This is a genomic window from Sinorhizobium fredii NGR234, from assembly GCF_000018545.1.
Lineage (GTDB): Bacteria > Pseudomonadota > Alphaproteobacteria > Rhizobiales > Rhizobiaceae > Sinorhizobium > Sinorhizobium fredii_A.
Window position 1 is genome coordinate 1,022,210 of record NC_012586.1, and the last position, 55,560, is coordinate 1,077,769.

Consider the following 55,560-nt stretch of genomic DNA (forward strand, 5'->3'; position numbering starts at 1 on the left):
TTCAGCGGGAACGCGATGTTCTGCCGGATGGTCAGATGCGGGAAAAGTGCATATTTCTGGAAGACCATGCCAATGTTGCGGTGATTGGGCGCAAGAAAGGTCACGTCCCGCCCCCCAATGATAATCCTGCCGGCGTTTGGCGCCTCGAACCCGGCTACCATCGTCAAGGCTGTTGTCTTGCCGGAGCCGGAAGGTCCCAGAAGCGAAACAAACTCCCCGGCAGCGATGTCGAGCGACAGTTCGCGAACCGCAATGGCCTCGCCGTATCGTTTTTGAAGTCCCGCAAGAGACAGAGATTGACCAATCAAATCCGCCTTCCTTTCAGCTGCCGGACGCTCTTCGGCGTCTATCCCCTGGATACGGCCGGTTGCCGGCCGCAATGAAAAGCCTTCATCCGACCCGAGGGTCAGACGAGGTGCTTACTGCTGAGGTTCAGGTGTCCCGCGCGCCGCTTTTTTCGGCCCGCGTGACGGCGCAAGGGAAAGCTGCTAAGAGCCGCTGATGCGACAAAAGCTTTGCAAAACCTTCACACTTCATTTTTGTTGCATCAAAAATCGATAGTGTCAACCGATTGCGAGAGTAAAATGTGGGACAACCCAAACGAATTGCCGCAGGGCGAGCGGGCGATGGAAAGGCTGGGGGATGCGGCCTATCGGCAAATGAAGGAGCGCATCATCCGCGGCGTCTACAGGCCTGGTCACAAGTTGACGGTGCGCGCCGTCGCCCAGGATCTCGACGTCAGCACAACGCCCGCGCGCGATGCGATCAATCGGCTGACGAGCGAGGGAGCGCTTGTTTACACTGGCCCGAAGACGGTCGTTGTTCCAGTTCTCGATGCGGCTGCGCTCCGAGAAATAACGCTTACGCGCCTGGTGCTTGAGGGGCTCGCTTCGGAGCAGGCCGCCCAGCACGGCACGCCTGCCAACCTGCGGGAACTAAAGGCCTTACAAAGGCTTATCAATTCCGCCCTCGACGAAAAGCGCTATGCGGAGGCTCTTTGGCACAACAAGGAATTCCACTTTGCGATTTATCGCCTCTCGGGGCTTCCCCATCTCGTCTCTATGATCGAAAGCCTCTGGCTGAGAATCGGCCCTTCCTTGCACAATCTCTACCCAGAGTTTGCCGAGGAAAAGTATGGGGTGCGTAACCACGAGATGGCCATGGAGGCGCTCGAGGAGCGCGACGCGGCAAGCCTCAGGGCTGCGATGGAGAACGACATTCGCGATGGATATCGCCGGCTGAAGCGCGCTGGCCGGGAGAGAGGCGCCGGCTCATCGACCTAAGATTTTGTTGCGTGGACTTGACGGGCTGCATTTTTGTTGCAACAAAAGTGTGAAGCTCGTGCAAAACGAGCGGTCGATTTCTCTTAAGGAAGCCGAAATCATGCTCGTTCAAGCCAATCATGCGCGGCAGAGATCTGCGCGCAGTAATTCCAAACATTTATTCAGTCGCGCCAAGGCTGTTTTCCCGGACGGGACCACCCGCGCTACGGTCGAGAAGGACCCCGTTCCTGTCTATGTGCAACGTGGCGAGGGCGCCTATCTCGTTGACGCTGACGGAAACCGGCTGCTCGATCTCAACAACAACTTCACCACGCTCATTCATGGACATGCCTTCGCGCCGGTCAACGAGGCCGTTGTCGATCTGCTGCGCCGAGGAACCTGTTTCGCCAATCCCACTGAGCACGAGATTGCTCTTGCGGAACTTCTGACGGCCCGAATTCCCGCTATCGAGCGGATCCGTTTCGTGAACAGCGGGACGGAAGCAGTGATGTTCGCGATCAAGGCCGCACGCGCCTTTACCGGTAGACCCGGCGTCGCGCGGATCGAAGGTGCCTATCACGGTGCCTACGATTGGGCAGAGGCCGGGCAAGCTATTTCACCGGGCAAACATGGCTGGGAAACTACACCGATCGCGACCCCGACTTATCGCGGCACACCGACAAGCGTAGCCGAGGACGTGCACCTTCTTCGCTTCAACGATGTCGAAGGACTTGTAAAGCGCTTAAGCGCGATGAGCGAGCGGATCGCCTGCGTGTTGATTGATCCGATGCCGAGCCGGGCGGGCCTGATTCACCCGGAACCCGCCTTTCTCGAAGCTCTGTCGGCAACGGCCCGCAAGTACGGAATCCTGATTGTCGCCGACGAGGTGCTTAATCTTCGACAAGGCTACGCGGGGGCTTCCATGCGCTACGGGGTCAAGCCCGACCTGATTGCCGCCGGCAAGATCATTGGAGGTGGCTTTCCAATCGGTGCCATAGGCGGCCGTGAGGGGGTCATGCGAGTTTTCGGCGCCGAGGATACAATGCCATTGCTGCCCCAGGGCGGCACTTTCTCGGCCAATCCCGTTTCTATGGTCGCTGGCCGCGCGGCTATGGAAGCGATGACGCCAGAGGCGTTCGACCGCCTCGAAGGGATGGGGGAGAGACTGCGCCGTGGCCTCAAGGCAAGCATTGTCAGGCGCGACGCGCCGTTTTCGGTGACCGGCGCAGCCTCATTGTTCCGGATCCACCCGAAGCGGGTGACGCCGGTCGAATATCGCGATGCGCATCTGGACGCCACCGAAGCTTTGCTCATGCGGAAAATGACCCGGCACTTCCTGGAGCAGGGCATTCTTCTCCCCTACGGGGCGGCCGCCTGCCTGTCGACAGCAATGGTCGACAATGAAATCGATCTCATCCTGAGAGCATTTGACGATTTTCTTGATGCGGAGAGTCAGTCTTGAACGGAGCGCGCGCTATGAAGCAGCAGACCATCGAAACCGTTGCGCAGCGGATCGCTAAGATCCTTCGCCGCCACAGCGTGGAATTTATCTTCGGCCAAAGCCTTCCATCGGCAGTCATCCTCGCGGCCGAAGCGATAGGCATACGTCAGATCGCTTACAGGCAGGAGAATATGGGCGGCGCGATGGCCGACGGGTATGCCCGTCTTTCCGGCAAGGTCGGTGTCGTCACCGCGCAGAATGGTCCGGCGGCAACTTTGCTCGTGCCACCACTTGCCGAGGCCTTGAAGGCCAGCATCCCCATCGTGGCGCTTGTGCAGGATGTCGAACGCGACCAAACGGACCGGAACGCCTTCCAGGACCTCGACCAGATCGCGCTTCTCCAGTCCTGCACCAAATGGGTGCGGCGCGTCACTGTTCCGGCGCGCATCGACGACTATGTCGACGCAGCGTTCACGGCCGCGACCTCCGGCCGTGCCGGGCCGGCCGCGCTCCTGCTGCCGGCCGATCTCCTTCGTGCAGAAGCGCGAGCGCCGGATTTCCCGAGGTCTCGGAACCTGGGTCAGTGGCCGCTCGATCGTATCCGCCCATCGGATGCGGCATTGGCAGAGGTGGCATCGCTCATAGCCGCCGCCCAAGCGCCGATCATCATTGCCGGCGGTGGCGTTCACTGCGGCGGTGCGGCGACAGAACTCTCGGCGCTCCAACAGGAAGCGTGCCTGCCGGTCTTCACCACGAATATGGGCAAGGGGGCAGTTGACGAATACCATCCGCTTTCCGCCGGAGTGCTCGGATCGCTCGTGGGACCACGTTCGCTCGGGCGCCATTCGTCCGCCCTGGTGGATGCTGCGGATCTGGTTCTTCTGATCGGAACCCGGACCAACCAGAACGGCACTGACAGTTGGCGCCTGATCTCCCCGGGTGCGACGGTCGTCCACATCGACGTCGATCCGGCTGAGGTTGGGCGCAACTACGAATCGCTACGGCTCGTTGGCGATGCGCGGGAGACGCTTGCGGCATTGCGCACGGCCCTCACTCGCGTCAACCTCGCGCGGCGGCACGCGGATCGCGCGCGGCTGGAGGAGTGTATCGCCACTTATTGGAAAACATTCGAGCTTGACCGTCACGATGTGGCGACGTCTTCCTTCCGTCCGATACGCCCGGAGCGGCTTATGGCGGAACTCCAGGACCTGTTGACCGACGACGTAACGGTGGTTGCCGACGCGAGCTACTCTTCCATGTGGGTTTTGGGTCAACTGAGAGCGCCAGCGAGCGGGATGCGTTTTATCACGCCGCGCGGGCTGGCGGGTCTCGGTTGGGGAGTGCCGCTCGCGATCGGAGCCAAGGTGGCCCGCCCGGACAAGCCGGTGATCGCGATCGTGGGCGACGGCGGCTTTGCCCACAGCTGGGCCGAACTCGAGACCATGGTGCGAATGAAGGTTCCAGTCACCATCGTGGTCCTAAACAATGGCATTCTCGGTTTCCAGCGCGACGCGGAGACCGTGAAGTTCGGTAGCTACACGTCAGCATGCCACTTTGCAGAGGTCGACCACGCGAAATTGGCCGAAGCGTGTGGCTGCCCGGCCGTTCGCGTCGAGGACCCGAGCGAACTTGCCTACCATCTGTTGCGCGGCATGGAGCAAGGCCCACTTTTGATCGAGGTAATTACCGACCCCGCGGCGCATCCTCCACTTTCGCTCTTCGCCAAGATGGACGAAGCCGCATGACCCGCCCTATCACGACAAGGATTGCCGTGGTCACCGGCGGCACTTCCGGAATCGGCTTGGCAACGGCCCGCAACCTTCTGGAGCGTGGGTGCCGGGTCGCGGTCTTCGGTCAGAAACGTATCAATGTTGAAAGTGCCGCCGAGGCGCTTTCGCGGGATTTCGACTCCGAGCGCGTGGTCGCGCGCGCGGTCGATCTGGCTGCGTCGGCACAGATCGGAGCCTTCTTTCAAGAGTTGGAGGACCTCTGGGGAAAGCCCGAAATTCTGGTTTGCAACGCCGGGATGTCACCGAAGGGGCCAGACGGACCAACCCCATTCCAGGAGATCACACTCGATGAATGGAACGCCGTCCTTTCCGTCAACCTGACTGGGACAATGCTCTGCTGCCAGGCTGTCCTGCCTGGCATGGTCGAGCGACGCTTTGGCCGCATCGTTCTGGTCGGGTCCATCGCGGGGCGCGCGATGCCCAGGATTGCCGGCACGGCCTATGCTGCCTCGAAAGCCGCGCTTGCGGGCTTCACACGCTCTCTTGTCTCGCGGTTCGCAGCGGAAGGAATTACGGTGAATGTGGTTGCGCCAGGCAGGATTGCCACTGAGATGGCCGGACCGCGCGACAGTGCGGCCAATCGCGCGGCTGTTGCCCGCATCCCCGCGGGCCGCATGGGGGAGCCAGAGGAAATTGCCGCTGCCATTGGGTTCCTGACTTCCGACGAAGCAGCGTTCATCAACGGCGCGATCGTAGATGTCAATGGCGGAGAATACGCGCCACTTTGAAGGCGGAGATCGGCTGCGGTATGCGTGCGAGCGTACTGATCTATACGGGCAATGCGGAGCTCTTTCTTCTCCTGGAGTATATTCTCGAGACTGAGAGGTTTGCCGTCCGGCTTTGCGCCGACACGAGCGAACTGATTGGTGCGATCCAGACCGAACAGCCGCTCGCTGTCCTCGTCGATTGCGCCGATCCGAGCCTGGAGGCGCTTGGCTTTATCCGCCGCATCAAGGCAATCAGGGACCACATGCCAGTCGCCGCTTTTACAAACGGACCGAGAAAAGATCTCAGCAGTTGCCCCGGCACTCTCGGAATCGACGTCGTCATATGCAGTCCCTACGATCCTCGCCGGCTGCTCGCGTTCCTGAAGGGCGTTCAAGCGAACTTGCCATACGACTCAGGCCCGGCAGCCTCAGGCGAGCAGATATATCGGCACGCGGATATCGTGATGAACGTCTCCCGGATTCGGGTCACGCGAAACGGACGCATCGTCAGCCTTACCGCATTACAGTTCAGATTGCTTCTGCGTCTCATGAAGATGCCCGATGTCGTCCACAGTCGTGACGACCTCATCGCCGCGGGATGGCCACGCGAGGCCGAAGTCGAACCCCGAACCGTCGATATCCACATCGGTCACATCAGGCGCGCGCTGAACCAATATGGACCTGATGTTATCCGTACCGTACGGTCCATTGGCTACTCGCTCAAGGGGTCATTGCGCTAGGGGAAATTGAGCGTTTTCCAATCTCGGCCGGGTAGCGCCTTGCTCGCTCACAGATAGCCGCAAGGCGCACCCTCTGGATGGATGTACTGCTAGATCAAACGGTTTCTAAGCCGTAGGAATACCTCAAACCAGAAGCCGTAATCGCGGTGTCGGCGTTCGCCTCGAGCGCACAATAGGCGGCCGCCGTTTGCGGCTTCGCTGCCATAGAGGTCGATCGCAGCCTCAACCACTTCCTGTTGGTGTTTCTGCCAGAATCCGTCTTTCCGGGGGCCTTGCTCCCCGAGGGCGGGATTGCCAAAAATTTTGGACAAGCTGAACCTCCTACTGTCCGGCGCAGGGGATCAAGGGGTTGCCGGGCGTTGGAACTCAGCTTTCGCGAGCCACGGAACCCATTCGGTTCTCATAGTGCCGTCCCTGGCGAATGTGTCCTGCTGAAACGGGTACAGAACGGCATAGCTTACTTGCCGTTTTTATCCGCCTGCATGCGCAATTGTTCGGAGCCGAACGAAATGTCTCCTCGCGGTTTCATACTCGTCAGTCGGACTGAGCGGCTTTGGCGTCGCCAATAGTTCATCGTCCAACTCGTAGAGAATGATCCCTTCCTTGCGAATATCGACGAAAAAATATCGGCCTTCCCGCAGAGCGGTATTCACCTCGCGACGTGAATGGACAAAACTCACCGGCGTTTCCACGCCCAGGAGCCGAAGCTGCCGGTCCTGAGCCTTGTGCCGATAAGCGGCAAAGTCCGTCAGCTTTCTGCGGTTCACGACGATCAGCAGATCGTAATCCGATTTATATCCCTTCTTCGTGTGCGGCTCGTCGACCCATGTGCCTCGGGCATAAAGACCCGAAGAGTATCCGGCCCCGCTTCTCGTTCCCTCCTTGAGCGCATCCTCGAATTCCTCGTGCAAGACTTCGACGATACGCGAGCTCGCGCTGCTTTCGGTGCGGAAGATGGTCGAGGCTGGTCTTCATCGGTTCTGGCGTGTTCCCTGAAATCATTGAGCATGCATAGAGAACCCGGTGCGCCGAATCCACAGAGTGGTATCGTGCGCCCTGATCGAGTTAAATGTTGCAACAAAATATGGGGAGGAAAAGAGAAATTTTTGCATTTATACAGATATTATTGCGTAAACCATCAAATCCAGGGGGTTACCTTAATGCTGTACCTGTATTATTTCGGATTTTTGTGACATCAAAGCTCGGAAAAGCAGTGAAGGGACCGCTTGGTTGGATGAAGGCTCTGCTATGAAACCTTTGGTCCTGATTTGCTCGAACAATGCAAACTTTTATGTGTTGCTGGCGCACATCCTCGTGCGGGAGGGCTTCCAGGCGGCACTGGTCAGCGAGGATGAGGTCGTGGATTGGGCCACGGCCAAACAGGTCACCGCCATCATCTTGGATTCGGCGGAAGATTCTGGCAGGACCTTGAGAACATGTGCTGCAATAAAGACCTCGGGCGCGGCTTCACGCATTCCGACGATTGCTCTGGTTTCATCAGGGGATGAGCGATACTACCTCGCGCTGCTGAAGGCGGGAATTGACGAAAACTTCGTGCGCCCGGTCTCGCCCGCACGGTTGTTGGCGTATCTTTGTTCTCTGCCAAGGCACGGAACGAATGATACGCGGCCGATCGATCCCAGTCGGGAACCAGTAAGGACCTTCGGCCCGTTGAGATTGGAGCGCGGGCGCCGTCTCGTCGGATATGGCGATAAGGAAACTCAATTCGGTCCCATCGAGTTCAATCTTTTGCAGTGCCTTTTGGAGGCACCAGGCCGAGTACGCAGCCGCCTTGAACTGATCGAGGCGGCGTGGCCACCCAATCGCTATGCGCAGCCACGCACTGTGGATGTACATATCGGCCGCTTGCGCCGGGCGCTCGAGCGCCTGACCGGCCGCCCCCTTATTCGCACAATCCGGGCGACGGGCTATGCCCTCGATATAGATGAAAGTTAGAACTGAGTCCGGAAAGTTTAAATTCCGCATGTCGGTTTCACAATGCACGAATATGAAAGTCGAATTTGTAGAAAATTGCCGATATTTTCAAATAAAATCTGGAAATATTCGCAGATACTTTGTTGAATTCGGCGATCAACAAAATAAATCTCCCGGTATATTCATCTGCAAACATCGGGAGATTTTAGGATGGCAGGCGAAGCACCGTGGCAGGGAGGCTCTGGGCGCTCGAGTGCCCAAAGGAACACCGCTGGCTTGATCGAATACGCCCGAAGCCATTTCGATGCCGCGCACTTTCAGGGTTTGATGGCGATTTATGGGCGTCCCCTTGAGGATCGTGCCGTAGCGCTTGCCCACGACCGCGAGCGTCGGGTGGTCGACTTCGTGCGTTGCTCCTACCTCGGGTTGGACAACCATCCGCGGATCGTTGCAGGTGCCGTCGAAGCGCTGAAAGCATACGGGACACTTCATTGGTCATGCGCAAGAACGCGCCTCAATTTCTCGATCCTCGGCGACCTGGAAGTAGCCCTGTCGGAGTTGTTCGATGCGCGGGTGATTACCTATACCACGGTGCTTGCGGCAAACATGAGCGCTTTGCCGCTGATCGCTTCCGGACATCTGACCGGTGGTGTAAAGCCGGTGATGGTATTCGATCGCTTCGCCCACGCGACGCTCGCCTTTCACAAGGCAACCGTTGCCGCCGAAACCCGGGTCGAGACCATCGCCCACAACGATCTCGATGCGCTCGAGATGCTCTGCCGCACCAACCGAACCGTCGCCTTTGTTTGCGACGGCGTCTATTCGATGGGCGGAAGCGCCGACATCGAGCGACTGCGGTGGCTGCAGGAACGCTATGGTCTTTTTCTCTACATTGATGACGCACATGGGATATCGATTTTCGGCAAGCATGGTGAGGGCTTTGCGAGATCGAAAGCTGGCGGCCCTTTGGGCGAGCAAACCATAGTTGCGGCCTCGCTCGGCAAGGGCTTCGGCGCCTCAGGCGGCCTGGTCATGCTGGGGACCGCGCGGCAAGAGGAGTTGTTTCGAAGGTTCGCGGTGGCTCATGCGTTTTCGGCGTCGCTGAACGTAGCAGCCATCGGCGCAGCACTGGCATCGCAGGAATTGCATCGGACGGAAGAACTTCAAGAGCTACAGCAGACTCTGCGTGAGAGAACCGCTCTTTTCGATAGCCTTGTCCCAACGGGCCAGCGAGGCGCTCCCATGCCGATCCGGACCCTGGAAATAGGTGATGAACTCACGGCCATTGGAGCTGCTCGCGCGTTGCTCGATCGCGGCTTCTATACGTCGGCGATCTTCTTTCCCACCGTTGCCAAGGGAAGGGCAGGGCTGCGGTTGTGCCCGACGGCCGGCCACTCCGTGGACGAAATCCGCGCTCTGGGCAGCGCGCTCCATGACGTTCTTTCAGAAATTGGTGGCACCCCGGTTCCGTAAGTGCGCGCGCCGACGTGCCTGACAAACCCAAATAGCCCGAGGGAGCCAATATGCGCGAACTGGTCTTCGAGTGCTGCGTTTTGCTAGAGAATCCGACGCGCTTTGTCGAGCAAATGCGCCTAAGGCTTGCCGGATTCCATGAGTCCACGATCGATCATGGGGTTGAAGAAACCTTCATGTTTTGTGATGGTTACGCAACTGCTCGAGCTACGGACAGTGCTGTTTTAATGCGGGTCGTGGCGAAAGACCTCGTTTTTTCCCACGCCATTAGAATAGCCTTCGAGGAAACCATGCTTTACATCATCCCATCGGCGCCTGAGAAAGTTGTCTGGCGGTAACTGTAAGTGCCATTCGTCTGCCGACATTAAGGCAGGTTAGGGTTTCCGGAGAACGAAACAAAGCCGATGGCTTGTCGCGATCCTGCCTCAGAAGTGCCGCGACGCTTCTTTAGACCGCGCCGCGCGCCCGGGAATGGCCAATAGGGTTCGTTTTGAACTACATTTCTGTATCTCCGGGAACAACTCTTCCGAGCGAACTTTGAAAAATTAAGCCGGCATGATTTAAGCTGCCGAACAAGAGCTTGAATGAGCATCCTGCATCCCCCGGTGCGCCCGCGCCGGATTCCATCACGAAGGCCGCCGCGGCGGCCGAACATGCCGACCGGGAGACATTGGCCAGTGCCTGAACCTATAACAATATCGAATGGCAGGAATGTCGATCCCGCCTCTGCCCTGCGCAGCTGCCGGAGCGCCTTCGTGGGCGTCGGCGTCGCCAGTGCGCTCGTCAATATCCTCTACCTCACCGGTTCGTTCTTCATGCTCGAGGTCTATGACCGGGTGCTGCCGAGCCGCAGCATTCCCTCGCTGATTGCGCTTTGCCTGCTGGCCCTGCTGCTCTATGCCTTCCAGGGTGCCTTCGAGCTGATCCGCGGCCGCATGCTGGTGCGCATCGCCGGCGCGCTCGACGAGAGTCTCAGCGGCCGCATCTATCGGGCGGTGGTGAGGGCTCCGTTGAAGCTCCGGATGCAGGGCGATGGGCTTCAGGCGCTGCGCGACTTCGATCAGGTTCGCGCGTTCCTTTCGAGCGCCGGGCCGTCGGCGTTGTTCGACCTGCCTTGGCTTCCTTTCTATGTCGCCATCTGCTTCCTGTTCCACCCGGTCATCGGCTTCGTGGCGATCGGCGGCGGACTGATCCTGACGCTTCTCACCTATCTCACCAATCGCGGCACCCAGGCGCCGGCCAGGAAAGCGTCCGAGGCGGGCAGCCTGCGCAACGCCTTCGCCCAAGCCTCGCAGCGCAATGCCGAGGTCGTCCAGGCGATGGGCATGACCGGCCGGCTCGCCGAGCTCTGGGAGCGCCGCAACGCCGAGTTCCGAGAGGAGAACAGGCGGACATCCGACATCGGCAATGGCTATGGGGCGCTTTCCAAGGTGTTCCGCATGGCGCTGCAATCGGGCGTGCTCGCCGCGGGCGCCGTCCTGGTGATCGAGGGGCAGGCTTCCCCCGGCATCATCATCGCCGGCTCGATCCTCACCGCCAGGGCACTCGCTCCTGTCGAGCTCGCCATCGGCAACTGGCGCGGCCTCGTCCAGGCGCGGCAGAGCTGGCAGCGCCTTAAGGACCTGCTGAAGGCGTTGCCGGAGGCCGAAGCGCCGCTGGCGCTGCCGGACCCGCACGAGCGCCTGAGCGTCGAAGGACTGGCGAGCGGACCTCCGGCGGCGCAGCGGCTGATCTTCACCGATATCAATTTCACGGTCCGCGCCGGCAGCGCTCTCGGCGTCATTGGGCCGAGCGGCTCGGGCAAGTCGTCGCTGGCGCGCGCCATCATCGGCGTCTGGCCTGCCTATCGCGGCTCGGTGCGCCTCGACGGGGCCGCGCTCGACCAGTGGGATAGCGACGCGCTTGGGCGGCATATCGGCTACCTGCCGCAGGACGTGGAGCTTTTCGCCGGGACCGTGGCGCAGAATATTTGCCGCTTCGCCGAGAATGCGACGTCGGAGGCGATTGTCGCTGCCGCCAAGGCGGCGCGCGTCCATGAGCTTATCCTTCGCCTTCCGAATGGCTTCGATACCGAGATCGGCGAGGGCGGTGCGGCCGTTTCGGCCGGCCAACGCCAGCGTATCGCACTTGCCCGCGCCCTTTACGGCGATCCCTTCCTCGTCGTCCTCGACGAGCCGAATTCGAATCTCGATGCGGAAGGCGAGCAGGCGCTCGGCGAGGCGATCATGAATGTGCGCGGTCGCGGCGGCATCGTCGTGGTCATCGCCCATCGGCCGAGCGCGCTTGCGAGCACCGACCTCGTCCTGATGATGAACGAGGGGCGGCTGCAGGCTTTCGGCCCGAAGGAGGAAGTGCTTGGTAAGGTTCTAAGGCAGCAACAGACGGATCGCCCGTCGCCGCTGAAGATCGTCTCGGAAGGCCAGGAGATTAAGCAATGAGCGGTAGCACGCAACAGATATCGGGTGCGCGCCGCTCGCTTTCGCGTCACATGATTGGGGTCTCGGTCCTCGCGCTCGCCCTCGTCGCCGGCGTCGGCGGCTGGGCGGCGACGACGGAGCTGTCGAGCGCGATCGTCGCCGGCGGCGTGGTCGTCGTCGACGACAACGTCAAGAAGGTCCAGCATCTGACCGGCGGCATCGTCGGCGAGCTCAAGGTCAAGGAGGGCGAGCGTGTCGAGGCGGGCCAGGTGCTGATCCGGCTCGACGGCACCACTGTGCGGGCGAACCTGGCGATCGTCGAAAGCACGCTGGCGCAGCTTTATGCGCGCCGCGCCCGGCTCCAGGCGGAGCGGATTGGTGCTGAGTCGTTCGACATCGACAAGGACGTCGCGTCCCTGATCTCCGGCGCTGCGGCAACGAAACTCGTCGACGGCGAACAGAGGCTGTTTGCCAGCCGGCGCACCGCGCTGCTCGGAATGAAGGGGCAGCTCCAATCGCGCAAGGCGCAGCTGGCCGATGAGATCGAGGGCCTGACCGTGCAATTGAAGGCGATCGAGGATGCCTTGACGCTGATCGCCGAGGAATTGACGGGCGTCGACTCGCTCTATGGGCAGGGCCTCGTGCCGATGCAAAGGGTGACGACCTTGAAGCGGCAGCGGGCGGAACTCGAGGGCGATCGCGGGCGGCACATCGCCTCGCGTGCTCAGGCGCGCGGCAAATCCAGCGAAATCGACCTGCAGGTCCTGCAACTCGACGAGGACCGGCGCACCGAGATCTCCAAGGAACTGACCGATGTCGAGGCGAAAGTCGCCGAGTATGAGGAGCGGCGCACGGCGACGACCGACCAGTTGCGGCGGCTCGACATCACCGCGCCCCTGCCGGGCCGCGTCTATCAGCTGGCCGTCCACACGGTGAATGGCGTCGTCAATCCCGGCGAGACGCTGATGCTCGTGGTGCCGGAGGCCGACGATCTTACCGTCGAGGCGCGGGTCGCGACCCATGATATCGACCAGATCCATGTCGGCCAGCCGGTCGAGATCCGCTTCAGCGCCTTCAATCAGCGCACGACACCGGAGGTCGAGGCGGAGGTGGTGACCGTCGCCCCGGACCTCGTCAGTGACGAGCGGACCGGCGCCAGCTACTACCCGCTGCGCATTCGCCCGAAGCCGGAGAGCCTCGCCAAGCTCAAGGGGCTCTCCCTCTATCCCGGCATGCCGGCCGAGGTGTTCATCAAGATCGCCGATCGGACCGTCATTTCCTATCTGGCAAAGCCGCTCACCGACCAGATGCGGCACGCATTCCGCGAGGATTGAGACTGTCGCGGGGCACCGGGCCGGCGCGCTTCGGCGCCGGCAAGCGAGGTCGGCCGTAGCGTCTGAGCGCGCCGCCACCCGGTGCGGTTCGGCCGAATCATCCGGTTCTGACAGCTTAAGTCCCCGCGGGCATTTTCGTGATTGGACTTCGCGTCCGGTTGGAGTCAGTTTTATTAGGCGTATGAGGTGGAATGGGGGACCAACTAAGGTGATTAGGAGGTCACAATGAAGCACCATGCAATCGAAGAACTGCAAGGCGTCGCCGAGGTCAAACAAGACCTTCCACGCCGCTCGCTGTCGCGGACCGAGCGCCTGGAGCGCTGGGCGGAACTCCTGGAGCGCAGCCCGCACAGACGGCTTTCGACATTGCACGAGACCGAGTATCAGCCGGCGCATGTCCGCGCAACGATGCGTGGCGACGGCACCCCGATCTCCGTTGCATTCGAGGACCCGGTCCTTCGGACGGCTGGCATGGACAATGACAGCTACGGCGAGGCGAAGCGGTTTTTCGAACTGAGTGACGAGCAATTGCACAAGGTCATCTGCTATTGCCATTTCGGCGCCACGGTCAGTGCGTCGACGGCGGCACGTCACATTCGCGCGATGCTTGTCGAAAATCAGCCGGGGCTTTTTGCTCGCCTGCGCCAGATATTCTTTGGCTAGAGCATCCCGCTTTCAAGTGGAATCACTGAAAGCGGATGAGATGCTCTAGAATCAAAGTGTTAGAGCGTCCTTTGTGCGTTCATCTGAACGCACGGCGCTCTAGTTGCATGTTTCCTTGGGCCTGACCGATTGAAGGACAAAAACATGCAGCGGTTCAAAGTGCTACAGCGTCCTTAGTGCGTCTGAAAAGGCGCACGCCGCTGTAGGGCAAGCGACGTCACCACGGCTCGCGGGTGGCGGCCCGCTCAGCGGGCCGCGGAGAGGGAGTGTTTGCTGGCCGTTCGCCCCGTAACGGCATGACCGGCAATGCCTTCGATTTGACGAATGTCTCCAAGGAGCTGGGGACGCGAAGCGGGGGAGCCACTTCGCCGCTGCGGCGCGCCTTGCGTCTTCGGGCGCGAGGGACGCGGGAGCGGCGAAGTGTGCGGCAGCAACCTCACATCTTACCCGCGCCTGGTCGCGGACGACTCGCATTCGGCCCGCTCCAAGCGCTATGTCAGAAATCGGCGACCTTGCCCCAGGCCGATCCGTTCAGCCGGTCGGGGTGGTAGGGTTTCGGCTCGACGATCGGCGGCTCACCCGTCACGAGGTCGGCGACGAGGTGCCCGGCGCCGGGACCGATGCCGAAGCCATGGCCGCTGAAGCCGGCGGCCAGCATGAGGCCGGGCAGCGAGCCGACCTCGCCGATCGCCGGCACCCCATCCGGGGTGCTGTCGATATAGCCGGCCCAGGCGGCGCTGACCGGCAGCTTCTGGAGCGCCGGCAGGAGCGCCCGGGCTCGCTCCAGAGTCAAGCGTATCTGCGCCTGGTCGGGGCGGGGATCGAGGATGCGGTTGAATTCCATCGGGGTCGGCCTGTCGAGCCGCCAGCGCTGAAGTGTCTCATGGCCGGACTTCCAGCCTTCGAGGCCGCCGGGCGCAAGGCTCCGCCAGCGCCGCGCGAACATCGGCACGAAATGCCGGGCAAAGCGCATCTGCTGCGGCGTCGGATCGACCCGGGCGCGGCCGCTGATCGCCAGCGTATAGCCGCCGTCGCCACGCCGCGTCGCCGAGACCGCGGCCGTATGCAGCGCCGGCGGCAGGCCCTCGGCACCCGGCGCAACCGAGAGGATCGACGCGCGGATCGAGGCCTGCGGAAAGCGGATGCTGAGCTGCCGGCAGAACGACGAGGCCCAGGCCCCGCCGGAAAGCACCGCAACGCGGGTGCGGATCGTGCCGGCTTCGGTGACGACGCCGCTGACGCGCCCCGCCTCGAGTTCGATGCCACGGGCGGCGCACATCTGGTGGACGGTGCCGCCGAGCTTCATGACGGCGCGGGCGACCACCGGTGCTGCCCGGGCGGGGTCGGCGGTCCCGTCGGTCGGCGAAAAGACGCCGCCCTTCCAGCGGCGGCCGGTCGCCAAAGCCTTTTCACTCGCCTGTGCGCCATCCAGCATATGGGTCGTCACCGCGACGCTGCGGGCGAAATCGCCCCAGCGCGCCCAGCCGGCAAGCTCGCTGTCGTCATTGCTGAGATAGAGCAGGCCGCAGCGCCGAAAGCCGGTATCCTCGCCAGTTTCCGCGGCGAAATCCTCCCAGAGCGACAGGCTCCTGGTCGCCATCGGCAGTTCGCGGGCGTCGCGGTTCTGCTGGCGGCACCAGCCCCAGTTGCGGCTGGATTGCTCGGCGCCGATCCGGCCCTTTTCGATGAGGGCGACCTTGAGACCGCGCCGGGCCAGATGGTAGGCCGCGAAAACCCCGACAATGCCGCCGCCGATGACGACGGCGTCGGCGCTCGCCGGCAGGGCAGGCGTCGTTTCGATCTGAAGAAGCGGGGCGGGCATCGACGGTCTCCAATCTATCGACCGGTATTCTAGCGATTCGGCGCCCGACGGACTGCCGCACATCGCTCAGTCGCAGCATATTATTTGGTTCGCTCGGTGCGCGGAGGAGTTTTATTCTGGAGCAAATTCCATAAACTTAACAGAGGATGGCGTGCCTGTTCCGCTTGCATGCGAGTATCCGCCGCATAAAATGCTGACCAGCGCAGACGGCCTCCGCGCCGCCGCCACGAATGGGAGAGCGCCGATGAAACTCGACCGGATCGACATCAAGATCCTCTACGAACTGCAGAAGAACGGCCGCATCACCAATGTCGAGCTTGCCGAACTCGTCAATCTGTCGCCGAGCCCCTGTTTGATGCGGGTGAAGAAATTGCAGGCCGAGGGATATATCGTCGGCTATTCGGCGCAGATCAACATCGCCAAGCTCGGCCAGACCCTGACGGTCTTCACGGAGGTGACGCTCAAGAACCACCGCCAGATCGATTTCGCCCGCTTTCTCGCAGCCGTCGAAAAGGTCGATTCCGTCGTGGAATGCCATCTGGTTTCCGGCGGCTACGACTATCTCCTGAAGTTCGTCACCGGCGGCATCGTCGAATATCAGACGATCATGGAACGGCTGATCGACATGGATGTCGGCATCGATAAATATTTCAGCTATGTCGTGCTGAAGTCACCGATCGTCAAATCGCACATGCCTCTGACCAGCCTGTTTCCGCATTAGGCCCCTGTTTCCGCATTAGGCCCCTGTTTCCGCATTAGGCAAAGAGGCCTACCTGACCGGCTTGCTGACGATTGGAACCGGCTTGGAGGCACTCTTCCCGTCAGCAGCGCGATCGCGGCCGGAGGCATGTGTCTCTCTTTGGCGACTCTCGGCGCGAATTCTTTCTTCGTTAGCTTTCATCGGATAAAATTTTATGTGAGCGTTAGAAAACGCGAGTCTAGGATGGCCCAGTGTTAAGGGGATGAATATTGATAGATCAAATTCAGTCACGACTTGGTCGCCTTTCGCCGTTGCTGTTGGCCGCACTCGTCCTGAGCGGATGCCAATCGGCTGCTTTCGACGACGTTGCGGCATTTGGCGATAGCGCCAAAACTCTCGAGGACGACTCGGCCGTCGCCTTCTACAAAAACGATGAACTGATCACGACCGGCAAGTTGCAGTTCAAGGAAAAGAACTACGGAAAATCCTACGCCATCTACAAACGTGCGGTTGCCGTTTTTCCGCAGGACCCTTCTGCTTGGCTCGGCTTCGCTGCCTCTGCCGACATGATCGGACGGTTCGACACGTCGGATCGCGCCTACCAGCAACTCTCCAAGATGATCGGCAACAGTCCGGTTTACTACAACAATATGGGGTATTCGCGTCTCCTGCGTGGCGACCTGCCGCGCGCACGCCAGTACTTTCTCAAGGCATACGAGCTCGACCCTGCGAACGAGACGACCGCGCGCAATCTCGAGCTGATGAAGAACAGCGTTAAATACGCGCAGCGGTAAGGGCCGGCAGGACTGCAGTAACTCAAAGTGCGACAGCGACCTTGTGCGTCTGAAAAGACGCACAAGGTCGCTGTCGCACTTTGTAATGCCGCCGATTAACCCTTGAACGGCTACAGACTGAGAACTGCTCAAGTTCTATCGCATGTTTCCTGTCACATGCCGCCGCTGCAACGGGCGCGTCCTCGCCGCCACGCGTGTCGCTTAGATCAAGATGATTTTAGGTCTGATCGACCCAAAAGCTTCGGCTATCGCACCTTCCGCAGGATCAACTTGCCTTCTGGCGAAATCGACCTTTCGTAACGCGGCAAGTTGGATGCGCCGCCCTCGGTCCCGATCGCGGGCAGGCTGCCGTCCTGGGGCTGCAGTTCCGTGGCGGCGGTCGTCAGCGAGGGCTCGAGGCGCTGCGTCGCCCCCTTGCCTGGAGCGCTCAGGATAACCGAACCGCCGGAACTCGGCAGACCGGAGCGCATCCCGCCATCCAGCTCCGAGACCGCCTTCTGCAGATTCTCGAGCCGCTGGCGAACGATAGCCAGCTCATCGGCCTCTGCGACCCTGGCGATGTTTCGGCTCTGTTTTTCGAGTTGCAGCTTCAACCCGTCGATCGAGCGCTTGACGCCTGCCAGTGCTTCGCGGCTGTCTCGGATGTCGGCCGCGTTCTTGGCCGTGTAGAGCAGGGTACCGGCGTTCAGCGGCAGGAACACCAATGCCAGGGCAATGAATGGCGTAGCCCGTTTTCGTACAGGCTCATCCGACTTTCGTTCGCGCCGTGCGTCGGGTTCGACCTCGATATTCGCCATTTCGACCATTCCCTCACTTCGCCGCAAGCCGGGCCGTGGCCCTCGAACTGCCAACCCCCGAGACGTCGGGGCCGATTTTTGCCGAGGCAAGCGCCCCGCCTCAATAGTCTTGGGACTTCTACGTCGCCCAACCGCTAGTCCGCCGTGAAGACGCCTTCCCACGCCCGTTCCAGCATGCCTAGCGACGCCACCTTCTGCAACCCGTTGAACGCGCAATAGGATCCGATGAAGTCGAGTAGATACTTGGGATGGTAGCATGAGCCTAGTGATTCGCCACCGTATTTGCGATCGTAGAACAGTTCCAGATCCGCCAAAGACATTTCTACTGCCACGCCTCGCGCATAGGCCTCGAATATCCGGATATATTCTTCTCGCGAGGGATTGTTAACGAATATTTTATATTTCAGCCGCCGCAATCCAGCCTCGTCGGAAAGTTCCTTCGGGGCAATATTGGTCGAAAAGACAACGAGTTCGTCGAAGGGGACCTTGAACTTCTTCCCGGTATGCAGGGTCAGGAAGTCGTAGCCGCGCTCGAGTGGCACGATCCAACGGTTGATGAGCGCCTGCGGCAGCACCTGTTGGCGCCCGAAGTCATCGATGATGAAGACGCCGCCGGAGGCCTTGAGATGCAGCGGCGCCTCATACACGGTCGAGCCTTCGCTGTAGGAAAGATCGAGAAGATCGAGCGTCAGCTCGCCGCCGGTCTTGATCACCGGCCGCCGGCATTCCACCCAACGCTGATCGGCTTTCGGATAGGAAGTCCCGGCCACCGACTGGTGAACGGCTTCGTCGTAGAAGCTGATGACGTAGCCGCCAACCTCGATGGCATAGGGCACCCAGATCGTCTGCTGGAACAGGCGCGAGGTGCGCTCGGCAATGCTGGTCTTGCCGTTACCCGGCGGGCCGTAAAGCAGAATGGATTGGCCGGAATTCATCGCCGGGCCCAGCTTCTCGACCAGCGACGGCGACAGCACGAGCCCCTCGAGGCTCGCGAAAAGGCCATCCTGGGTCACTCGCTCGTGATGAATGGACTGCAGGGCGATCTGGCGGCAGAAGGCGTCGAGCGAGACGGGCGCCGGCCCTACATAGGAGGATTGCCGGATCGCGGCATGGGCATACTCCATGCCCTTGGTCGAAAGCGCGTAGCGAATGTCGGACCTCACGTCCTCTCCCGCCAAGCCCCTTGCCTCCACATAGGCGAGCTTCACGAGTTCCTTGACCAGAGAGTTGATCACCACCTTGGGAAGCTTCATCCGCTCCGCCAGATGCGAGGGCGTCACCGTGTCCTGCTCGGTCGCGCATTTTGCCGCCAGCCGCAGCAGGAAGGAGAATTCGAGCCCCGAGTCTTCGACGCTCATCGGCGCCAGCGGCAGGCGGGCGTCGAGTGACGGAGCCATGTCTTCATGAACCTGATCGAGCGAATGCATGGGAACCTCGCTTTTCTTTAACCACCGGGCGACATGCCAACAACGAGGCCGACGACACGAATGACGATGGGAACGAGCACGATGACGAGGCTCACAGGGAAGAGGAAGGCGCCGAGCGGCAACAGCATCTTGATCGGCAACGAGTTGGCCTTTTCTTCCGCCCTGACGATGCGCAGGTCGCGCATTTCTTTGCTGTAGACCCTAAGCGTCTGGGTGACGCTCGTTCCGAGCTCCTCCGATTGCCTGAAGAGGACCGCCAGCGAGCGCGCCTCGTCGATTCTGAGCCGCGTCGCGAGATTGGCGAGCGCTTCGCGCAGCCGTCGGCCGCCGCGCACCTCGAGCATCATGATCGAAAGATGCAGCCCGAAGTCCTTTCTCTTGCTGACGAATTCCCGTGCGACGCGGTTGGCCGCCGCCTCGAGGCTCATGCCCGCGTCGAGGCAGACGATCAGCATGTCCATGAAATCGGGGAAGAGGCGGCGATATTCGCGCTCCTTCGCGCTCCCGCGCCGATCGATGTAGATGTTCACCAGAATGAAGGTCATGCCGGCGACGAACATCGCGATCACTAGGGTCATGAGCCGCGACGTCTCGGGCAGGAAGCGGTTGAACGCCCAAACAGTCAGGACCATCATGCCGATGCAGACGATTGCGCGGATCGCATGGAAGGTGGTGACTGCGTTGGCGCTGAAATACCCGGCGCGAATGAGCCGGTTCTGCGTCGAATTGGCGTTGGCATCTCGACGGGTAATCTCGAAATAGCGGCGGATCAGCCGGTTCTCGGCATCGCTCAGATCGGCGATGGCTCCATCTCCAATATCGTTGCTCGCGACTCGTGACCCGGCCTCCGACAGCCGGACACCCACCTCGCGTCGGCGGAAAACGACCTCCGACGCGGTCACGACAAAGATCAGGACCGAGAGAAAGACGATGAGGTATATGCCGTACTCATTCCACATGGCGGCGCCTCAATACTCAAAGTTGACCATTTTGTAGAGAATGACATTGCCGATGGCCATCACGACCAGAAGCGACGAAACGATAATAGTGCCGTAGCCGCTGTCCCAGACTGGGTCGAAGTAGGTCGGCGCAAGTGTCCTGATCATGCCGAAAAGCAGGAACGGATAGAGCGACATGAAAATGGCCGTGATGCGCCCCTCGGCCGAGATCGATTTCACCTTCGCCTTGAGCATGAAACGGTCGCGCAACGTCTTCGAGAGATTTTGCAGGATCTCCACGAGGTTGCCGCCGGTGCCGGCCTGAACGCTGAGCGAGATCGCCAGAAGGTTGAGATCCTCAACGCCGACGCGATCGTTGAGGTTCATAAGCGCGTCGTCCAAAGTGACGCCGTAGGTGAGTTCATCCGACAGCAGCCCAAACTCGGTACCGATCGGATCGGGCATTTCACGGGCGACCAGCGAGATCGCCGCCGGCAGTGGATGGCCCGCCGCAAGGCTTCGGTTCGCGACGTCGAGCGCCTCGGGGAGTTTTTCCGCGAACTTGCGGATGCGCACGGCACGGCTACGCCAGATGATGACCACTGGGATGAGCAGGCAGATCGCAAGGAAGAGGGGAATGCGGACAAGATTGACCGGCACCAGGAACTGAACGACAAGCCACACGCCTATGGCGCCTGCGATCCCGAAAAGCGAAAAACGCCTTGCGTCGTACTTGAGGCCCGACTGAACGTAATATTGCCGCAGTCGCTGCATCAGCGGAAGGGAGCGCCAGTCGCCGTCGATGCCGCGCTGCTTCAGCATTGCGCGGTAGGTCTCACGGTGGTTCTCGCTGCCCTCGATCATGCTCAGGCGGTGGTTTACCGCTTGGTGGCGTTCGGATGTCCGAAAGTAGCCGCGCATTAGCGCCTCTACAGCGACCAGCGCTGCGACGAATACGGCTGCATAGAGGAGGATGAGGGTCATGGCTTGCCGGGTCCCGTCTGAAGTGGTTTACCGGGTTCGAAGATCGCCGGGGAAATGATGACTCCGACTTCGGCGAATTCCTCGATGAAACGCGGCCGTAGGCCGGTGGCGCGGAACTCGCCCTGAATGCGGCCATTTTCGTCGGTGCCGGTTTTCTTGAAGCGCATGATCTCCTGCATCTGCACGACCTCGCCCTCCATGCCGGTTATCTCGGAGACCGAAACGACCTTGCGGCTGCCGTCGCTCAGGCGCTGCACCTGGACAATGATCGTGATCGCCGAGGCGATCTGGGAGCGGACGCTCAACTGCGACATCGGCATGCCGGCCATGCCGACCATCTGCTCGAGGCGGCTCACCGCATCGCGCGGCGTATTGGCGTGAATGGTGGTCATCGATCCTTCGTGGCCGGTATTCATCGCCTGAAGCATGTCGAAGGCCTCCTCGCCACGCACTTCGCCGACGATGATGCGGTCGGGCCGCATGCGCAGCGCGTTCTTCAGGAGCTCGCGCTGGCGGATCTCGTTGCGGCCGTCGAGCGTCGGCGGCCTCGTTTCCATGCGGCCGACATGCGGTTGCTGGAGCTGCAGTTCCGCGGCATCCTCGATCGTGATCAGCCGTTCTTTCTCCGAGATCTGCGAGGAAAGTGCATTGAGCAGAGTCGTCTTGCCCGAGCCGGTACCGCCCGAAATGATCATCGAGACCCTGCCCTTGACCGCTGCGCTGAGCAGAATGCGCATCTGATCCGCCATGGCGCCGTATTCGACGAGGCGCTCGAGCGTCAACGGCTTGCGGGTGAATTTGCGGATGGAAACGAGCGGCCCGTCGACGGAGATCGGCCGGATTGCGACGTTGACGCGCGAGCCGTCCTTGAGGCGGGCGTCGACCATCGGGGTCGATTCGTCGACCCGTCGCCCGACGGCAGAGACGATCTTGTTGATCACCCGAAGCAGGTGATCCTCGTCCTTGAAGCGGACCGCCGTGCTCTCGAGCTGACCGCGGCGCTCCACATACACGCTTTTGTGGCCGTTGATCAGAATATCGGCGACGGTTTCGTCGGCCAGCAGCGGTTCGATCGGCCCGAGCCCCAGCATCTCGTCGGTGATGTCGCGGACGAGGTCATTGATTTCCTTGGCATTCAACGGTGAGTTGTTACGACGGATATATTCCTTGACCAGCGGCCTGATCTCGGCGGCAATCTCTTCCTCGTCGAGTGTGTCAAGGATGCCGAGATTGATCTGGTCCAGCAGATGGCGGTGCAGGTTGACCCTTTCCGACACCATGTCGAGGCCGAGCGGGCCCCCATCTTCCACGGCCGCTTCGGCAGCCGCTTCCTTCGGCACGGCAACGACCGCCGCTGGACCATTGGCGGCAATCTCGCCGATCTGCCTGAGCCCCGCACTCTCCTGCGGCGGCTGCTTGTAAAAACGTCCTATAAACCCGTTCGCCATCAGCCCTACTCCTTACAACTACTCGACGACCACCGTGGCCCCGACCTTCACGCGCTTGTAGAGATCGATGACGTCGGCGTTGCTCATGCGGAAACAGCCGGAGGAGGCGAATTCACCGACCGTCGACTGCTCGTTCGTGCCGTGGATGCGGTAAAGCGTGTCCGCACTGCCTCGGTAGAGATAGATCCCTCGCGCCCCCATAGGGTTGAACGGCCCTGCGGGAACGAGTTCAGGAAGCCCCGGCACCCGCGTTTTCATCTCGGCGGGCGGCCGCCATTCGGGCCATTCGGCCTTTCTTCCGACCTTTACGACGCCACTCCAACGGAAGCCGTCGCGGCCGACGCCGATCCTGTAGCGGATGGCGCGGTTGTCGGAGACGACGAGATCAAGCGTCCGGTTTTCGCTGAAGATGACAATCGTGCCTGCCGAGTAGTTCTGCCGCGCGGAAATGACCGTGGCCGTCGTCGGCCCGAGATCCCGCGGCACCTGCGCGTTTGCTGCCGCCTCGCGCTCCGGGAAAGAAAGGCTGAGCGCGAGCACAACTGCGCCTGACCAAGCGGATCGCCCCCGTCTTGCCCCCTGAGCCTTCGTCCGGCTCAACCGCTGTTTCTGCTGTCTTCCCCCTATCATCGCACCAGCGCTCCCAGTTTTTCGACCGCCTTGCAGAAGGGCGAACGGGCATTGACCTCGTTCGGCAGCACCCCGCGGTTCACGGCCTCGCTCAACGTGTCCCAGTCATAGGCGACGGTCTGCGTCTTGGTGTCCATGAAGACCTTGTCGATCTGCTGGTGGCGCACCCCGAGGCTGAAGAGCTTGGTGCGATACTTGTTGACGATAATGGAGATGGATCCGGCGCCGCCGCGCAACTGTATCAGTCTCGAGTAAAGCTCCTTCGCCTGGTGAAGCGCTGGAATGGTCATTTCGGTGACAATAGTGACGCTGTTCACCGATCCCAGTACACCCTCCTTCCAGGGCGTGTGGTAGTAGGGTACATCAATAACGGTCTGGTCGCTCTCGAAGGCGACGACATCCAGCATGCGCAGGACGAGTTCCGCTCCCTTCGGCGACAACAGCACGGAGGGTTGCTTGAACGACAGGAGAGAAAAGCCGCTGGTATGGCGCTTGCGGACGAGATCGATGAATTCGACATCGACGCGCGAAGGATTGGCAATGACCGGCACGAGGTCATAGTTATTGAGGAGGTTGAGATAGTGGCCGAGCGCGCCGGATGAGAAGTCGAGGTCGAATAGGTTGACCCGGGGCGCGGAATTCTTCGTGGGCTGCGCCAGCACATGGGCGAGCGAGGAGGCGATCACGCTGGCGCCGGCGCCGCCGACTGCCGCGACGACAGCATGGACGCGGCTATCGCTCGCTCCAGCTGTCGGCGCATGCAGCGAGATCATATCGATCAGCGAGCGGCGTTCCAGCGGCTTCTTCAGCCAGTCGTTGCCGTTGAGGCGGACCAGGAGGCGCAGCTTGTCATCGGGCAGCTCGTCGGAAACGACCACGAGCGGAGTGTTGCGGTTGTTCGTTCGGAAGGCGACAAGCTCCGGCTGCTGCAGGAAGTCGCCATTGTCGACATCGAGCACGATTATGTCAAACTGGGTAGGGTCGATCCGTCCCTTTTCGCCGAGCGCCTTCAGGGCCATATGGCGCACGTCATAGCGCGACAGCGATCCGAAGGTGTCGATCATGAAGCTGGCGGCCGCAGCGTCGTCTGAAAGGACGAGGATCTTTGTGGTCGCTACGAAGTTGATATGGGCTGTCATCTCGCTTCCCCACGCAATATCAAGGGCTTAGCACGTTGAGCATGTTCGCAGGTCTTCAGTCGTGATCGTCACCGGATGGGCTGGTATGGTGACGTCGTCGAGCCCCAGTATGGCGCCCAGGATCGGAAGTTCGAAAGTAACACCCCGAACCTCGAATCGCATCGTCAGTACAGGCCCCTCCGGCCGCCCCCAATAGCCAAGACCCGAGCGCTGATAGGTGACCGCGATGTTGTCCCTTCCGATCTCCGGGTTGACATGGCACATCGCACGGCGAATACCGGCGGTCCCGAGGGGTTGGCACGTAGTGGCGGTCGTAGACCCATAAACAATGCGATTCAGCGGGGCGACTTCGCAGTTCGCGAGGCCAGGGCCGCAGGTGGAGGTGATCGTCGCATCGTTCGGCGTGGCGTCGCCATTGTTCAGCGGATTGGCGGCCTCAGTCGGTAATACTGTGTCGAAGTCGCTGGTCAATGGGTCGGAAACGGCCGCCAGTCTCGCGCCATATTGCAGGGCCTTCACCGTCTGGTTCCATTGCGACATGGCATATCCGAATTCGACGAAGGACGCGAAGACCAGTAGCACGATCGGGAATGTGATCAGCGTCTCGGAAAGAGCGATGCCGCTTTCGTCACGGCGCAGGCGAGTGAGGAAACGAGGGGCTACCATCCCATGTACCTCTCTTCGTGCGAAGCGCTGATGGTGATGTCGTCGATGCCGAGCCAGGCGAACACCGGCGAGGCCTCGTAGAGATGCGTCGTCTCTATTGTAAATGTGTTATCAGCACCGACTGCATTGACGGTGATGTCCGCAAGCGCCGGGCCCCAACCGGGAACCCGCAGGGCAGCGTCCGCCGCCGGGCTTTGCGTGCCATAGAAGGCGATCAGTTTTGCAGTCGCCTCCGAACAGGTCGAGGCATAGGTCGGAGAGGTGGGGCGGCAGCGCGCGAGATAACGTCCGGCATCGCGCAGCCCCGCATCGATCTGCATCCGCTCCCAGAAGATGTTGCCGAACTCGAGAATGCCGGCGGCAAAGACCGTAATGAAAGGTACGGCGATGAGAGCCTCGGCGAGCACTGCCCCTTCTGAATTCCACCAGAAAGCGAAACAGCAGCGACGGTTGAAGAAATTTCTGATCGCGTTCATCGGACCAGCTCCGCTTCTTCGCGCAGGAATTCATCGAGTGTGCCGCGTCCGCCCTTGCCCGTGATATCGATCATTTCCAGCGAAAGATAGCGCTCGCTCCCGGCCTTGATCGCCGGCTTGGTCAGGAACATGCGGGCGAAGGCGACCGCCTGCGTCTGCTTGTGGCCATTCAGGTGGCCTACGGAATTTTCATAGCCGCAGTTGACGATCGCAGCGAAAATCTCGCGGCGATCGCCATAGTCGCCATCTGTGTAGTTCGAGAGGTCGGGGCCCGAGTAGCATTGGCCGCCGGTCCGAGGCGCGCCAGTCTCGCCGCTGGCGGACGCGTGATTAATCAGGGCGGTGTTGTTGAGTTCGTAGCGATAGACGTCATAGGCCGAAGGCTGCGACGGAGAGCCGGTTGGCGACGGGTAGCTGGAATGGTTGCTGAGGATCGTGCTGACGGAAGGAGCGGAGGTCCCCTGCGCCACGTTCCAATAGCTGTTGTACTGCCAATCATTGCCGGTGCTGATCTTGCCGCCCGCAAGCGAGCCCATCGACGCACCGTAGCCGAGCGGCAACGCCTTGGTCACATCGCCGACGGTGCTTCCGCTCATGATCGGGTTGTATTCGCCGCAGATCTTGTTGGCGCCCCCCGTCTGGTTCTGTGCCGAGCGCACATTGCGGGCCGGCCGGTAGTGCCCGTCGTCACGCGCGTTCCCGAATGACCCCGAATACATGCCGAAGCGCGTGTTCAGCCCCGCCTCAACGGGCCCCGCCATCGCACCCGTCTTAGTCTCGAGTGCGTCCTGCTTGTAGCATACACCGGGCGAGCCCGTGGCCAGCGCCTCGGCCAGCACGTTCGCACCATTGCCATAGGTCGCCAGGAAGCCGAAATTGCCTGGGCCCGGTGCCGATGATGACGTGCTGTGAAGCTCGATCTGGCGGCCGTAGAGATTTCCCGCTGCGAAATTCTCGTGAAGGGCATCCGCCGCTGTCTGGTTTCCCGCTTCCGTGGAATTGCCGGGCGCTTCGAAAGGATTGCAGATGTAGATCGGCGTCACGTCGCAAGCGCTAGAGCGGTAAACCGCCACGGCTTCGGCCGCCACGTTGATCGTATCGCGATTGAACCCGACCGGGACCGGGAAGATCGTCGTCATCGCCTGGTCGTTGGCAATGACCCAGGCATAGGAGGCTTCATTCGGATCCGTGGTCTCCATGGAAGCAGTAATTGGATCGTCGTCATCGGCCGGAATTTCCTTAAGATAGGTAACCGCTACCGTGCTTCCGGCGGCGTTCCCCGCATCGTAGGCGACGGTGATATGCGAGCCGAGCGACATCCCGTTTCCGCCACCCCCGAAGGCGGCGCTGTTGGCGAGCGCCTCGATTGCGGCATCGGCGCGGGTGATCGCATCGTCGCGGCCGTCGAGTTCGCGGGCGCCGGCAAGGGCCATGGCGTCCACCGCATTCTGCAGGTCGGTGTGGAGGTTGCCGGTGCGGCCGACGTCAATGACCAGCAGCGAAAAACCGAGCAGGAGTGGCATGGAAATCAGCGTCAAGGCGATGACGTAGCCACGATTGTCATCCCAGAAGCGGTTAATAGCCTTACGCAACAACATTGGCATGCTCCCCGGATCACGGCGGGTCTCCGCCGAGACTCTGACGCGTCGCCCAAATCACGCAGCGCGCTCGGGGCAACGACATGCTTAAAAAAACGAGAACGGGACCTTGGAAAATCATGAGCGGCAATTCGCTCGCATCCCGCGTCTCAAGCTAATAAAATCTATCTAACTTCGTATCATCTGATGATCTTGAGCCGATCCGACCCAAGATCACTGTCAATTCGCATTTCCATTCCCAATTCTTCCGGCTCAGTTGCCGTTTCTTCAATAGTACGCAGTTTACCTGGCTGCTCCGTTCGGCGGCGTGGCAACCGGCAGGATCACCGCCGATGGCGACGGTGCGCTTGTCTGCGCGCTGCCTTGATACGTGCGGATCGCGCGGTGGATGACCTTCCCGTCGCTAGCGATCTGCGTGTTGTACGCCGCCCGCGGGAAGGGATCCTGTATGTGGATTCCCTTGTTGGCCTCCACCGCATTGCCGAGCCCGAAGGTGATCGAGTCACGATGGTTCAGATAGTCGGCGCAGCCGGAAAGAAGGCCGGCGGCGGTAAGAACCAAGATGGCGCGCTTACTTCTTGGAAAGGACAACTTCGCCTCCCACGTCCAGATCAAGACGATGGCCGTATGGGCCCTTCACGCCTTCGCCATTGCGGAAGCGGCGCAGCATGTCCTTGTCCACCTCAAGGATGCCGAGCGCAAACAGCTCGACGTCGTTGGACGACCGCGTCTGTTCGAGCGGGCTGTAGAGGTCTTCGCCGGGCTTCGACGGCCGCACTATATGCGGGGTGACGACGATGACCAGGTCCGACTCCCTTTTCAGGAAGCTCGTCGAGCGGAACAGTGCGCCGATTACGGGAACCTGCCCAAGCCACGGCAACTGCTGAACGTCCTTGGCATTGACCGATTGCAGCAGGCCGGCCATCGCAAAGCTCTGGCCGTCACGCAGCGCGACTGTCGTGCTTGCAGCACGCGAGATGAAGCCTGGATTGCCGTTGACGCTGATCGAAGGGTCGATTTCGGAGACTTCGGGTTCGATCTTGAGACTGATCAACCCGCCATCGAGCACAACAGGCGAAAAGGTGAGCCGCACGCCGAAAGGCCGGTAGTCGGTCTCGGTCGCAAGCGTCGCACCATTCGCGACAGTCGATTGGATCGGAACTTCGCCGCCGGCATGGAAGCTTGCAGTTTCGCCGCTCATAGCAATCAGGTTCGGCTGCGCCAGCCGGCGCACCAGGCCCTTTTGCTCGAGTGCGTTGATGACGATGTCGATCTGGCCGCCCGAGATTTCCAGTACCTTGGCAATCAGCTGCCCGAACGGCTGCATGCCGGTCGCCGCACCCGCGGCGTCTCCCAGCGTTCGCGCGAGATTACCATCATCGTCGACGGTGATACCTTGACTAGTCGTCGCCTTGCCGATGCCGTTCCTGCCCTGGCCGGACCAACCGATGCCAAGGTCGCGGCCGGTCTGGCGCGAGGCCTCGATTACTCGAACTTCCAGCATGACCTGCTGCGATTCGGCAACGCGCAGCTGGTTCAGGACCGGCTCCGCGGAATAGGACTGGGCGATTTCCATCACCCGCTGCAGTTCGACCGCATCGCGAACCGTTCCCGTCAGGCGAATGCGATCGTTGGAGTTGAACACCCGCACCTGTGCGGACGGTGCCGTAGAGCGGATCGCGGATGCAACTTCACTGAAATCGGCGGCAACGCGCACGTCGATAACGCCGACAAGCGCCTTATTGTCGTCATAGACGGAGATATTAGTAGCACCCGTCTGCTTGCCGCGGATGAACAGCGACTGGTCTGAAAGGGGCACCACGTCGATCATCTCGGCGCTGCCGATAACCAGGTCGCCGAAGGGCTTGCCGGTCCTGACCGTTATCGTGTCGTTTGGCGCCAGCGTCACCTGCTGGACCGAACCGGTGAGGCTTATGAATTTTTCCTGGGCTTTGGCGGGGCCCACAACACTGGGTCCTCCGCCACCATAGACAACTATTGCCGCAGCTATCGCCGCGAGGGTTCCGGCTCTTGCCGCCCCCTTTATGATTCCCTTGGACATTCCCGCTTCAGCCTCCGCTCCTCGTTCAGCCACAGCGCCTGCGGGCAAAGCCGCTCCCCTCGCTTCACTGGATCATGCCGACTCGGTGCTCTTCGCGCTTCGTCGAGTTCCAGACGCCGACCGTGGCCCATTTTGGCTCCGCGGACAAGAGTGGTTCTGCTGTTCGCTCTGCAATCTGTACCTGTTTTTCTTTAACAGGTTGTTTCATTTTGTCTTCGACGGAGTCGATCCGGTTGCCGAGTTCATCTCCAACCTTGCGGACGAGATCCTCGATCGTCGCGAATCGCCCGTCATCCGCCGACTTTGCGAGGTCTGCAGAGATCAGGCCGCCCCCGAGATCGGCAACCGTGATCGGTCGCGTCTGCTCTACATTTGAGGAGGCGATGTTGCGCAGCGTGAGCGAAAGCGTGCCGATGCTCGCGCCAAGCGTCAGGCGCTGTGCCTCGTCGGTCGTAACCTCGAAGGTGACCGTCTTGACGATGGACGGCTCGTCCTTGCGCTCATCCGCGGTCTGGTCGACCGCCAGCACCTTCACACCCTGCAGCAGCACGTCGACATAGGTCTGTTCGCTGTTGTTCTGCTGACGGACCACCCGGGTGAGTAGAACATCGACGCGATCCGAGGGACGCACAAAGCCGGCAACGCCGAGCACGTCGTTAACGCGGATGGAGACGGCCTTCATGCCCTGATCGAGCGCCGCAGACAATGTGGCCCGCTCCCCTGTGCCCGTGATCTTCGACGTGAGCACCGGTTCGCCGGGATCGATCGCTTCCATGGCATAGCGCGGCTCCGTATCGTCGCCGAGAACTGCCTCAAGCGTCTGGAACGAGCCTTCCGGCCGCTCTTCGGAGGGCCACGGAATGGCTTTCAGGTTCTCCGAGCGCACACGGTCGCCGAAACGCATGGGCTTGGCGGCGACAACAAGCGTTCTTTCCTCGGCTTTCGGGGCATTTGCGGACACAAGCCGCGCCTGCTGATCGGCCAAAAAACTACGCGTTGCAAAAACCGCGCCCAATGCGAGCAATAGCGCTACAATAAGGCTAATCATCGTTGAGGAACGCATGGCTTGGTACTCGCTGAAACAAGATACTTTAAAACTTATAGTATGGATCGGCGGAGGCAATGGCTCCTCCGCCGCTCATCGTGTAACAATTTAGCAAAGAGGGGCAGCGGGGTCGCAGCTCAAGTGCGAGGTGAAGAAAGTCCCCCAAGAAGTCCAGGCAGCTGCCAGATTGCCACTCACAGTAGTCACGGCTGCGATAACGCCGCCAACAAGCAGGCCCAGAAGGACCAGATATTCCGACAGCGCGACGCCGTCTTCTTCCCGCGCGAAAGCGGATACCTTAGTTACAAAAGCTTTCATCGAGAAATCCTTTCAAATATACTCCGCGTGCCGCAAAATTCCCCGGGCCGCGCCGCCGTTGAGACCATCTCCCCGACTGCGTTGATTAATAAACTGTTAATCTCTGGATCGTCAATCATTATATTTAGCAGTTTTACGCCGGCATTGCTTATGGTTAAGATAACAAACGAATATCTATGGCATTGAAGCGCAAAAAGTGGTATCGAATTGCCGTTCTCTGAGTTATATACTCGGGGTTACATAGCCCAAAGTGATTAGAAGTCCTTCAGTATCTTCTTAAAAGTAATCAGTTTTGACTGCGTATGGAGTACAAGAAAGATGATTGCCGAAATCAACATTTTAATTGTGGCAACAGTATTACTTTTACTTTATGCCGCCTGGAGCGATTTCCGGCTCTGGAAAATACCGAACAGCGTCGTGCTCGCCCTCATGGCGGTCTACGCCCTCGGCGCCGCCCTGAAGCTTCTGACGGCCGAACAGGCCGGCGGGGCGTTAGGGGAGTTGATGGCAGATGACCTCGGTGCCGCACTCTTTTCTGCCCATGGCCTTGCCGGCGATGTAGGGGCCGGCTTGCTCCTCTTCGCCCTTGGCTTCGGTCTCTGGTCGTTCAGGCTCTTCGGCGCTGGCGACGCCAAGCTGTTTCTGCCGATCGGTGTGTTCATCGGCTGGAACGGCATGCTGCCCTTTGCGGTCTTCCTGCTGATTGGCGGCATCGCGGCACTGTTGATCCTCAAACTGCCGATGCCGCTGCAACTGGCACACTTTTCCGTGGCGATGCGGCTGGAAGAGATCCGCGCGACGCGCAAGGTTCCCTACGGTGTCATCATGGTCGCAGCGACGCTCCCCGTGATAGCCCTGCGGCCAAGCTTTGCCTGAGTGTGCTAAAGCATGTGCCCGCGGCGGAGCGATATCGCACACAAACGATCAGGGCTCAGGCCGATGATGGCAGTCGGCCGCGCCCCTGCTAATCCTGCGTCAACCCGTCTTGCTCAAGGCGTTCTACGGCCGCCGGTCGAGGCCGCCGAGCCAGCCGGTGTCGAGCTTCGGCACGGAGACGAAGAGCAGCTTGGAATAGGGGGTTCGCGCCGCTTGCGAGCTCGGACGAGGCGAGTTGCTCGATCTTCTCGCCCGCATACATGACGACGACCTCGTCGCAGATCGCCTGCACCGTCGACAGGTCGTGGCTGATGAACACATAGGAGAGGCCGAGTTCGCGCTGCAATTCCTTGAGGAGGTCGATGATTGCGGCGGCGACGACGGTGTCGAGGGCCGAGGTGATCTCGTCGCAGAGGATGAGCTTCGGCTCGGCGGCGAGCGCCCGGGCGAAATTGACGCGCTGCTTCTGCCCGCCCGAGAGCTCCGACGGCCGACGATGGCGCAGGTTGCGCGGCAGGCGCACCATGTCGAGCAATTCGTCGATGCGGGCGCTGCCCGCCGTTCGGTCCATGCCATGGTAAAGGCGAGCGGCCGGTCGAGAATATCCTCGATCGACTTCGCCGGGTTGAGCGCCGTGTCGGCATATTGGAAGACGATCTGCATCTCGCGCAGCTGGTCGCGCGAGCGCTCACGGGCACTGGATGATGAACCACGTGCTTTCGCAAACAGGTTCACGGGCGATCGGCCTCAAATGCAACTCGCTCGGCGCGGCGGCTCTATGGTTCGCTCGGTTTCGTCGTCGATCGTACCGTCTATCAATGCAACGGCGAGGCCGTCGCACCGCCGGAGGGTGATCTTCCGCCGGGAACGAGATTGCACGCCTTGGCGGGGGGCGATCTCGACGAGGTCACCGCGCTCGATCTCGCTGCCTATAACGCCGGCCGCACTCATGTGCTGGCGCGCCTTCTTGATGTGTCGAAAGGCGTGGCGCTTGTCCGCGGCGACCGAATGGTAGCCTATTCACTATGCCGGCGCTTTGGGCGCGGCCAGCTGGTCGGTCCGGTCGTGGCGGCAAACGATGCTGACGCGATTGCGGTGACGAGGCTGCATGTCGCCGACCATGCGGGATCGTTCCTCCGCCTCGACACGCGCCAGAAAAGCGGCGCATTCGCTGAGTTCCTCGCGCAGTCGGTCTTCTCGTCTACGACACGGTGACCAGCATGTCGCTCAGGCGACCTTGGCTGGTTGAGAAAACGAGCAGCGAAAAGCCTATTATTTATGGCCTGGCCACCCAGGCGCTGGGATAGGGATCGACCACACATGTGGTGCAGCCCAAGAAACGGGTTGAATTCGCAGCCTCGCCGCACGATTTTCATGGAAACCATGAAACGCGGGAGGCTGTGGCGATGGGCCAGACAGCGCACCACTATCTGATCTTCGAAACGGCGGCCGGCTTCTGCGGCATCGCCTGGAGCGCGCGCGGGATCACCCGCTTCCAACTGCCGACCAGAAGCCCCGAGGCGACCGAGCGCCTTCTCCTGCGGCGCGTCCCCGGCGCCGAACCGCATCCTGCGCCGCCGGCGGTCGCGGAAGCTGTCGCCGAGGTAAGGCGCTATTTCGAGGGCCAGGAGGCGGATTTTTCCGGTTTCGAACTCGACCTCGAAGAACAGGACGCTTTCTTCAGGGAAATCTACGCGGCGGCGCGAAAGATCCCCTGGGGGCACACGACGACCTATGGCACCTTGGCAAAGGAACTGGGTGCCGGGCCGGAGACGGCGCGGGACGTCGGCCAGGCCATGGCGAAGAATCCGGTGGCGTTGATTATCCCATGCCACCGCGTGCTGGCGGCCGGTGGCAAGGTCGGCGGTTTTTCCGCACCCGGCGGCGCCTCGACGAAGCTGCGCATGCTCGAGCTGGAAGGCGTTCACGTCGGGCCGCCGGCGCCGGCGCAACAATCCCTGGGATTTTGAAACATGGCCGTCATGAAATCCCGGCCGGAGGGAGGGTGCAATGCAGACCTTATCTGAGGCGCGGTTGGCTCCTCCTCACGACAGCGGGCTCTGGCCTGGCGAACGGCGGGAAATTCTCGCGTGGCTCGTCAACGAGACGCGAGAAGAACGCTTTATCGACAACATCTTCGTGGAGCTGTGCCGGAGATTGTCGGAGGCCGGTGTGCCCGTTGCCCGCGCGACCCTCCATTTCAGAATTCATCACCCGCAATGGATCGGCGCGCGGATTCTCTGGCGGAAGGGACTGTCGGAGGCGGAAATCGACACCTACGAATATGGCGTCGAAGACAGTGACCGGTATCTGAACAGCCCCTTGCACGAATTCAACAATGGGGCGGACGAGGTGCGCCGGCATATTGACGACCCGACGGCCGACGGTCCGAATTACCCGCTTTATGACGAACTGCGGGCCGAGGGTCTTACCGATTACATGATCTGGCCGCTCCATCATACGCTGGGCAAGCGTCACGCCATCACCTTCGCCAGCGACCGGCCGGGCGGCTTCGATGCAAACGATCTCGCCTTCCTGTCGGACATTCTGCCGGCGCTGGCGCTTGTCAGCGAGATCCGCCTGAAGAACCGCATGGCTCGCACGCTCCTCGAGACCTATGTCGGGCCACATGCGAGCGAACAGATCCTGGCAGGCGCGACGACCCGCGGCAGCGGTGTAACCGTGGGTGCGGCGATCCTGATCTGCGATCTGCGGGACTTCACGCGGTTGTCGGACCTCTGGCCGCGCGATGACGTCATCGAACTTCTGAACGACTATTTCGACGCGATGTCCGAGCCGATCGAGCGGCACGGCGGCGAGATCCTGAAATTTATGGGCGACGGGCTGCTGGCGATCTTCCCACTTACCGACCCTTGTGCCTGCAGCCAACTTCTCGCTGCCATCGACGAAGCCCAGGCCGCCCTTGCCGGACTCAACGAGGCGAACCTCAAAAAGGGCCACGATCGGCTCGGCTACGGCATCGGCGTCCATGTCGGCGACGTCATGTACGGCAATATCGGCTCGCGCAAGCGCCTCGATTTCACCGTCATCGGTCCGGCCGTCAACGTCGCCTCGCGCCTCGAAAGCCTGACCAAGGAGCTCAAGCGCCCGGTTCTCCTGTCGAGGGCCTTCGTCGAGAGGGCAGGATGCGCGGGGCAGCTGGAAAATCTCGGCTCCTACGCCTTGCGGGGACTGGACGAACCGATCGACGTGTTTGCCTTTTCGGGTACGAAGTAGGTCGGGAGCGGCATATTTGAAGTGACTTGCGTTCCCCGCGGCTTGAGCGTCAACTGATCTCTCTTAGGCAGGAGGTGAGCCATGACCATGTATCTCACGCGCTTCAGCTACACACCGGAGACATGGGCGCGCATGATCCAAAACCCCGAGGATCGCCGGGACGCGGCCACGACCTATATCGAGGCAGTGGGCGGTAAGCTTCACGGCTTCTGGTACGCGTTTGGCGAGCATGACGGTTGGACGCTTTGGGAGGCGCCTGACAGCGTCTCGATGGCCGCTGTCGCGATAGCGATCGGTGCGGGAGGCGCGCTGAGCTCTCTTGAGACCACCGTACTTCTCAGCGTCGAGGATACGATTGATGCCTTGGCAAAGGCAAAACAGGTACGGTACCGCCCACCGGCAGCGTAGCTGCCGCCACTGTTTCGGTTTGCGCGAGTGGGACGCACTTCTTTGAAGCTGCGGGATGCCATTTGCGGCCGGCGCCAAGCTCCTGCAGGCCCACGAAATTCGCGGGTTTGTCCGTCGTCGCGGGCCGGACGGCCGGCGCGGACAAAGTCGGGCACCTCGACCGGAAGCGCGCCGGCGCGCTTGGCCCTTCAAAATTCAAGGGATTTTCATGCCCCGGCGGAACCTGAGACGGAGCCGTCGCATTCTTCGTACGGACAAACGAAGGAGGATCAAGTGAGAGGCTTGTTGGCTGGACTTTGCGGGTTCGCACTGTCCCTCGCGCTCTTCCTGAGTGGGGCGGCTGTCGCAACTTTCATCCTCAACGGGAACCCGGCACGCGAGCCGCGGCTCGACATGAACCAGTCGGAAATATGGGCCGAGCAGCCGCGCGCCGTGAACACGGCGGCCCAGCAATATGAGCGGCTCCCCGCCCGCGCGGCGCCAGCCGATGTCTCTGGCAGCGAACCTGTGGTGACCGCAAAAGACATCGAGTCCTCGGAAGACCCTGCTTCGAAATCCGAACTGACGACAACGAGCAACGGAAGCGAGAACGAACTCCTATCGGAACCTTTGGACATGGCGCCCACCGGCTCAATTCAAACGGCGACCAGCGAGGAGCAGCCGGCGTTGGAGACCCGGCCGACGGCGCACGTCGATTGGTGCGCGAACCGCTATCGCTCCTACCGTGCCAGCGACAACAGCTATAGATCCTTTAGTGGCGGCCGCCGGACCTGCATCTCTCCCTACATGAATGCGGCCGGAACACCGTCGGAAGATGTTCTGCCGCCACCCGCCCCTGCGGAAAACCTCGACGCTTCTTCAACGGAAATGGACTTCTCGGCCGATGCGAGTGGCGTTGGGAACCTGTCGCTTGAACATGTTGATTATTGCTTCAGTCGATATCGCTCCTATCGCCCCGAAGATAACACTTACCAGCCTTTTGATGGCGGGCCGCGCCGTCAGTGCCGGTAAGCCGGGACGTCGCGGGATGAACGTGCCCTTTTCGGCGCGCCCCGGATCTGCGACCTTCCGCTTTTCTTCCGGCACCTTGCAAAACAACTTTACATCCACCGCGTCCTTTGATTTGTCAGGCACAGTCTTTCGTCTCGACCGCTTGGAGGAACAGAATGAAGTTGTTGCGTTACGGACCCGAAGGGGCAGAACAGCCGGGCGTTTTGGACGGTGCCGGTAGAATTCGCGATCTCTCGGCGGTGATCGCCGATCTCGCCGGTCCGGCGATTGCCGATCTCGGCTGGGCGCGCGGTCTCGACGTCGAGAGCCTTCCTGTGGTCGAAGGCACGCCCCGGCTCGGCGCCTGCGTCGGCGGCAGCGGCAAGTTCATCTGCATCGGCCTCAACTACGCGGACCATGCGGCGGAGTCCGGTCTCGACGTGCCGCCGGAGCCCGTCGTTTTCATGAAGGCGACTTCGGCGATCGTCGGGCCGAACGACAATGTCATCATTCCGCGCGGGTCGGTCGCAACGGATTGGGAAGTGGAGCTCGGCGTGGTGATCGGCAAGAAAGCCAAATACGTATCGCAAGCCGAAGCGCTGGAGCACGTCGCCGGCTATTGCGTCATCAATGACGTCTCGGAGCGTGACTTCCAGACGAAGCGCTCCGGTCAGTGGACCAAGGGCAAGTCCTGCGACTCCTTCGGCCCGACCGGTCCCTGGCTCGTCACCCGCGACGAGATTGCCGATCCGCAGAAACTCGGCATGTGGCTGAAGGTCAATGGCGAAACCAAGCAGGACGGTTCGACCGGAACGATGGTCTACGGCGTCGCCTATCTGGTCAGCTATCTTTCGCAGTTCATGACGCTCCATCCGGGCGACATCATCTCGACCGGTACGCCCCCCGGCGTCGGCATGGGCTTCAAGCCGCCGCAGTACCTGAAAGCCGGCGACGTCATCGAACTCGGCATCGACGGACTGGGCTCGCAGAAGCAGACGGTCGTCGCGGACGACTGAACCCGTTGATGGCGCCCCTTCAAGTGAGGGGGCGCCTTCTCGCCTAAGCCGTCAGCCGTCCCTGCCGCTTGAGCTGCTGTTCGCGGAAAAAGATGAAGAGGCCGGAGGCGACGATGAGGCCGGCGCCGAGCACCATCGACAGGCGTGGCGTGTCGCCGAAGATCAGCCAGCCGAAGATGATCGCCCAGAAGAGCAGCGTGTATTGAAGCGGCGCCACCGTCGCGGCATCGGCAAGTTTCAGCGCCCGGTTGACGAGAACATGGGCGATCATGGCGACGACGCCGAGAAGGCAAAGGAGCGCCGTGTCGAGAGGCTTCGGCGGCGTCCAGTCAAACGGTGCCCAGAGGAGCCCGACAAGGGCCGCCCCGACGAGCTGCCAGAAGGCAAGCGTCGTATCCGGAGTGCCGCGTAGCGAACGCCCGGACACCATCATGATGGCAAAGCACATGCTGCCGAGGATCGAGATCAGCGCCGGCAGCGTGAAGGCCTCGGACGAAGGTTCGAGCGCGATGAGGACGCCGACGAAACCGATGGCGATCGCCGTCCAGCGCCGCCAGCCGACATGTTCCTTCAACAGCAGCGGAGAAGCGGCGGCGACATAGATCGGAGCGGCCAGCCAATAGGTCATGACGTCGGCAAGCGGCAGGTAGACGACGGCGAAATAGAAGGCGAAAACCTCTGCCGTCGAAGCGGCGACGCGGGCAAGCTGGAGCCCGGGCCGTTCCAGGGCGAGGAGCTTCTTCGGGCCGTTGAGCCAGAGAAAGGGCACAAGCAGGATCGCCGCGGCGAGGCTGCGGATCAGCACAACCTGGCCGACCGAGTAGGTGGCGACCAGCCATTTGCCCATGACGTCGTTGAGCGAAAACATCAGCATGCCGAGAAGCATGACCAGCACGCCGGTGCGGGCGGCGTTTGATGCTGCGGATGTAGCGGGTGCGATCTCGACGGCCATGGCGGAGTCCTTGTGGAGCGCAGCCATTGGCATATTCCGGCGCGGCAATCCATGCTTCGTTCTTGATCAACTCATCAGCGTTGCGAATGAGGCGTCGATCTGGCGGTTCGGGTGATTGTGCCGGGTCTGTGCTAACCGGCCAAGCGCATGTCGGTCGCGGTCAGATCGCCGTAGAGCTCCGCATACCTGGCCGCGCTGCGGTGCCAGGAGCTGTCCGTTTTCATCCCCTGCCGCTGCAGCCCCTCCCAGATTCGCCGATGCCGGTAGAGCTTCAGGGCGCGGCGCAGAGCCAGCCGCAATCCGCCCGCGTCGACCGGTGAGAATTGTATTCCGGTGGCGGCCTGCGCCTGCAGGGCGGCGACATTGGCGTCGATAATCGTTTCGGAGAGACCGCCCGTCCGCGCCACGATCGGCACGCAGCCGTATCTGAGCGCATAGAGCTGCGTCAACCCGCAGGGCTCGAAGCGGGAGGGCACGAGCATGGCGTCTGCTCCGGCATGGATTTTATGAGCTACCCGCTCTTCATAGCCGAGCCTCACGGCAATGTGCCGTGGGAAGCGCCGGGCGGCGTCGAGGAAAGCGTATTCGATTTCCGCATCGCCGTTTCCGTGCAGGATCAGCCGGCCGTCCATGGTGACGATCTCGTCGACGACGGCCGCCAGAAGATCCATGCCCTTCTGCCAGGTCAGCCTGTTGATGCTGGCGAAAACCGGACCGGGCGTCTGCGGCAACCCGAAAAGATCGAGCAGGGCCTGCCGATTCGGCAGTCGCCGGAGAGGTGTTTTCGCCGAGTAGCGATGCTCGATATAGGGATCCGCCGAGGGATCCCAGACGTCGACGTCTATCCCGTTGACAATGCCCAACACGTCGTCGTGACGCGCATTCATCACCCCCTCGAGACCCATCCCGAAGGTCGGCGACATGGTCTCGCGCGCATAGGTAGGGCTGACCACGGTGATCGCATCCGCAGCCTGCAGGCCGCCCTTGAGGTATCCAAGATCGCCATAATATTCGAGGCCCTCGATGGAATAGGCCTCATCCGGCAAGCCGAGTTCCGAGAAGAGGTGGGCCGGGAACTGTCCCTGGAAAGCCATGTTGTGGACGGTCAGGACGCGCGGGACCTCCACCTCCGATTTGTATTTGACATAGACGAGGCTCAAGGCCGCGTGCCAGTCGTGGGCGTGAATGATGTCCGGTCGCCAGTGCTGGACGAGACCGCCGGCGATTTGCGAGGCGACGAAGCAAAAGGCGGCGAAGCGCTTCCAGTTGTCCGGATAGTCCACCCCGTGCTCATCGGTGTAGGGGCCGCCCGACCTGTAGAAGAACCCCGGCGCATCAAGCACGAAAAGCTCGAGCCCCGCGGCGCGTCCGGCAAGGAGCGTGGCGGTTTCGCCGAAGAGACTGTCATAGCGCGCAACGGGTGTGGCGTCGTCCAGCGATTCGATGACGGACCGATAGCCCGGCACTAGAGTGCGCATACGAATGCCATGCGATTTCAATGCCTTGGGAAGCGAGCCCGCAACATCGGCTAGCCCGCCGGTCTTCACCAAGGGGAAAATCTCAGCCGTAACGGAGAGAACGTTCATCGATTGTTTTCCGGAAATTTTATGTTGGCCGCTGCCAGCCAATCGCCGCCCCACTTTGCACTCCTTCAACACAAACCGCGTGCGCAAAGTTCCGTCCCGGAAGCGAAATTTTTATGACGGCCGCCGCGGGAAGATTTTTCACCGGCCCAATGTCGCCAACGACCTCAACACCGGTCCGCTTTGAGAGTACAATCCAAGCCGGTCGCGCGCTCGTTCCATGTGCCAACATGAAGGAGACAGGTGATGACTTTCAGCCTGATGAGCCCAGCCTTCGCCGAAGGCCAGCCGATCCCCAAGAAATATACGCGCTTCGGCGAGAACATTTTCCCGCCGCTGAAATGGACGGGTACACCCGACGGAACGCAGAGCTTCGCATTGATCGTCGAAGATCCGGACGCCGTACGGGGCGTGTTTCGGCACTGTGCGATCGTCAACATTCCCGGCAGCTGGACGGAGCTTGCTGAAGCCGTCGATACCGGGCCGGAACATGCCATCAAGTTCATCAGGAATGACTTCGGCAACGCCCGCTATGACGGGCCGCAACCGCCGGCGGGAACGGGCGTTCATCATTATCACTTCAAGCTCGCCGCGCTGAACATCCGCAACATCTCGCTGCCTGACGATATCGGCGCAGTGCATGCCTTTGCCGAGGCCGGCAAGCACCGGATCGCAGAAGCCACGCTCATCGGTACCTATCGCGGTTGACGCGTCGCAACGCCGTCGGACCATCCAAGCTTCGAAAATTCGGCGTCGGGGGGAACCAACTTCGGCGGCCAAGGTTTCGTGCCCGTTCCTTCCTCGCTCAAGGAGTGCTGCAATGGCCAAGAAACCCTCTGCGCCGAACACTGCGAAGCCAGCCACCATTCATGACCAGAAAGCGACCCGCGGAAACGGCGGGGAACTTCACCAGACTGCCGAAGGGGATACTCCGGTCTTGACGACGGCCCAGGGCGGACCGGTGGCCGACGACCAGAACAGCCTGCGGGCCGGCGAGCGCGGCCCGACATTGATCGAGGACTTCCACTTTCGCGAAAAGATCTTTCATTTCGACCACGAGCGCATTCCGGAGCGCGTGGTACATGCACGCGGCTACGGCGCCCATGGTTTTTTCGAGACCTACGAGTCGCTCGCCGCCTATACGCGGGCGGACCTGTTCCAGCGGGCAGGCGAACAGACGCCGGCTTTCGTGCGCTTCTCGACGGTGGCCGGCAGCAAGGGGTCCTTCGACCTTGCGCGCGACGTGCGCGGTTTCGCGGTCAAGATATACACCAAGGAGGGCAATTGGGACCTCGTCGGCAACAACATCCCGGTTTTCTTCATTCAGGACGCCATCAAGTTTCCGGACGTCATTCATTCGGTGAAACCTGAGCCCGATCGGGAGTTTCCCCAAGCCCAATCGGCGCACGACAATTTCTGGGATTTCATCAGCCTGACGCCTGAGAGCATGCACATGGTGATGTGGGTCATGTCCGACCGGGCGATCCCCCGTTCGTTCCGCTTCATGGAGGGCTTCGGCGTTCACACCTTCCGCTTCGTCAATGCCAAGGATGAGTCCACTTTCGTCAAGTTCCACTGGAAGCCGAAGCTCGGGCTCCAGTCCGTCGCCTGGAACGAGGCCGTGAAGATCAACGGTGCGGATCCCGACTTCCACCGCCGCGATCTCTGGCAGGCCATCCAGTCCGGCAATTTCCCGGAGTGGGAGCTGCATGTCCAGCTCTTCGACCAGGACTTCGCCGACAGCTTCGACTTCGATATTCTCGATCCGACCAAGATCATTCCGGAGGAGATCCTGCCGACGAAAGCGGTGGGGCGGCTGGTACTCGATCGCATGCCGGACAATTTCTTCGCCGAGACCGAACAGGTCGCGTTCATGACGCAGAACGTGCCGCCGGGTATCGATTTCAGCGACGATCCTCTGCTGCAGGGACGCAACTTCTCCTATCTGGACACGCAGCTGAAGCGGCTCGGTAGCCCGAATTTCACGCATCTGCCGATCAACGCGCCCAAATGCCCCTTCCAGCACTTCCAGCAGGATGGCCATATGGCGATGCGCAATCCGGTCGGGCGGGTAAACTACCAGCCGAATTCCTGGGGCGAGGGGCCGCGCGAGTCGCCTATGAAAGGCTTTCGCCATTTCGCGTCGCAAGAGCAGGGGCCGAAGCTGCGCATTCGAGCGGAGAGCTTCGCGGATCATTACAGTCAAGCCCGCCAGTTCTTCATCAGCCAGACTCCGCCAGAGCAGCGCCATATCGCCGATGCCCTGACCTTCGAATTGAGCAAGGTTGAGATGCCGGTGATCCGCGAACGCATGGTCGCCCATCTGCTGAATATAGACGAGACACTTGGCAAGAAGGTTGGTCATGCCCTCGGCTTGCAGACGATGCCAAAGCCTGCCGAGGCCGCCGTCGCGACCCGACAAGACCTCGACCCGTCGCCGGCGCTGAGCATCATTCAGCGGGGCCCGAAGCGCTTCGAAGGTCGCAAGCTCGGAATTCTGGCGACGGACGGTGCCGATGCCGCGCTGCTCGATGCCTTGACTGCTGCAGTGACGGAGCAAAAGGCAGCCTTCGAGCTGATCGCCCCGAAAGTCGGCGGCTTCACCGCTTCGGACGGCAGGTGGGTTGCAGCCCACCAGATGCTCGACGGCGGGCCCTCCGTACTCTACGACGCGGTGGTGCTTCTGCCTTCAGCAGACGGCGTCAACGATCTGATCGACGTCGCGACCGCCCGTGACTTCGTGGCCGACGCCTTCGCCCACTGCAAATTCATCGGCTACTGCGCAGCCGCGCTGCCTCTCATGCAGAGAGCGGGCATTGCCGAGTCTCTCGACGAGGGAACGATCGAACTCACAGAGGCCGCGAGTATCGCCTCCTTCGTCAAGGAACTGGGCAAGTTGCGTGTCTGGGCCAGAGAGCCGGCGGTGAAGCTGAAATAGTCCGGGCCGCCAAGGGAGTGGAGGATGCCGTCACCCGCGCATCGAAAGCCGATCAAGGACGCTGGATCGTCTCGCCTGACCGGAAAGCCGAAGGTGGCGAACGATGCGGAATCTGGCGGCGGCTTCGCGCTGCCCGTCAGCACGGCGCCGATGGAAGCACGCTCCGCCGCGGAGCTTCCAAGCGACGGGGCATGGCAGTATGAGCCGAAATGGGACGGCTTCCGCTGCCTTGCCTTCAAATCCGGCGAGGAGGTCGATCTCCGGGCCAAATCCGGCAAGCCTCTCGGTCGGTTCTTCCCGGAGGTTCTCTCGCTGCTGCGCAACCTGGACGCCGTCCAGTTCGTCGTCGACGGCGAACTGGTGATCGAAGTCGAAGGGCGACTTTCCTTCGACGCCCTGCAGATGCGCCTGCATCCGGCGGCAAGCCGCGTTCAGAAACTCTCGCAGCAAACGCCTGCACGCCTCGTCCTGTTCGACATATTGGTCGACGCGAAGGGTGCCGTCCTGACCGACAAGCCTCTTGCCGTCCGGAGAGCGGCACTCGAAGCCTTTGCCTCCGAGAACGCCATCCAGGATAAACTCGAGCTTTCGCCTTTCACGCTCGATCGCAAGGAGGCGGAGCAATGGCTCGCCTCGTGGGAAGCAGGCGCCACCGATGGGGTCGTCGCCAAGCGGCGCGACGGCCGCTACGAGTGCGGTGAGCGGGCGATGGTGAAGGTCAAACGCCTGAAGACGGCCGATTGTGTTGTCGGCGGCTTCCGTTACGAGAGCGACAGCGACAAGGTCGGTTCCCTCCTGCTCGGCCTCTACGACATGGACGGCACTCTCGACCACGTCGGTTTTACTGCGACGATTTCCGACAAGGAACGTCCCGCATTGACGCGTCGGCTCGAGGCTTTGCGGGAGCCGCCCGGCTTCACCGGTAAGGCGCCTGGCGGCCCGAGCCGCTGGAGCACGGAGCGCAGCGGCGAATGGCAACCGGTCCGTCCTGAGTTGGTCGTCGAGGTGAGATTCGACCACGTCAGCAGCCGTCGCTTTCGCCATGGCACGAAACTGATGCGCTGGCGTCCCGACAAGGATCCGCGCCAATGCACCTATGAGCAGATCGAGCCGCGGTGAAGGCTAAAACTTGCGGCTGACGAACGGCGAGTCTTTCAGCCCGAACCGCCAGGGCTGTTCGACGGCCTTGGAAATCCCGACGCGGAAGCCGGAAGAGAGCAGCGGCCGCCTGACCGGCCTAGCCGAAACGGCTCTCCATTGAGAGGCAGGCCATCCTCCTCCTTGCCGATCGCCAGGGCCTGGCCGACCCGTCCGGGACCCGAACAGAGCAACCTCTCCGGCGAGACGCCCCGCCTCTCCCGCATCGTCTCCAGCCCCCATCGCGGCTCGAGAGCGCGGATCAGCACGGCGCTGCCGGGCAGGCAGACGAAATTCAGGCACCAGTGCAGGCCGTAGGACAAATAGACATAGGCATGCGCCGGCGGACCGAACATCGAGCGATTGCGCGTGGTGGCACCCGCGAAACTGTGGGAGGCCGCATCGTCCGGCAGATAGGCTTCGGTTTCGACGATAAGGCCACCGACGCCGGAAACGGCGAATTCGGCGCCGATCAGGTCCGCGGCGACGGCGACGGCGTCGCGTGCAAAGAAGCTGTCATCCCACTGCAATCGATAGAACTCCTCGGTCGTCCTGCTGTATGTAGACGCATCCCTCACGCTCGCCAATGTCGCGTCCCGGTCCCGTCCCGTAGCCATTGAGAACTTTCCGCGAACATCCGAAGCATGTAGGGTGGTATCGAGGACGGAATACGAAGGACCGAAGACGATGGCGCAACGAGCAGGCAATGCGGATCTACCGCTGCATGGCGGGCGGGTTCCGAAATGGCTCTGCGACCGGATGACGCGACTTGGCACGCTGATCACCGAAGCGATCGTCCACCATTACGGGCGCGACGAATTCCTGAGCCGGCTCGCCCATCCGTTCTGGTTCCAGTCCTTCGGTGCGGTCATGGGTATGGACTGGCATTCCTCGGGTATCACCACCAGCGTCATCGGCGCCCTGAAGCGCGGTCTCACGCCGCTTTCGAGCGAGCTTGGCATTCACGTCTGCGGTGGCCGTGGCCAGCACTCCCGCAAGACGCCGGGCGAACTTGTGTCAATCGGCGACCGGATCGGTTTCGACGGCGCGAGGCTTGCGGAAGCGAGCCGCCTCGTCGCCAAGGTCGACAGCGCCGCCGTTCAGGATGGCTTCGACCTCTATCTTCACGGCTTCATCGTCACCGATGATGCGAAGTGGGTCGTCGTCCAACAGGGCATGAACGGCGACCGGCGGCAGGCGCGGCGCTACCACTGGCTTTCCGAGGGGCTGCAAAGCTTCGTCGACTCGCCGCATGCGGCGATCGAAGGAAGGGGGCAGGGCCAGATCATCAATCTAGCGGACCGGCGCGCGGCCCGTTCGCGGGCAGGCCAGCTCGATCTTCTGAACGCGTTGGGTCCCGATGGGCTCGTGCGCGAGGTGGCGGCGATCGAGTCTCGCGGTGTTGCGCCGACCGGCCCGGCTCAGCCGCTGCTCCCGCATCTTGTCATGCCGACCCATCACGATGTGCGCGAAAGCGACGTCAACATGCGACGCCTGCACGGCAATCTTGCCGCCGCCGCCGATCGGGGGCCGAAGGATTTCGAGGAACTGCTTCTCGTGCCGGGTGTTGGGGCGCGCACCGTCAAGGCGCTTGCCATGGTCGCAGAGGTCGTTCACGGCACTCCGTGCCGCTTTTCCGATCCGGCGCGCTTTTCGCTGGCCCACGGCGGCAAGGACCGCCACCCCTTTCCGGTGCCGCTCAGGGTCTATGACGAGACGATCAATGTGATGAAATCGGCGGTGCAAAAGGGGCGGCTCGGGCGAGAGGAGGAACTGGCCGCCTTGAGGCGGCTCGATGAACAATCGCGCCGGATGGAGCGCTACGTCACCGGCCCGGACCTCAAGGAAATCGTCGCAGGGGAGTTCAGGGATTCGCCCGGCTTTGGCGGGCGCAGCGTGTTCGGCTGGGAGCGAGAGCAAGGCGAGGGCGAGGATGGCGCCGGGGCCGTTGCCCGAGGCCGCAGCCGATCCTGATTCCAGCGGGAACAATCCTTTTGCCGGTTGATTAGGGTTAGTGGGCGCCCGGTGAAGACGGCGCTTTTCCAAGCTGAAGGAGGTTCCGGTGAGCGCTTCCAAGACCACGACCGACCACGACACGATCCGCAAATGGGCTGAAGGCCGCGACGGCCACCCGGCGCGCGTCAAGGGCGCATCCGACGGCGGCCTGCTGCGAATCGACTTCGGCAAGCCGGAGCAAAGGCTTGAGGAAATCTCCTGGGAGGAGTTCTTCAAGATCTTCGACGAGAACAAGCTGACCTTCCTCTACCAGGATCGGCTTGAGGGAGGGAAGGTCAGCCGCTTCTTCAAATTCATCGATCGCGAGTGAATTCCGTCCTCAGGAATGATGCCTGTCTTCAGAAAGCCGGTCGCTGAGAAGGAGATTGAGGAGCGGCGCCGGCCACCGCCCGCGGCACGGCCGCGGCTGGCGAAAGACTGGCTGCCTCGCAAAGCTGACGAGTGGGAGGACCTCGTCCACCCGAATTCGCTCTCTGGCGCGGGTCTGGATGCTTGTCTTCTAATGCCAGTTCGGCGGGAATGGGTCTAGATCGCAGCCAGCTTTTCGATCTCCTCCAACTGCGTCCTCAGCTTCTGAATTTTCTCCCGCTTCTCGGCGACCACCTCCTTTGCCGTCTCGATCCGGTCGGCGCCGGGCAATGTGCCGATGGCGGTATGCGCCTCGGTCGCGATCGCATCGATCTCGGCCTCGAGCTCGGCAATGCGTTCTCGCATGTCGGTGATCTGTTGCCGGACCGTCGCCCGCGACGGTGCCGCGTGACGTTTCCACGCATCAATTGGCTCGTCGATACCCGGCGGATCGAGCGGGCGTGCAACAGTCGATGCTGAACGGGCTTTTCCGTGCTTGTTCATGGCTCGCCTCCCGTAAGCGCTGTTAACTCCGGCCGGCTCCCGTTGTTCCCCAGGTGTGATGCCGGACGGCGAGCAATGCGGATTCGTGCGCGCCCTCTTTTTACGGCGCGCGGGAACTTCCTCCCGCAAAGGCCGTTTTTAACAATCATGTCCGGGAGGGAACCGATGCATGCAGAGGAATGCCTTGAGCTTCATTTCGATCTGAAGAGCGGCAGAGCGCTGCTCTCCTGTGGCGACAAGGATTATGTGTTGCCTGATTTTTACCCCACGAAGGAAACGGCAAGGATCGCCGCCCAGCAATTCGCTTGGGAAAAGCTCGGCTGGAAGGACCGGGCGCGCGAATTTCGGCAGGCTTCCGAATTGCCGGTCTGGCTGCGCTAAGCGGCCTGTTAGGCTCGATGGGCAAGCGTAGCAAAAAGACGACGAAATGGTCGCAACAGGTGACGGCGCATAGCAACGCGCTGGACATCGAGACCGGTGTATTTTCCTCGGACGATCCGCAGGAGATTGCGCATTCGCTGAAACGGTCGGCTGAAGCGAGCGCCCGGCGCAAATCGGGCGCTTTCCGGTCCGCCATGTCCATGCTGACCTTCTATATCAACCGGGGCGGATCGGGGTTGGGCGACGAACAGCGGCGCGTCCTGGAAAAGGCGAAGGACGAACTCCGAAAGGATTTTGGGCGGGAGCCCAAACGCTGAACCGCAAGCGAGGGGGTCTCCATGGTATTCAAACTCTATTATTGGGACGGAATCCCCGGCCGCGGCGAATTCGTTCGCCTCGCCCTGGAGGAGGCTGGCGCCGACTATGTCGATGTGGCGCGCCAGCCGGGCGGAACAGGGGCAATGCTGACGCTGATGAAGGATGCCCGAGACGCTGCCGCTCCCTTCGCCCCGCCCTTTCTGGTCGATGGCGAGCGGCTCATCTCGCACGTTGCCAATATCCTTTTCTACCTCGGCCCGAGGCTGGGGCTGGCGCCGGAGGACGAGGGACTACGCTATGTCGCCAACGGCCTGCAACTGACGATCACCGACTGCGTTGCAGAGGTGCACGACACGCACCACCCGATCGGCGTGTCGCTCTACTACGAAGAGCAGAAGCCCGAAGCGTCGAAGCGCGCCGCGAACTTCCTGTCGGAGCGGCTGCCAAAGTATCTCGGCTATTTCGAGCGGGTTCTGACGCAAAACCCCAAGGGGCCGGCGCATAGTGTCGGCGGGCAAATGAGCTATGTCGATCTTTCGCTGTTTCAAGTCGTCGAGGGGCTGCGCTACGCGTTCCCGCACGCGATGCGTTCAAATGAAGAGCAAGTGCCGGCGCTGGTCGCGCTGCATGACGCGGTGGCGGCGCGGCCACGGATTCTGAGCTACCTAGGCTCTGACCGGCGATTGCCCTTCAACGAATCCTGCATCTTCCGCCGCTATCCGGAACTCGACCTTCCGTCCTGAGCCGTCAGTCAACATGCGGCGCGATCTTGGCGAGATCCCTGACGAAGCGGCCGCGTTCCGCCGCGGCGTCTTCTTTGTCCTGGATCCGCAAAAGGTAGGATGGATGGATCGTGATGAGAACCGAGTAACCGGCGGGGGTGGGGATCAGGTCGCCGCGGTTCTTCATCACCCTGGCTCTGCGCCCCAGCAGCGACGAAAGCGCCGTTGCGCCGAGCGCGACGACGACTTTCGGGTGAAGCTTGTCGAGCTCGGCGCCGAGCCACCAGGAGCAGCGCTGGACCTCGCCCGCATTCGGCCGCGAATGCAGGCGGCGCTTGCCGCGCTGCTCGAACTTGAAATGCTTGACGGCGTTGGTCAGATAACAGCTTGATCGATCGATGCCTGCCTCATGCAGGCACTCGTCGAGGATCCGCCCGGCCGGCCCGACGAACGGCCGCCCTGCCAGATCCTCGCGGTCGCCGGGCTGCTCGCCGACCAGGACGACGCGGGCTTTGCCCGGTCCCTCGCCGAACACCAATTGCGTTGCATTCTTGTAGAGATCACAGCGTTCGCAGCCTTCGGCCTGCTTGCGCAGCGCCGCAATGGAGGGGGCCTCGGCGTGCTCGCCCGAGAGGGCCGGACCCATTTTGACCGATTCAGTCGACATGTGTTTCAAGGCCGAGCATATCCATCTGCAATGGACTAACCGACAGGCCGGGACCATGTTCCGCTCACTGGGCTAGTTAGTTAGGCCGTACCGCAGCAACGATGCCTGGCCCGGGCAGTTCAGACGCCTCGAAGTTCTCTCCGCCGAATATAGGCTCGCCATGGATCGGCGGAACGGTTGATTTGCCTGTGGTAAGATTGGCACGCAGCTCGAGCACCGGGCCGCCGAAGGACCAGTCGATGGCGACAATGCCGTCCGGCGCGGGAGGGATTTCGTAGCTCGGAAGATTGCATTGCCTGAGCAGGGGGGCGATGTGCCGCTGCCGGATACCGGCGAGTTGCCGCATGAAGGCGAGATGTGCCCTGCCGGCCCCGCTCTCGGCGCGTTCCCAGCGAAGCTTCGAAGCGGCAAAGGTTTGAGGAGCAAGCGGATCGGGAAGATCGTCGGCCGTCTTGCCGGACGGCATGCCGCCGAAATTCTCGGCTTCGCCCTGCCGCCCCCGGCGAACGGCCTCGCCGAGCTCGCCCGCATAGTCGGCGAAGAACAGGAACGGTTGGCTTTCGCCATATTCCTCGCCCATGAAGAGGAGCGGAATCTGCGGCGAGAGCATCAGCATCGCCGTCATCACGCGCAACTGGTTGCTCTTTGCAAGAGAGACAAGGCGCTCGCCGAAGGCGCGATTGCCGATCTGATCGTGGTTTTGAAGGAAGCTCACCCGCGCCTGCGGCGGCACCGGCCCTTTGGGCCGATCGGGGGTTGGTTCTTTGGGCATTTCGACCGAGGAGAATCCCTCGGTCATGGCCTCGCGCGTCGCCTGCCACGGCCGCTCGGAAAAAGGCCGATAGAAGCCCCTCGCTTCGCCTGTTGCGACGACATGGAGGCCGTGGTGGAAATCGTCGTTCCAGCCGGCGGTAAAGAGCGGGATCGACCCGTCATCGTTGCGGTGCACGAGATTGCGCCGGCGGTCGGCGTCCTCGACGACCAAATGAATGTTGCGACCGACGAAGATTTCCCTCGCCTCGCGTGCCAGCGCGGCAAGAAAGTGCGGCTCGCTGGTATCCCGTATCTGATCCGTCGCATCGAGGCGCAGACCATCGAAGCGAAAGTCATGCAGCCAATAGAGCGCATTCTCAATGAAGAAGCGCCGCACCGCGGCTTCCTCGAAGGCGATGGAGGCCCCCCATGGCGTCGGTCGATCGCTGTTGAAGAAGCGGCTGGCATAGCGGGGCAGGCTGTTGCATTCGGGTCCGAAGTGATTGTAGACGACGTCGAGCAGGACCATCATGTCGAGGCCGTGCGCCGCGTCGATCAGAGCCCTGAGCTCGTCGGGCGTCCCATAGGCATGGTGCGGCGCATAGGGCAGAACGCCGTCATAGCCCCAGCCGCGCTCGCCTTGAAATTCGGCAACGGGCATGATCTCGATGGCGGTGATACCCGCCTCGGCGAGAAGCGGCAGCCGTTCGGCCGCCGCTCGAAACGTGCCCTCGGGCGTGAAGCAGCCGATATGCAGCTCCGAGATGATCGCTTCCTCCCACGGCAGGCCGCGCCACGAGGCGGATTTCCACCCATAGGCGGAATGGTCGACGAGCATCGAGGGGCCTGAAGCTCCGTCCGGTTGTGCGCAGGAAGCGGGATCCGCAACGCGGGTCGCGTCGGCAAGTTCGAACCAGTAGCGGTCTCCGGCGCGCGCCTCGGCGGACACTTCGAACCAGCCGTCTTCAACCGCACGCATCGAATGCGAAACGCCTTCAAGAACAAGGCGCACCGCCCGCTCGTCGGGCGCCCACAAGCGAAAATATGCGACATCACCGGAGGTGAGGTTGGCACCCCAGGTTCTCGCGAGACGGTCGGCCATTCGTTTTCCTTGCTGATTGCGAAATCGGGCAAGAGACGAGAACTGCCGGAATTGCCGAAAGTTCCGCCGCAATCGTCCCGTGCCGATGGTTTGGCAGGAACAAAGTCACCGCCATCAGCGTTGCCCCCTCACTTCCAGGACGCTGCAGGGGGGCACGACGACACGAATGAATGTGGCTTTCTCCGAACTCGATTTCCTGAAGCCGGAGCTTGGCGCCGAGTATACCGGCCAAGGTACCCATTTCGCGGTCTTCTCCGCACATGCCGAAAAGATCGAGCTTTGTCTCTTTTCCGAGGACGGCAGCAGGGAAGCGGCCCGCCTGCCGCTGCCGAAGCGTGAAGGCGACATCTGGTCCGGTTATATCGAAGGGCTGGGCCCGGGCACACTCTACGGTTATCGCGCCTACGGGCCCTATGACCCGAACAACGGGCATCGTTTTAACCCGAACAAGCTGCTCCTCGATCCCTATGCCAAGCAGGTGGCCGGGGAATTCGTCTGGGACGACGCGCTGTTCGGCTACACGATCGGTAGCCCGGAAGGCGATCTTTCGTTCGACGAGCGCGACAGCGCCCCGATCATGGTGAAGGGCGTCGTTCAGGATCCGAACTTCGACTGGGACGGCGAAGAGGCGATCCGCCGTCCCTGGACCGAGACGATCATCTACGAGACTCATATTCGCGGCATGACCATGACGCATCCGGCCGTGCCGAACGAATTGCGCGGCACCTTCCTCGGCATGGCAAGCGACCCGATCATCGATCATCTGGTGAAGCTCGGCGTCTCCGCTGTCGAACTTCTGCCGGTGCAATATTTCCTCGACGATCGGTATCTCACCGAACGCAACCTCAGGAACTATTGGGGCTACCAGCCGCTCGGCTACTTCGCACCGCATGCGCGCTACATGAAGGGTACCCGGATTACCGAGTTCAAGACGATGGTGAAGCGCTTCCATGCCGCTGGCATCGAGGTTCTCATGGACGTCGTCTACAACCATACCGCCGAAGGTTCGGAGTACGGCCCGACGCTCAGTTTCCGGGGTCTGGACAATCTCAGCTATTACCGGCAATCGCCGGAACAGCCCCGGCATACTTATGACATGACCGGCACCGGAAATACGCTGAACGTTGCGCATCCGATGGTGCTGCGCATGGTTCTCGACAGCCTCCGCTACTGGGTCGGCGTCATGCACATCGACGGTTTCCGCTTCGATCTGGCAAGTGCCCTCGGGCGCGAATACATGGAGTTTGACCGCGAGGGCGGCTTCTTCGACGCGATCAGGCAGGATCCGATTCTGGCCGGCGTCAAGCTCATTGCCGAACCCTGGGACATCGGCGAGGGCGGCTACCAGCTCGGCGGCTTTCCGCCGCCCTTCCGCGAGTGGAACGATCGCTTCCGCGACGATGTCCGCCGCTTCTGGAAGGGAGACGGCGGCGTTGTGCCGGTGCTGGCCGAACGGCTCGCCGGCTCACCGGTCCAGTTCAATCATTCGGGCCGCGCCGCCACTACCTCCGTCAACCTGTTGAGCGCGCATGACGGCTTCACGCTGATGGATGCCGTTTCCTACGCGGAGAAGCACAACGAGGCCAATGGCGAGGACAACCGCGACGGCCATTCGGACAACCACTCCGACAATATGGGCGCCGAGGGGCCGACCGATGACCACAGGATCGATGAGGCGCGCCGACGGCGCCGCTTTGCTATGCTTGCCACCCTGATGGTGAGCCAGGGCGTTCCGATGGTCCTCGGCGGCGACGAGCTCGGCAACAGCCAGGGCGGAAACAACAACGCCTACTGCCAGGACAACGAGATCGGCTGGATCGATTGGAGCCGGCTGGACGACACCTTCCTCGCCTTCTGCCGGAAGATCATCGCTTTCCGCCGGGAGCATCCGGTGCTGCGCCAGGAGAATTTTCTGGAAGGCGCCACCGACGAGCATGGACGCATCGAGGTCGCCTGGTACAAGCCCGACGGCAGCCGCATGGACGAGGCCGCATGGGGCGACGGCGAATTGCGCATCCTCGGCGTCTATCTCTGCCACCTCTCGCCGGCCGAGGCACCGGCGGAGGAGATGTTCCTCGTCTTCAATGCGGGCGGCGACTGCGACGTTGCGCTGCCCTCCGTGCACGGCTCGGAAATCTGGCAATGGGCGCTGAATACGGCCGAGGACGATGCCTTCGTCGCGCAGCGTGCCAGGGAGCGGGAAACGATCCGGGCGCAGAGCGTCGCCGCTTTCGTCCCTCACGACAGCGGCGGGTAAGAGTCAGCACCGGCCCCGCTTTGCACGCCCGGTCGGAACATTCGAGAGCGAGCGGGATTGTCCGAAGGAGGCATGGGATCATCCCATGTTTTCCGAGGAATGGAGGCAGCAATGCAAGATCCGCGTCAGCCGGAACCAATCCCGCCACAACCGCCGCCCTGGGATCCGGAACCGCCGATCGGCGAGCCTGAACCCGATCGCCTGCCGGACGAGGCTCCGACACCGAATCCCGACGAGAATCCGGAGCCGCCCCAGTATGGCGGCAGCCCAGACGGCTGAAGTCAGAATAGCATTTGACTCATGGAACAAATGGGCGGGCCTGCCGTTTGAATTTTGCCGAAAGGCTTTCCAACAGCGAGGTAAGGGACATGGAAAACCACAGGGAAGAACTCATCAGGCGCAGGGCCTACGCGATCTGGGAGCAGGAAGGCCGTCCGGACGGCCAGGAGCTGCGCCACTGGGAACAGGCTGCGCGGGAAATGCAGGGACAGGGTGCATCGAGTCCCGACGGAGGCGAGAACCTCGAAACCGAGGGAGCGACCAATGCCGTGTCGACCCCGAAGCCACCCGCGCCCCGCGGAAGATCTGCCAGGAACGGAGCGCGAGCGCACTGAGATCCCGGCTTCCTACATACCTGCTTCGGGATAGCCGTGAACGGCGCGGCCGCAGCAGGCAACGCCTTCCAAGAAAAGGAGCAGGACAATGCATGTATCGGAGATCATGACCAGAGACGTTCATCTGGTTACCCCCAACGACACCATCCGAGATGTGGCGCGGCAGATGGCGGAAAACGACATCGGCTTCTTGCCGGTCGAGGATCATGACCGGTTGGTCGGCATGGTTACGGACCGCGACATCGTCGTCCGTGGCGTGGCGGACGGGCTCGATCCGCAGGCGAAAGTGCGAGACGTGATGACGACTGACGTCAAATACTGCTTCGAGGATGAGGACGTGGACGACGTGGCGCGCAACATGGGCGATATCCAGGTGCGTCGCCTGCCCGTCGTCAATCGCGACAAGCGCCTCGTCGGCATCGTGTCGCTGGCGGATGCCGCTCGCGAACAGCCCGCGGCAGCGGGCACCGGCCTGAAGGGTGTGACAATGCCCGGCGGCGAGCACAATCAGGCCGGGAGGCACTAACACTCTCTTGGAGATCGGCGCCCTTAGGGGGCGCCGATGGGGAGGCAGCATGCCGCAGAAGCAGAATAATGGAGAACCCAGGACGGCTGGCCCCGCCGAGCGGCGCCCGCATCGGACCTCATCGGCAGATGTGTCCTGGCCGGCACGTCGCGTTGGCCCGCAGTCGCCAAGGACGGGAGCGAGCCGACCGGTCGGTCCAGAGGACGCCTCCGGCGAGAACCATATAGCTGACGCTTCCGATGTCGGCGGCGGCGGGCAGGACTTGCGTGCCGGAATGTCGGTTGATCCGCCACAGCCGTCGCCACGGGACTTAAGCGGCGGCCCGAGTCCGTTGACGCCGGAGCCCGGCGACAGAAAGGTGGCCGAGGAAACTTCAATCCAGGAACATCACGACAGCAACGAAGGCACCGGAGGGGATGCCTGGAACAATCTGCTCGGCAATACCACGAATGCCGGGATGCTTCGCCTGCTCTTTGCGATCGGCCTTTTCATTCTGGTGGCGGGAACCTTTTTCTGGCTGGTCGCGTGATGGATGGCAGGACGTATCGAAGCGTAAGGGCGGAGGAAATGAATGACGTTTTTCCGTGACAATGGCCTGAGCATCACACTGACCATCTTCACCGCGGCGACCATCGCAGGCATGATCTTCGCCGGGGCCAATGCCTTCAACCAAGAGGCGATCATGCACGGTGAGCCGACTGTCACCGTCGCCAGTTATCTCGCCACCGGCCACTTTCTTTCTGCTCTTTTCGAGAACTGGGAAAGCGAGTTCCTGCAGATGGCGGCTTATGTCTGCCTCACGGCGTTTCTCTACCAGCGCGGTTCGGCAGAATCCAAGGATCCGGATGTTTCCTCCACCGATGTGGACGAGGATCCCCGCATGAAGAAGACCGATCCGAAGGCCCCTTGGGCCGTGCGGCAAGGGCAGATGATCAGGACGCTCTATTCCTATTCGCTGGGCATCGTTCTTGCCGGACTGTTCGTGCTCAGCTTTGTCTTCCATTTGCGCGCCAGTGCCGCGGCCGGAAACATCGAGGCGATGCGCCATGGCGAGCCGCCTATCGATCTATGGACGCGGCTGGCGGATGCCGAGTTCTGGTTCGAGTGTTTTCAGAACTGGCAATCGGAGTTCCTGTCCACCTTGCTGCTGGTGCTGCTTTCCATTTTCCTGCGTTTCCGAGGGTCGCCGGAGTCGAAGCCTGTTGCAGCGCCATACGGTGCGACCGGAAAATAGCCGGCCGCTTCGGCGCTCCGACGTAGTGCCGGAACGCCGAAAAGCATTGCGGTGCGGCGCGCGCCTCACTGCTGTGCTGGGGCCTGCTGCGGAGGTGCGGTGCTCTGAAGCTTTTCCTCGACCTTCTTGGCCAGCGCCGGATCGTTCTGTGCGGTCGTCAAAATGGTCGTGTATTCCTCGACCGATATGTTTGGCGAAGCCTCCACGGCCTTGACCATCTGCTGGCTGGCTTCCGTCTGCAGCTTCTCCTTTGCCGCTGCATCCTGTGTCGCGCCGATCTTGGCGGAATATTCCTGCCGGACCTTGTCGACCTGGAGGTAGGCGATGGCGAATGCCTCGATCTTCTCTTCGCTGATCGGGGCACTCTTGGCGCCC

The 55,560-nt window shown here is 61.7% G+C and carries 57 protein-coding genes and 3 pseudogenes (2 of these 60 only partly in view); 35 read left to right on the forward strand and 25 right to left on the reverse strand.

Annotated elements, in window-relative coordinates:
- A protein-coding gene (locus NGR_RS05025; RefSeq protein ID WP_015887157.1) for an ABC transporter ATP-binding protein crosses the window boundary here: on the reverse strand, positions 1-308 show its start. Its footprint begins 805 nt before the window's first position; only the first 308 of its 1,113 coding nucleotides appear in the window; it begins with the start codon at positions 306-308; its stop codon lies off the left edge, out of view.
- Between the two features lie 276 nt (positions 309-584).
- On the opposite strand from NGR_RS05025, the gene NGR_RS05030 reads away from it, so the two are divergent.
- From NGR_RS05030 to NGR_RS05050, 5 genes are all read left to right on the forward strand, one after another.
- Positions 585-1,283: a GntR family transcriptional regulator gene (locus NGR_RS05030; RefSeq protein WP_015887158.1), complete on the forward strand. Its 699-nt coding sequence runs from the start codon at positions 585-587 to the stop codon at positions 1,281-1,283.
- Positions 1,284-1,383: 100 nt separating this feature from the next.
- Positions 1,384-2,724 carry an aspartate aminotransferase family protein gene (locus NGR_RS05035; protein WP_015887159.1) on the forward strand — a complete coding sequence of 447 codons (1,341 nt, stop codon included), beginning with the start codon at positions 1,384-1,386 and terminating at the stop codon, positions 2,722-2,724.
- Between the two features lie 14 nt (positions 2,725-2,738).
- Positions 2,739-4,448: an acetolactate synthase catalytic subunit gene (locus NGR_RS05040; protein ID WP_015887160.1), complete on the forward strand. Its 1,710-nt coding sequence runs from the start codon at positions 2,739-2,741 to the stop codon at positions 4,446-4,448.
- Positions 4,445-5,221, forward strand: coding sequence for an SDR family oxidoreductase (locus tag NGR_RS05045; RefSeq protein ID WP_015887161.1), 777 nt, complete (start codon positions 4,445-4,447; stop codon positions 5,219-5,221). The genes NGR_RS05040 and NGR_RS05045 overlap by 4 nt, the downstream gene beginning before the upstream one ends.
- Positions 5,222-5,241: 20 nt before the next feature.
- Positions 5,242-5,940: a response regulator transcription factor gene (locus tag NGR_RS05050; RefSeq protein WP_015887162.1), complete on the forward strand. Its 699-nt coding sequence runs from the start codon at positions 5,242-5,244 to the stop codon at positions 5,938-5,940.
- 506 nt (positions 5,941-6,446) lie between these two features.
- On the opposite strand, the pseudogene NGR_RS05055 reads toward NGR_RS05050, so the two are convergent.
- Positions 6,447-6,915, reverse strand: a pseudogene (locus NGR_RS05055) (nucleotidyltransferase domain-containing protein); the annotation flags it as partial.
- A 273-nt stretch (positions 6,916-7,188) separates the two neighbouring features.
- Here NGR_RS05055 and NGR_RS05060 point away from each other — a divergent pair.
- From NGR_RS05060 to NGR_RS05090, 7 genes are all read left to right on the forward strand, one after another.
- Entirely contained in the window at positions 7,189-7,896 is a 708-nt protein-coding gene (locus NGR_RS05060) for a response regulator transcription factor (protein ID WP_164923886.1), read from the forward strand.
- A gap of 52 nt (positions 7,897-7,948) precedes the next feature.
- Positions 7,949-8,155 (forward strand): hypothetical protein, encoded by a 207-nt coding sequence (locus NGR_RS05065; RefSeq protein WP_164923765.1) that lies wholly within the window; start codon positions 7,949-7,951, stop codon positions 8,153-8,155.
- Entirely contained in the window at positions 8,086-9,348 is a 1,263-nt protein-coding gene (locus NGR_RS05070; RefSeq protein ID WP_015887165.1) for an aminotransferase class I/II-fold pyridoxal phosphate-dependent enzyme, read from the forward strand. The genes NGR_RS05065 and NGR_RS05070 overlap by 70 nt, the downstream gene beginning before the upstream one ends.
- Positions 9,349-9,398: 50 nt before the next feature.
- Entirely contained in the window at positions 9,399-9,686 is a 288-nt protein-coding gene (gene rctB, locus NGR_RS05075; RefSeq protein ID WP_015887166.1) for an SMa0974 family conjugal transfer regulator, read from the forward strand.
- Positions 9,687-10,025: 339 nt separating this feature from the next.
- Positions 10,026-11,786, forward strand: a complete 1,761-nt coding sequence (locus NGR_RS05080; protein ID WP_015887167.1) for a type I secretion system permease/ATPase — start codon at positions 10,026-10,028, stop codon at positions 11,784-11,786.
- The gene (locus tag NGR_RS05085; protein WP_015887168.1) at positions 11,783-13,099 is read left to right on the forward strand and encodes an HlyD family type I secretion periplasmic adaptor subunit; all 1,317 of its coding nucleotides are present in this window, start codon (positions 11,783-11,785) and stop codon (positions 13,097-13,099) included. The genes NGR_RS05080 and NGR_RS05085 overlap by 4 nt, the downstream gene beginning before the upstream one ends.
- A 225-nt stretch (positions 13,100-13,324) precedes the next feature.
- Positions 13,325-13,762: a hypothetical protein gene (locus NGR_RS05090; protein ID WP_015887169.1), complete on the forward strand. Its 438-nt coding sequence runs from the start codon at positions 13,325-13,327 to the stop codon at positions 13,760-13,762.
- A gap of 496 nt (positions 13,763-14,258) precedes the next feature.
- Here the strand turns inward: NGR_RS05090 and NGR_RS05095 are convergent, their stop codons facing one another.
- Entirely contained in the window at positions 14,259-15,584 is a 1,326-nt protein-coding gene (locus NGR_RS05095; protein WP_015887170.1) for an NAD(P)/FAD-dependent oxidoreductase, read from the reverse strand.
- Between the two features lie 244 nt (positions 15,585-15,828).
- On the opposite strand from NGR_RS05095, the gene NGR_RS05100 reads away from it, so the two are divergent.
- Together NGR_RS05100 and NGR_RS05105 are read left to right on the forward strand one after the other, a co-directional pair.
- A complete protein-coding gene (locus tag NGR_RS05100) occupies positions 15,829-16,305 on the forward strand; it encodes an Lrp/AsnC family transcriptional regulator (RefSeq protein WP_015887171.1) in 477 nt (158 codons plus the stop codon).
- Positions 16,306-16,595: 290 nt separating this feature from the next.
- The gene (locus NGR_RS05105) at positions 16,596-17,078 is read left to right on the forward strand and encodes a tetratricopeptide repeat protein (protein WP_432654020.1); all 483 of its coding nucleotides are present in this window, start codon (positions 16,596-16,598) and stop codon (positions 17,076-17,078) included.
- Positions 17,079-17,323: 245 nt separating this feature from the next.
- Here NGR_RS05105 and NGR_RS05110 read toward each other — a convergent pair whose 3' ends face one another.
- The 14 genes from NGR_RS05110 to NGR_RS05175 all read right to left on the reverse strand — a co-directional run bounded on the left by NGR_RS05110 (position 17,324) and on the right by NGR_RS05175 (position 30,606).
- Positions 17,324-17,875, reverse strand: coding sequence for a hypothetical protein (locus tag NGR_RS05110; protein ID WP_015887173.1), 552 nt, complete (start codon positions 17,873-17,875; stop codon positions 17,324-17,326).
- A gap of 134 nt (positions 17,876-18,009) precedes the next feature.
- Positions 18,010-19,302 (reverse strand): ATPase AAA, encoded by a 1,293-nt coding sequence (locus NGR_RS05115; protein ID WP_015887174.1) that lies wholly within the window; start codon positions 19,300-19,302, stop codon positions 18,010-18,012.
- A gap of 17 nt (positions 19,303-19,319) precedes the next feature.
- Positions 19,320-20,261, reverse strand: a complete 942-nt coding sequence (locus NGR_RS05120) for a type II secretion system F family protein (RefSeq protein WP_015887175.1) — start codon at positions 20,259-20,261, stop codon at positions 19,320-19,322.
- A gap of 9 nt (positions 20,262-20,270) precedes the next feature.
- The gene (locus NGR_RS05125) at positions 20,271-21,224 is read right to left on the reverse strand and encodes a type II secretion system F family protein (protein ID WP_015887176.1); all 954 of its coding nucleotides are present in this window, start codon (positions 21,222-21,224) and stop codon (positions 20,271-20,273) included.
- Positions 21,221-22,672, reverse strand: coding sequence for a CpaF family protein (locus tag NGR_RS05130; protein WP_015887177.1), 1,452 nt, complete (start codon positions 22,670-22,672; stop codon positions 21,221-21,223). Before NGR_RS05130 ends, NGR_RS05125 begins: the two co-directional genes overlap by 4 nt.
- Positions 22,673-22,690: 18 nt before the next feature.
- Entirely contained in the window at positions 22,691-23,302 is a 612-nt protein-coding gene (locus NGR_RS05135) for a L,D-transpeptidase (protein WP_015887178.1), read from the reverse strand.
- Positions 23,299-24,441, reverse strand: a complete 1,143-nt coding sequence (locus tag NGR_RS05140) for a pilus assembly protein (protein WP_015887179.1) — start codon at positions 24,439-24,441, stop codon at positions 23,299-23,301. Before NGR_RS05140 ends, NGR_RS05135 begins: the two co-directional genes overlap by 4 nt.
- Positions 24,442-24,468: 27 nt before the next feature.
- On the reverse strand, positions 24,469-25,107 hold the full coding sequence (locus NGR_RS05145) for a TadE/TadG family type IV pilus assembly protein (protein ID WP_015887180.1): 639 nt from the start codon (positions 25,105-25,107) through the stop codon (positions 24,469-24,471).
- Complete coding sequence (locus tag NGR_RS05150) at positions 25,101-25,583, reverse strand: TadE/TadG family type IV pilus assembly protein (protein ID WP_015887181.1); 483 nt, start codon at positions 25,581-25,583, stop codon at positions 25,101-25,103. Before NGR_RS05150 ends, NGR_RS05145 begins: the two co-directional genes overlap by 7 nt.
- On the reverse strand, positions 25,580-27,181 hold the full coding sequence (locus NGR_RS05155) for a TadE/TadG family type IV pilus assembly protein (protein ID WP_015887182.1): 1,602 nt from the start codon (positions 27,179-27,181) through the stop codon (positions 25,580-25,582). The genes NGR_RS05150 and NGR_RS05155 overlap by 4 nt, the downstream gene beginning before the upstream one ends.
- Before the next feature lie 282 nt (positions 27,182-27,463).
- Complete coding sequence (locus tag NGR_RS05160) at positions 27,464-27,772, reverse strand: pilus biosynthesis protein (protein WP_015887183.1); 309 nt, start codon at positions 27,770-27,772, stop codon at positions 27,464-27,466.
- Entirely contained in the window at positions 27,753-29,243 is a 1,491-nt protein-coding gene (locus NGR_RS05165; RefSeq protein ID WP_015887184.1) for a type II and III secretion system protein family protein, read from the reverse strand. The genes NGR_RS05160 and NGR_RS05165 overlap by 20 nt, the downstream gene beginning before the upstream one ends.
- 64 nt (positions 29,244-29,307) lie before the next feature.
- The gene (cpaB, locus tag NGR_RS05170; protein WP_164923887.1) at positions 29,308-30,306 is read right to left on the reverse strand and encodes a Flp pilus assembly protein CpaB; all 999 of its coding nucleotides are present in this window, start codon (positions 30,304-30,306) and stop codon (positions 29,308-29,310) included.
- Between the two features lie 90 nt (positions 30,307-30,396).
- A complete protein-coding gene (locus NGR_RS05175; RefSeq protein WP_015887186.1) occupies positions 30,397-30,606 on the reverse strand; it encodes a Flp family type IVb pilin in 210 nt (69 codons plus the stop codon).
- A 318-nt stretch (positions 30,607-30,924) separates the two neighbouring features.
- Here NGR_RS05175 and NGR_RS05180 point away from each other — a divergent pair, with 318 nt between their 5' ends.
- A complete protein-coding gene (locus NGR_RS05180) occupies positions 30,925-31,482 on the forward strand; it encodes a prepilin peptidase (protein WP_015887187.1) in 558 nt (185 codons plus the stop codon).
- A gap of 123 nt (positions 31,483-31,605) precedes the next feature.
- Here the strand turns inward: NGR_RS05180 and NGR_RS05185 are convergent.
- A pseudogene (locus tag NGR_RS05185) lies at positions 31,606-32,181 on the reverse strand (ATP-binding cassette domain-containing protein); the annotation flags it as partial.
- Positions 32,182-32,364: 183 nt separating this feature from the next.
- Here NGR_RS05185 and NGR_RS32990 point away from each other — a divergent pair.
- The 6 genes from NGR_RS32990 to NGR_RS05215 all read left to right on the forward strand — a co-directional run bounded on the left by NGR_RS32990 (position 32,365) and on the right by NGR_RS05215 (position 37,133).
- The gene (locus NGR_RS32990) at positions 32,365-32,697 is read left to right on the forward strand and encodes an acetyltransferase (protein ID WP_240545119.1); all 333 of its coding nucleotides are present in this window, start codon (positions 32,365-32,367) and stop codon (positions 32,695-32,697) included.
- Positions 32,698-32,888: 191 nt separating this feature from the next.
- Positions 32,889-33,452 (forward strand): methylated-DNA--[protein]-cysteine S-methyltransferase, encoded by a 564-nt coding sequence (locus tag NGR_RS05195; RefSeq protein WP_015887190.1) that lies wholly within the window; start codon positions 32,889-32,891, stop codon positions 33,450-33,452.
- A gap of 40 nt (positions 33,453-33,492) precedes the next feature.
- Positions 33,493-34,719: an adenylate/guanylate cyclase domain-containing protein gene (locus NGR_RS05200; protein WP_015887191.1), complete on the forward strand. Its 1,227-nt coding sequence runs from the start codon at positions 33,493-33,495 to the stop codon at positions 34,717-34,719.
- A gap of 81 nt (positions 34,720-34,800) precedes the next feature.
- Positions 34,801-35,127: a GYD domain-containing protein gene (locus NGR_RS05205; RefSeq protein ID WP_164923888.1), complete on the forward strand. Its 327-nt coding sequence runs from the start codon at positions 34,801-34,803 to the stop codon at positions 35,125-35,127.
- Between the two features lie 273 nt (positions 35,128-35,400).
- Positions 35,401-36,138 (forward strand): BA14K family protein, encoded by a 738-nt coding sequence (locus NGR_RS05210; RefSeq protein WP_015887193.1) that lies wholly within the window; start codon positions 35,401-35,403, stop codon positions 36,136-36,138.
- A 155-nt stretch (positions 36,139-36,293) separates the two neighbouring features.
- Positions 36,294-37,133, forward strand: a complete 840-nt coding sequence (locus NGR_RS05215) for a fumarylacetoacetate hydrolase family protein (RefSeq protein WP_015887194.1) — start codon at positions 36,294-36,296, stop codon at positions 37,131-37,133.
- A 43-nt stretch (positions 37,134-37,176) separates the two neighbouring features.
- Here the strand turns inward: NGR_RS05215 and NGR_RS05220 are convergent, their stop codons facing one another.
- Both NGR_RS05220 and glgA read right to left on the reverse strand, forming a co-directional pair.
- The gene (locus NGR_RS05220) at positions 37,177-38,085 is read right to left on the reverse strand and encodes a DMT family transporter (protein WP_015887195.1); all 909 of its coding nucleotides are present in this window, start codon (positions 38,083-38,085) and stop codon (positions 37,177-37,179) included.
- Positions 38,086-38,216: 131 nt separating this feature from the next.
- Positions 38,217-39,671, reverse strand: coding sequence for a glycogen synthase GlgA (glgA, locus tag NGR_RS05225; RefSeq protein ID WP_164923889.1), 1,455 nt, complete (start codon positions 39,669-39,671; stop codon positions 38,217-38,219).
- Between the two features lie 243 nt (positions 39,672-39,914).
- Between glgA and NGR_RS05230 the strand changes: the two genes are divergently transcribed.
- From NGR_RS05230 to NGR_RS05240, 3 genes are all read left to right on the forward strand, one after another.
- Positions 39,915-40,376 (forward strand): YbhB/YbcL family Raf kinase inhibitor-like protein, encoded by a 462-nt coding sequence (locus tag NGR_RS05230; protein WP_015887197.1) that lies wholly within the window; start codon positions 39,915-39,917, stop codon positions 40,374-40,376.
- 112 nt (positions 40,377-40,488) lie between these two features.
- Positions 40,489-42,606, forward strand: coding sequence for a catalase (locus NGR_RS05235; RefSeq protein WP_015887198.1), 2,118 nt, complete (start codon positions 40,489-40,491; stop codon positions 42,604-42,606).
- A 24-nt stretch (positions 42,607-42,630) separates the two neighbouring features.
- A complete protein-coding gene (locus tag NGR_RS05240) occupies positions 42,631-43,725 on the forward strand; it encodes an ATP-dependent DNA ligase (protein WP_015887199.1) in 1,095 nt (364 codons plus the stop codon).
- Between the two features lie 3 nt (positions 43,726-43,728).
- Here NGR_RS05240 and NGR_RS05245 read toward each other — a convergent pair.
- Positions 43,729-44,273: pseudogene (locus tag NGR_RS05245) on the reverse strand (DNA-3-methyladenine glycosylase).
- Positions 44,274-44,430: 157 nt separating this feature from the next.
- On the opposite strand from NGR_RS05245, the gene NGR_RS05250 reads away from it, so the two are divergent.
- Complete coding sequence (locus tag NGR_RS05250) at positions 44,431-45,717, forward strand: DUF763 domain-containing protein (RefSeq protein ID WP_015887201.1); 1,287 nt, start codon at positions 44,431-44,433, stop codon at positions 45,715-45,717.
- An 88-nt stretch (positions 45,718-45,805) separates the two neighbouring features.
- Complete coding sequence (locus NGR_RS05255) at positions 45,806-46,069, forward strand: hypothetical protein (protein ID WP_015887202.1); 264 nt, start codon at positions 45,806-45,808, stop codon at positions 46,067-46,069.
- Between the two features lie 215 nt (positions 46,070-46,284).
- Here NGR_RS05255 and NGR_RS05260 read toward each other — a convergent pair whose 3' ends face one another.
- The gene (locus NGR_RS05260) at positions 46,285-46,611 is read right to left on the reverse strand and encodes a hypothetical protein (protein ID WP_015887204.1); all 327 of its coding nucleotides are present in this window, start codon (positions 46,609-46,611) and stop codon (positions 46,285-46,287) included.
- Between the two features lie 165 nt (positions 46,612-46,776).
- Between NGR_RS05260 and NGR_RS05265 the strand changes: the two genes are divergently transcribed.
- Genes NGR_RS05265 through NGR_RS05275 form a run of 3 tightly spaced genes read left to right on the forward strand, consistent with a single transcriptional unit; the run spans position 46,777 to position 48,053 of the window.
- Positions 46,777-46,992, forward strand: coding sequence for a hypothetical protein (locus tag NGR_RS05265; protein ID WP_015887205.1), 216 nt, complete (start codon positions 46,777-46,779; stop codon positions 46,990-46,992).
- Between the two features lie 17 nt (positions 46,993-47,009).
- Entirely contained in the window at positions 47,010-47,309 is a 300-nt protein-coding gene (locus NGR_RS05270) for a DUF3175 domain-containing protein (RefSeq protein ID WP_015887206.1), read from the forward strand.
- A 21-nt stretch (positions 47,310-47,330) separates the two neighbouring features.
- Complete coding sequence (locus NGR_RS05275) at positions 47,331-48,053, forward strand: glutathione S-transferase family protein (protein WP_015887207.1); 723 nt, start codon at positions 47,331-47,333, stop codon at positions 48,051-48,053.
- 4 nt (positions 48,054-48,057) lie between these two features.
- On the opposite strand, the gene NGR_RS05280 is transcribed toward NGR_RS05275, so the two are convergent.
- On the reverse strand, positions 48,058-48,699 hold the full coding sequence (locus tag NGR_RS05280) for a UdgX family uracil-DNA binding protein (RefSeq protein WP_164923890.1): 642 nt from the start codon (positions 48,697-48,699) through the stop codon (positions 48,058-48,060).
- Positions 48,700-48,775: 76 nt separating this feature from the next.
- Positions 48,776-50,554, reverse strand: coding sequence for a malto-oligosyltrehalose trehalohydrolase (gene treZ / locus NGR_RS05285; protein ID WP_015887209.1), 1,779 nt, complete (start codon positions 50,552-50,554; stop codon positions 48,776-48,778).
- 166 nt (positions 50,555-50,720) lie between these two features.
- Here treZ and glgX point away from each other — a divergent pair, with 166 nt between their 5' ends.
- The 6 genes from glgX to NGR_RS05310 all read left to right on the forward strand — a co-directional run bounded on the left by glgX (position 50,721) and on the right by NGR_RS05310 (position 55,185).
- The gene (gene glgX, locus NGR_RS05290; RefSeq protein WP_164923891.1) at positions 50,721-52,811 is read left to right on the forward strand and encodes a glycogen debranching protein GlgX; all 2,091 of its coding nucleotides are present in this window, start codon (positions 50,721-50,723) and stop codon (positions 52,809-52,811) included.
- Between the two features lie 111 nt (positions 52,812-52,922).
- Positions 52,923-53,090: a hypothetical protein gene (locus NGR_RS32245; RefSeq protein WP_165447121.1), complete on the forward strand. Its 168-nt coding sequence runs from the start codon at positions 52,923-52,925 to the stop codon at positions 53,088-53,090.
- 89 nt (positions 53,091-53,179) lie between these two features.
- The gene (locus tag NGR_RS05295; protein ID WP_015887212.1) at positions 53,180-53,425 is read left to right on the forward strand and encodes a DUF2934 domain-containing protein; all 246 of its coding nucleotides are present in this window, start codon (positions 53,180-53,182) and stop codon (positions 53,423-53,425) included.
- A gap of 88 nt (positions 53,426-53,513) precedes the next feature.
- Positions 53,514-53,951, forward strand: a complete 438-nt coding sequence (locus tag NGR_RS05300; protein WP_015887213.1) for a CBS domain-containing protein — start codon at positions 53,514-53,516, stop codon at positions 53,949-53,951.
- Between the two features lie 274 nt (positions 53,952-54,225).
- The gene (locus NGR_RS32995) at positions 54,226-54,480 is read left to right on the forward strand and encodes a hypothetical protein (RefSeq protein ID WP_240545121.1); all 255 of its coding nucleotides are present in this window, start codon (positions 54,226-54,228) and stop codon (positions 54,478-54,480) included.
- 42 nt (positions 54,481-54,522) lie between these two features.
- Entirely contained in the window at positions 54,523-55,185 is a 663-nt protein-coding gene (locus NGR_RS05310) for a DUF6766 family protein (protein ID WP_015887215.1), read from the forward strand.
- Positions 55,186-55,250: 65 nt separating this feature from the next.
- Here NGR_RS05310 and NGR_RS05315 read toward each other — a convergent pair whose 3' ends face one another.
- On the reverse strand, positions 55,251-55,560 hold the 3' portion of the coding sequence (locus tag NGR_RS05315) for a DUF4168 domain-containing protein (RefSeq protein WP_164924080.1). It continues 134 nt past the right edge of the window; 310 of the gene's 444 nt are visible here — the last part of the coding sequence; its start codon lies beyond the right edge, outside the window; the stop codon is at positions 55,251-55,253.

Bases quoted from the DNA above. Each gene is read 5' to 3' on its own strand.
- NGR_RS05110 (WP_015887173.1), bottom strand. From the start codon at position 17,875: ATGGCGAATATCGAGGTCGAACCCGACGCACGGCGCGAACGAAAGTCG.
- NGR_RS05295 (WP_015887212.1), top strand. From the start codon at position 53,180: ATGGAAAACCACAGGGAAGAACTCATCAGGCGCAGGGCCTACGCGATC.
- NGR_RS05035 (WP_015887159.1), top strand. From the start codon at position 1,384: ATGCTCGTTCAAGCCAATCATGCGCGGCAGAGATCTGCGCGCAGTAAT.
- NGR_RS05040 (WP_015887160.1), top strand. From the start codon at position 2,739: ATGAAGCAGCAGACCATCGAAACCGTTGCGCAGCGGATCGCTAAGATC.
- NGR_RS05280 (WP_164923890.1), bottom strand. From the start codon at position 48,699: ATGTCGACTGAATCGGTCAAAATGGGTCCGGCCCTCTCGGGCGAGCAC.
- NGR_RS05050 (WP_015887162.1), top strand. From the start codon at position 5,242: ATGCGTGCGAGCGTACTGATCTATACGGGCAATGCGGAGCTCTTTCTT.
- cpaB (WP_164923887.1), bottom strand. From the start codon at position 30,306: ATGCGTTCCTCAACGATGATTAGCCTTATTGTAGCGCTATTGCTCGCA.
- NGR_RS05120 (WP_015887175.1), bottom strand. From the start codon at position 20,261: ATGTGGAATGAGTACGGCATATACCTCATCGTCTTTCTCTCGGTCCTG.
- NGR_RS05215 (WP_015887194.1), top strand. From the start codon at position 36,294: ATGAAGTTGTTGCGTTACGGACCCGAAGGGGCAGAACAGCCGGGCGTT.
- NGR_RS05240 (WP_015887199.1), top strand. From the start codon at position 42,631: ATGCCGTCACCCGCGCATCGAAAGCCGATCAAGGACGCTGGATCGTCT.
- NGR_RS05045 (WP_015887161.1), top strand. From the start codon at position 4,445: ATGACCCGCCCTATCACGACAAGGATTGCCGTGGTCACCGGCGGCACT.
- NGR_RS05085 (WP_015887168.1), top strand. From the start codon at position 11,783: ATGAGCGGTAGCACGCAACAGATATCGGGTGCGCGCCGCTCGCTTTCG.
- NGR_RS05310 (WP_015887215.1), top strand. From the start codon at position 54,523: ATGACGTTTTTCCGTGACAATGGCCTGAGCATCACACTGACCATCTTC.
- NGR_RS05115 (WP_015887174.1), bottom strand. From the start codon at position 19,302: ATGCATTCGCTCGATCAGGTTCATGAAGACATGGCTCCGTCACTCGAC.
- NGR_RS32245 (WP_165447121.1), top strand. From the start codon at position 52,923: ATGCAAGATCCGCGTCAGCCGGAACCAATCCCGCCACAACCGCCGCCC.
- glgX (WP_164923891.1), top strand. From the start codon at position 50,721: ATGAATGTGGCTTTCTCCGAACTCGATTTCCTGAAGCCGGAGCTTGGC.
- NGR_RS05140 (WP_015887179.1), bottom strand. From the start codon at position 24,441: ATGACAGCCCATATCAACTTCGTAGCGACCACAAAGATCCTCGTCCTT.
- NGR_RS05125 (WP_015887176.1), bottom strand. From the start codon at position 21,224: ATGACCCTCATCCTCCTCTATGCAGCCGTATTCGTCGCAGCGCTGGTC.
- NGR_RS32995 (WP_240545121.1), top strand. From the start codon at position 54,226: ATGTCGGTTGATCCGCCACAGCCGTCGCCACGGGACTTAAGCGGCGGC.
- NGR_RS05135 (WP_015887178.1), bottom strand. From the start codon at position 23,302: ATGATAGGGGGAAGACAGCAGAAACAGCGGTTGAGCCGGACGAAGGCT.
- NGR_RS05060 (WP_164923886.1), top strand. From the start codon at position 7,189: ATGAAACCTTTGGTCCTGATTTGCTCGAACAATGCAAACTTTTATGTG.
- NGR_RS05270 (WP_015887206.1), top strand. From the start codon at position 47,010: ATGGGCAAGCGTAGCAAAAAGACGACGAAATGGTCGCAACAGGTGACG.
- NGR_RS05275 (WP_015887207.1), top strand. From the start codon at position 47,331: ATGGTATTCAAACTCTATTATTGGGACGGAATCCCCGGCCGCGGCGAA.
- NGR_RS05150 (WP_015887181.1), bottom strand. From the start codon at position 25,583: ATGAACGCGATCAGAAATTTCTTCAACCGTCGCTGCTGTTTCGCTTTC.
- NGR_RS05100 (WP_015887171.1), top strand. From the start codon at position 15,829: ATGAAACTCGACCGGATCGACATCAAGATCCTCTACGAACTGCAGAAG.
- NGR_RS05155 (WP_015887182.1), bottom strand. From the start codon at position 27,181: ATGTTGTTGCGTAAGGCTATTAACCGCTTCTGGGATGACAATCGTGGC.
- NGR_RS05130 (WP_015887177.1), bottom strand. From the start codon at position 22,672: ATGGCGAACGGGTTTATAGGACGTTTTTACAAGCAGCCGCCGCAGGAG.
- NGR_RS05145 (WP_015887180.1), bottom strand. From the start codon at position 25,107: ATGGTAGCCCCTCGTTTCCTCACTCGCCTGCGCCGTGACGAAAGCGGC.
- NGR_RS05260 (WP_015887204.1), bottom strand. From the start codon at position 46,611: ATGAACAAGCACGGAAAAGCCCGTTCAGCATCGACTGTTGCACGCCCG.
- NGR_RS05265 (WP_015887205.1), top strand. From the start codon at position 46,777: ATGCATGCAGAGGAATGCCTTGAGCTTCATTTCGATCTGAAGAGCGGC.
- NGR_RS05230 (WP_015887197.1), top strand. From the start codon at position 39,915: ATGACTTTCAGCCTGATGAGCCCAGCCTTCGCCGAAGGCCAGCCGATC.
- treZ (WP_015887209.1), bottom strand. From the start codon at position 50,554: ATGGCCGACCGTCTCGCGAGAACCTGGGGTGCCAACCTCACCTCCGGT.
- NGR_RS05165 (WP_015887184.1), bottom strand. From the start codon at position 29,243: ATGTCCAAGGGAATCATAAAGGGGGCGGCAAGAGCCGGAACCCTCGCG.
- NGR_RS05235 (WP_015887198.1), top strand. From the start codon at position 40,489: ATGGCCAAGAAACCCTCTGCGCCGAACACTGCGAAGCCAGCCACCATT.
- NGR_RS05200 (WP_015887191.1), top strand. From the start codon at position 33,493: ATGCAGACCTTATCTGAGGCGCGGTTGGCTCCTCCTCACGACAGCGGG.
- NGR_RS05175 (WP_015887186.1), bottom strand. From the start codon at position 30,606: ATGAAAGCTTTTGTAACTAAGGTATCCGCTTTCGCGCGGGAAGAAGAC.
- rctB (WP_015887166.1), top strand. From the start codon at position 9,399: ATGCGCGAACTGGTCTTCGAGTGCTGCGTTTTGCTAGAGAATCCGACG.
- NGR_RS05090 (WP_015887169.1), top strand. From the start codon at position 13,325: ATGAAGCACCATGCAATCGAAGAACTGCAAGGCGTCGCCGAGGTCAAA.
- NGR_RS05180 (WP_015887187.1), top strand. From the start codon at position 30,925: ATGATTGCCGAAATCAACATTTTAATTGTGGCAACAGTATTACTTTTA.
- NGR_RS05205 (WP_164923888.1), top strand. From the start codon at position 34,801: ATGACCATGTATCTCACGCGCTTCAGCTACACACCGGAGACATGGGCG.
- glgA (WP_164923889.1), bottom strand. From the start codon at position 39,671: ATGAACGTTCTCTCCGTTACGGCTGAGATTTTCCCCTTGGTGAAGACC.
- NGR_RS05250 (WP_015887201.1), top strand. From the start codon at position 44,431: ATGGCGCAACGAGCAGGCAATGCGGATCTACCGCTGCATGGCGGGCGG.
- NGR_RS05220 (WP_015887195.1), bottom strand. From the start codon at position 38,085: ATGGCCGTCGAGATCGCACCCGCTACATCCGCAGCATCAAACGCCGCC.
- NGR_RS05065 (WP_164923765.1), top strand. From the start codon at position 7,949: ATGAAAGTCGAATTTGTAGAAAATTGCCGATATTTTCAAATAAAATCT.
- NGR_RS05195 (WP_015887190.1), top strand. From the start codon at position 32,889: ATGGGCCAGACAGCGCACCACTATCTGATCTTCGAAACGGCGGCCGGC.
- NGR_RS05030 (WP_015887158.1), top strand. From the start codon at position 585: ATGTGGGACAACCCAAACGAATTGCCGCAGGGCGAGCGGGCGATGGAA.
- NGR_RS05070 (WP_015887165.1), top strand. From the start codon at position 8,086: ATGGCAGGCGAAGCACCGTGGCAGGGAGGCTCTGGGCGCTCGAGTGCC.
- NGR_RS05095 (WP_015887170.1), bottom strand. From the start codon at position 15,584: ATGCCCGCCCCGCTTCTTCAGATCGAAACGACGCCTGCCCTGCCGGCG.
- NGR_RS05300 (WP_015887213.1), top strand. From the start codon at position 53,514: ATGCATGTATCGGAGATCATGACCAGAGACGTTCATCTGGTTACCCCC.